General features: G+C 71.9%; 47 protein-coding genes, 2 tRNA genes and 2 pseudogenes (2 of these 51 only partly in view). 21 read left to right on the top strand and 30 right to left on the bottom strand.

Translation table 11 applies throughout. The annotated features are described in order from the left end of the window. The 5 genes from ACQP6G_RS11400 to ACQP6G_RS11380 form a co-directional block, all read right to left on the bottom strand. Positions 1-426: the 5' end (the start) of an alpha-mannosidase gene (locus tag ACQP6G_RS11400; protein ID WP_429764437.1), read on the bottom strand. The gene continues 2,628 nt to the left of window position 1, outside the view; 426 of the gene's 3,054 nt are visible here — the first part of the coding sequence; its start codon is at positions 424-426; its stop codon lies beyond the left edge, outside the window. A gap of 44 nt (positions 427-470) precedes the next feature. Continuing rightward, the gene (locus ACQP6G_RS11395; protein ID WP_429764436.1) at positions 471-1,391 is read right to left on the bottom strand and encodes a carbohydrate ABC transporter permease; all 921 of its coding nucleotides are present in this window, start codon (positions 1,389-1,391) and stop codon (positions 471-473) included. After that, entirely contained in the window at positions 1,391-2,329 is a 939-nt protein-coding gene (locus ACQP6G_RS11390) for a carbohydrate ABC transporter permease (RefSeq protein WP_429764435.1), read from the bottom strand. Before ACQP6G_RS11390 ends, ACQP6G_RS11395 begins: the two co-directional genes overlap by 1 nt. Before the next feature lie 4 nt (positions 2,330-2,333). After that, entirely contained in the window at positions 2,334-3,695 is a 1,362-nt protein-coding gene (locus ACQP6G_RS11385) for an ABC transporter substrate-binding protein (RefSeq protein ID WP_429764434.1), read from the bottom strand. An 81-nt stretch (positions 3,696-3,776) separates the two neighbouring features. Further along, entirely contained in the window at positions 3,777-4,997 is a 1,221-nt protein-coding gene (locus tag ACQP6G_RS11380; protein ID WP_429764433.1) for an ROK family transcriptional regulator, read from the bottom strand. A 147-nt stretch (positions 4,998-5,144) separates the two neighbouring features. Here ACQP6G_RS11380 and ACQP6G_RS11375 point away from each other — a divergent pair, with 147 nt between their 5' ends. After that, positions 5,145-6,140 carry an acetylxylan esterase gene (locus tag ACQP6G_RS11375; RefSeq protein ID WP_429764432.1) on the top strand — a complete coding sequence of 332 codons (996 nt, stop codon included), beginning with the start codon at positions 5,145-5,147 and terminating at the stop codon, positions 6,138-6,140. A 189-nt stretch (positions 6,141-6,329) separates the two neighbouring features. On the opposite strand, the gene ACQP6G_RS11370 is transcribed toward ACQP6G_RS11375, so the two are convergent. The 8 genes from ACQP6G_RS11370 to ACQP6G_RS11335 form a co-directional block, all read right to left on the bottom strand. Continuing rightward, positions 6,330-7,271: a 4-(cytidine 5'-diphospho)-2-C-methyl-D-erythritol kinase gene (locus ACQP6G_RS11370; protein WP_429764431.1), complete on the bottom strand. Its 942-nt coding sequence runs from the start codon at positions 7,269-7,271 to the stop codon at positions 6,330-6,332. Beyond that, positions 7,268-8,140 (bottom strand): 16S rRNA (adenine(1518)-N(6)/adenine(1519)-N(6))-dimethyltransferase RsmA, encoded by an 873-nt coding sequence (rsmA, locus tag ACQP6G_RS11365; protein ID WP_429764430.1) that lies wholly within the window; start codon positions 8,138-8,140, stop codon positions 7,268-7,270. Before rsmA ends, ACQP6G_RS11370 begins: the two co-directional genes overlap by 4 nt. Positions 8,141-8,204: 64 nt before the next feature. Further along, on the bottom strand, positions 8,205-9,572 hold the full coding sequence (locus tag ACQP6G_RS11360; protein ID WP_429764429.1) for a resuscitation-promoting factor: 1,368 nt from the start codon (positions 9,570-9,572) through the stop codon (positions 8,205-8,207). 355 nt (positions 9,573-9,927) lie between these two features. Beyond that, positions 9,928-11,169 (bottom strand): resuscitation-promoting factor, encoded by a 1,242-nt coding sequence (locus ACQP6G_RS11355; protein ID WP_429764428.1) that lies wholly within the window; start codon positions 11,167-11,169, stop codon positions 9,928-9,930. 275 nt (positions 11,170-11,444) lie between these two features. Beyond that, positions 11,445-12,641: a resuscitation-promoting factor gene (locus tag ACQP6G_RS11350; protein ID WP_429764427.1), complete on the bottom strand. Its 1,197-nt coding sequence runs from the start codon at positions 12,639-12,641 to the stop codon at positions 11,445-11,447. Between the two features lie 82 nt (positions 12,642-12,723). Beyond that, positions 12,724-13,638: a TatD family hydrolase gene (locus tag ACQP6G_RS11345; RefSeq protein WP_429764426.1), complete on the bottom strand. Its 915-nt coding sequence runs from the start codon at positions 13,636-13,638 to the stop codon at positions 12,724-12,726. Between the two features lie 2 nt (positions 13,639-13,640). Continuing rightward, complete coding sequence (gene metG, locus ACQP6G_RS11340; RefSeq protein WP_429764425.1) at positions 13,641-15,425, bottom strand: methionine--tRNA ligase; 1,785 nt, start codon at positions 15,423-15,425, stop codon at positions 13,641-13,643. A gap of 68 nt (positions 15,426-15,493) precedes the next feature. Beyond that, complete coding sequence (locus tag ACQP6G_RS11335) at positions 15,494-16,777, bottom strand: PQQ-dependent sugar dehydrogenase (RefSeq protein ID WP_429764424.1); 1,284 nt, start codon at positions 16,775-16,777, stop codon at positions 15,494-15,496. A 126-nt stretch (positions 16,778-16,903) separates the two neighbouring features. On the opposite strand from ACQP6G_RS11335, the gene ACQP6G_RS11330 reads away from it, so the two are divergent. Further along, positions 16,904-17,089, top strand: a complete 186-nt coding sequence (locus tag ACQP6G_RS11330) for a hypothetical protein (protein ID WP_429764423.1) — start codon at positions 16,904-16,906, stop codon at positions 17,087-17,089. 31 nt (positions 17,090-17,120) lie between these two features. On the opposite strand, the gene ACQP6G_RS11325 is transcribed toward ACQP6G_RS11330, so the two are convergent. Continuing rightward, positions 17,121-18,227: an enolase C-terminal domain-like protein gene (locus ACQP6G_RS11325; RefSeq protein WP_429764422.1), complete on the bottom strand. Its 1,107-nt coding sequence runs from the start codon at positions 18,225-18,227 to the stop codon at positions 17,121-17,123. A 207-nt stretch (positions 18,228-18,434) separates the two neighbouring features. Here ACQP6G_RS11325 and ACQP6G_RS11320 point away from each other — a divergent pair, with 207 nt between their 5' ends. Then, a complete protein-coding gene (locus ACQP6G_RS11320; protein ID WP_429764421.1) occupies positions 18,435-18,653 on the top strand; it encodes a hypothetical protein in 219 nt (72 codons plus the stop codon). Between the two features lie 29 nt (positions 18,654-18,682). Continuing rightward, positions 18,683-19,276 (top strand): isochorismatase family protein, encoded by a 594-nt coding sequence (locus tag ACQP6G_RS11315; protein WP_429764420.1) that lies wholly within the window; start codon positions 18,683-18,685, stop codon positions 19,274-19,276. 75 nt (positions 19,277-19,351) lie between these two features. Here ACQP6G_RS11315 and rsmI read toward each other — a convergent pair whose 3' ends face one another. Then, complete coding sequence (gene rsmI, locus ACQP6G_RS11310; RefSeq protein WP_429764419.1) at positions 19,352-20,257, bottom strand: 16S rRNA (cytidine(1402)-2'-O)-methyltransferase; 906 nt, start codon at positions 20,255-20,257, stop codon at positions 19,352-19,354. Positions 20,258-20,292: 35 nt separating this feature from the next. On the opposite strand from rsmI, the gene ACQP6G_RS11305 reads away from it, so the two are divergent. Beyond that, positions 20,293-22,098: a dolichyl-phosphate-mannose--protein mannosyltransferase gene (locus tag ACQP6G_RS11305; protein WP_429764418.1), complete on the top strand. Its 1,806-nt coding sequence runs from the start codon at positions 20,293-20,295 to the stop codon at positions 22,096-22,098. A 72-nt stretch (positions 22,099-22,170) separates the two neighbouring features. On the opposite strand, the gene ACQP6G_RS11300 is transcribed toward ACQP6G_RS11305, so the two are convergent. The 3 genes from ACQP6G_RS11300 to ACQP6G_RS11290 form a co-directional block, all read right to left on the bottom strand. Then, positions 22,171-23,628, bottom strand: a complete 1,458-nt coding sequence (locus ACQP6G_RS11300; protein ID WP_429764417.1) for a family 20 glycosylhydrolase — start codon at positions 23,626-23,628, stop codon at positions 22,171-22,173. Between the two features lie 142 nt (positions 23,629-23,770). Continuing rightward, positions 23,771-25,441, bottom strand: a complete 1,671-nt coding sequence (locus ACQP6G_RS11295; protein ID WP_429764416.1) for a hypothetical protein — start codon at positions 25,439-25,441, stop codon at positions 23,771-23,773. Positions 25,442-25,543: 102 nt separating this feature from the next. Further along, a complete protein-coding gene (locus ACQP6G_RS11290) occupies positions 25,544-25,996 on the bottom strand; it encodes a MarR family winged helix-turn-helix transcriptional regulator (protein ID WP_429764415.1) in 453 nt (150 codons plus the stop codon). Between the two features lie 88 nt (positions 25,997-26,084). Here ACQP6G_RS11290 and ACQP6G_RS11285 point away from each other — a divergent pair, with 88 nt between their 5' ends. From ACQP6G_RS11285 to ACQP6G_RS11275, 3 genes are all read left to right on the top strand, one after another. Then, on the top strand, positions 26,085-26,747 hold the full coding sequence (locus ACQP6G_RS11285; RefSeq protein WP_429764414.1) for a hypothetical protein: 663 nt from the start codon (positions 26,085-26,087) through the stop codon (positions 26,745-26,747). Between the two features lie 36 nt (positions 26,748-26,783). Then, positions 26,784-27,326, top strand: coding sequence for a sugar O-acetyltransferase (locus tag ACQP6G_RS11280; RefSeq protein ID WP_429764413.1), 543 nt, complete (start codon positions 26,784-26,786; stop codon positions 27,324-27,326). Between the two features lie 67 nt (positions 27,327-27,393). Then, the gene (locus tag ACQP6G_RS11275) at positions 27,394-28,035 is read left to right on the top strand and encodes a hypothetical protein (RefSeq protein ID WP_429764412.1); all 642 of its coding nucleotides are present in this window, start codon (positions 27,394-27,396) and stop codon (positions 28,033-28,035) included. Positions 28,036-28,108: 73 nt separating this feature from the next. Here ACQP6G_RS11275 and ACQP6G_RS11270 read toward each other — a convergent pair. From ACQP6G_RS11270 to ACQP6G_RS11260, 3 genes are all read right to left on the bottom strand, one after another. After that, positions 28,109-28,164, bottom strand: a tRNA-OTHER gene (locus ACQP6G_RS11270). 399 nt (positions 28,165-28,563) lie between these two features. Beyond that, positions 28,564-29,037 carry a hypothetical protein gene (locus ACQP6G_RS11265; RefSeq protein ID WP_429764411.1) on the bottom strand — a complete coding sequence of 158 codons (474 nt, stop codon included), beginning with the start codon at positions 29,035-29,037 and terminating at the stop codon, positions 28,564-28,566. Then, positions 29,034-38,246, bottom strand: a complete 9,213-nt coding sequence (locus tag ACQP6G_RS11260) for a golvesin C-terminal-like domain-containing protein (protein ID WP_429764410.1) — start codon at positions 38,244-38,246, stop codon at positions 29,034-29,036. Before ACQP6G_RS11260 ends, ACQP6G_RS11265 begins: the two co-directional genes overlap by 4 nt. 274 nt (positions 38,247-38,520) lie before the next feature. Between ACQP6G_RS11260 and ACQP6G_RS11255 the strand changes: the two genes are divergently transcribed. The 7 genes and pseudogenes from ACQP6G_RS11255 to ACQP6G_RS11225 form a co-directional block, all read left to right on the top strand. Further along, entirely contained in the window at positions 38,521-38,853 is a 333-nt protein-coding gene (locus ACQP6G_RS11255) for a LysR family transcriptional regulator (RefSeq protein WP_429764409.1), read from the top strand. 440 nt (positions 38,854-39,293) lie between these two features. After that, positions 39,294-39,881 carry an RNA polymerase sigma factor gene (locus ACQP6G_RS11250; RefSeq protein WP_429764408.1) on the top strand — a complete coding sequence of 196 codons (588 nt, stop codon included), beginning with the start codon at positions 39,294-39,296 and terminating at the stop codon, positions 39,879-39,881. Then, entirely contained in the window at positions 39,878-40,540 is a 663-nt protein-coding gene (locus ACQP6G_RS11245) for a hypothetical protein (RefSeq protein WP_429764407.1), read from the top strand. The genes ACQP6G_RS11250 and ACQP6G_RS11245 overlap by 4 nt, the downstream gene beginning before the upstream one ends. 3 nt (positions 40,541-40,543) lie before the next feature. Then, positions 40,544-41,560: an ImmA/IrrE family metallo-endopeptidase gene (locus tag ACQP6G_RS11240; protein WP_429764406.1), complete on the top strand. Its 1,017-nt coding sequence runs from the start codon at positions 40,544-40,546 to the stop codon at positions 41,558-41,560. An 81-nt stretch (positions 41,561-41,641) separates the two neighbouring features. Beyond that, complete coding sequence (locus ACQP6G_RS11235) at positions 41,642-41,797, top strand: hypothetical protein (protein WP_429764405.1); 156 nt, start codon at positions 41,642-41,644, stop codon at positions 41,795-41,797. Positions 41,798-41,857: 60 nt separating this feature from the next. Continuing rightward, positions 41,858-41,983: an MJ0042-type zinc finger domain-containing protein gene (locus ACQP6G_RS11230; RefSeq protein ID WP_429764404.1), complete on the top strand. Its 126-nt coding sequence runs from the start codon at positions 41,858-41,860 to the stop codon at positions 41,981-41,983. 587 nt (positions 41,984-42,570) lie between these two features. Continuing rightward, positions 42,571-42,686 (top strand): annotated as a pseudogene (locus tag ACQP6G_RS11225) (IS481 family transposase); the annotation flags it as partial. Between the two features lie 36 nt (positions 42,687-42,722). Here ACQP6G_RS11225 and mobF read toward each other — a convergent pair. Continuing rightward, positions 42,723-46,370: a MobF family relaxase gene (mobF, locus tag ACQP6G_RS11220; protein WP_429764403.1), complete on the bottom strand. Its 3,648-nt coding sequence runs from the start codon at positions 46,368-46,370 to the stop codon at positions 42,723-42,725. Between the two features lie 345 nt (positions 46,371-46,715). On the opposite strand from mobF, the gene ACQP6G_RS11215 reads away from it, so the two are divergent. Beyond that, on the top strand, positions 46,716-47,732 hold the full coding sequence (locus ACQP6G_RS11215; RefSeq protein WP_429764402.1) for a ParB N-terminal domain-containing protein: 1,017 nt from the start codon (positions 46,716-46,718) through the stop codon (positions 47,730-47,732). Between the two features lie 44 nt (positions 47,733-47,776). On the opposite strand, the gene ACQP6G_RS11210 is transcribed toward ACQP6G_RS11215, so the two are convergent. The 5 genes from ACQP6G_RS11210 to ACQP6G_RS11190 all read right to left on the bottom strand — a co-directional run bounded on the left by ACQP6G_RS11210 (position 47,777) and on the right by ACQP6G_RS11190 (position 51,805). Continuing rightward, positions 47,777-49,174: a tyrosine-type recombinase/integrase gene (locus tag ACQP6G_RS11210; RefSeq protein WP_429764401.1), complete on the bottom strand. Its 1,398-nt coding sequence runs from the start codon at positions 49,172-49,174 to the stop codon at positions 47,777-47,779. A 5-nt stretch (positions 49,175-49,179) separates the two neighbouring features. Then, on the bottom strand, positions 49,180-49,446 hold the full coding sequence (locus ACQP6G_RS11205; RefSeq protein WP_429764400.1) for a helix-turn-helix transcriptional regulator: 267 nt from the start codon (positions 49,444-49,446) through the stop codon (positions 49,180-49,182). Positions 49,447-49,621: 175 nt separating this feature from the next. Continuing rightward, a tRNA-Ala gene (locus tag ACQP6G_RS11200) sits at positions 49,622-49,694 on the bottom strand. Between the two features lie 50 nt (positions 49,695-49,744). Further along, a complete protein-coding gene (locus tag ACQP6G_RS11195; protein WP_429764399.1) occupies positions 49,745-51,070 on the bottom strand; it encodes a hypothetical protein in 1,326 nt (441 codons plus the stop codon). A 93-nt stretch (positions 51,071-51,163) separates the two neighbouring features. Beyond that, entirely contained in the window at positions 51,164-51,805 is a 642-nt protein-coding gene (locus ACQP6G_RS11190; RefSeq protein ID WP_429764398.1) for a GNAT family N-acetyltransferase, read from the bottom strand. 112 nt (positions 51,806-51,917) lie between these two features. Here ACQP6G_RS11190 and ACQP6G_RS11185 point away from each other — a divergent pair, with 112 nt between their 5' ends. After that, complete coding sequence (locus tag ACQP6G_RS11185) at positions 51,918-52,580, top strand: 5-formyltetrahydrofolate cyclo-ligase (protein ID WP_429764397.1); 663 nt, start codon at positions 51,918-51,920, stop codon at positions 52,578-52,580. 4 nt (positions 52,581-52,584) lie between these two features. Here the strand turns inward: ACQP6G_RS11185 and ACQP6G_RS11180 are convergent, their stop codons facing one another. Beyond that, positions 52,585-53,136, bottom strand: a complete 552-nt coding sequence (locus ACQP6G_RS11180) for a CGNR zinc finger domain-containing protein (RefSeq protein WP_429764396.1) — start codon at positions 53,134-53,136, stop codon at positions 52,585-52,587. 141 nt (positions 53,137-53,277) lie between these two features. On the opposite strand from ACQP6G_RS11180, the gene ACQP6G_RS11175 reads away from it, so the two are divergent. Both ACQP6G_RS11175 and ACQP6G_RS11170 read left to right on the top strand, forming a co-directional pair. Next, the gene (locus ACQP6G_RS11175; protein ID WP_429764395.1) at positions 53,278-53,721 is read left to right on the top strand and encodes a VOC family protein; all 444 of its coding nucleotides are present in this window, start codon (positions 53,278-53,280) and stop codon (positions 53,719-53,721) included. 34 nt (positions 53,722-53,755) lie between these two features. Then, positions 53,756-54,199 carry a hypothetical protein gene (locus ACQP6G_RS11170; RefSeq protein WP_429764394.1) on the top strand — a complete coding sequence of 148 codons (444 nt, stop codon included), beginning with the start codon at positions 53,756-53,758 and terminating at the stop codon, positions 54,197-54,199. A gap of 72 nt (positions 54,200-54,271) precedes the next feature. On the opposite strand, the gene ACQP6G_RS11165 is transcribed toward ACQP6G_RS11170, so the two are convergent. After that, entirely contained in the window at positions 54,272-57,007 is a 2,736-nt protein-coding gene (locus tag ACQP6G_RS11165) for a penicillin acylase family protein (RefSeq protein ID WP_429764393.1), read from the bottom strand. A 103-nt stretch (positions 57,008-57,110) separates the two neighbouring features. Between ACQP6G_RS11165 and ACQP6G_RS11160 the strand changes: the two are divergent. Continuing rightward, a pseudogene (locus tag ACQP6G_RS11160) lies at positions 57,111-57,251 on the top strand (FmdB family zinc ribbon protein); the annotation flags it as partial. Positions 57,252-57,265: 14 nt separating this feature from the next. On the opposite strand, the gene ACQP6G_RS11155 reads toward ACQP6G_RS11160, so the two are convergent. Further along, positions 57,266-57,442 (bottom strand): hypothetical protein, encoded by a 177-nt coding sequence (locus ACQP6G_RS11155; RefSeq protein ID WP_429764653.1) that lies wholly within the window; start codon positions 57,440-57,442, stop codon positions 57,266-57,268. A gap of 148 nt (positions 57,443-57,590) precedes the next feature. Here ACQP6G_RS11155 and ACQP6G_RS11150 point away from each other — a divergent pair, with 148 nt between their 5' ends. Beyond that, on the top strand, positions 57,591-57,671 hold the 5' end (the start) of the coding sequence (locus tag ACQP6G_RS11150; protein WP_429764392.1) for an SAF domain-containing protein. 705 nt of this gene lie beyond the right edge of the window; the window shows 81 of its 786 coding nt (coding positions 1-81); it begins with the start codon at positions 57,591-57,593; its stop codon lies beyond the right edge, outside the window.

The following is a 57,671-nucleotide window of genomic DNA, read 5'->3' as shown; positions in this document are numbered from 1 at the left end:
GTCGGCGTCGAGCGCCTGGCCGGCGACGAGCGGCACGTGCTGGTTGCGCGGCTCGACGGCCTTGACGATGCGGCCGTCGGGGGTCCAGGCGGTGCCCTCGGCCTGGAAGCCCGGGCCCGCGCCGGTGAACCCGAGGTCGACGACGAGCTCCACGCGCGTCCCGGCGGGCGCCGCGTCCCCCGACCACTCCGCCGGCACGGCGCCCGTCACGTGGAACCACGTCGTGTCCCACGGCCGCCCCCAGGGAGAGCCGATCGCGAACGGGGCGTACGTGGCACGCGCCGCCTCGGCAAAGGGCACCGGCTCCCCGCCGACGGTCCACGCCTCGACGTGGAGCGGCCGGGTCTCGCGCAGGACGGCGGGCTCCAGCCAGTCGCGGGTGAACCGCTCGAGGCGCGCGGTGGTGCGGGCGGTGGTGTCGTGCATGGATCAGGCTCCTGATGACGGGGCGGGCGGTGGGACGGGCGCGGTCAGCCCTTGACGGCGCCGGCGAGCGCGAACGAGCCGCCGGACAGCCGCGAGACGAGCACGTACAGGCCGACGGCCGGCAGGGCATAGAGCATCGAGTACGCCGCGAGCTGGCCGTAGGCGACCGAGCCGTACTGGCCGAAGAACGCGAAGATGCTCACGGCCGCCGGCTGCTTCTCCGGCGTCAGCAGCAGCACGAAGGGGACGAAGAAGTTCCCCCACGCCTGGATGAACACGAAGATGAAGACGACGGCGATGCCGGGCCGCATGAGCGGCAGCACGATGGTGCGCAGGGTGGTCATGGCCGACGCACCGTCGGTCCAGGCCGCCTCCTCGAGGGAGATCGGCACGGAGTCCATGAAGTTCTTGGTCATCCAGATCGCCATGGGCAACGACGTCGCGGCCATGAAGAACGTGGTGCCGGCCAGGGAGTCGAGCAGGTTGAGCCGCACGAACAGCGAGTAGACCGGCACCATCATGGCCGTGATCGGCAGGCAGGTGCCGAACAGCACGGCGTACAGGAACGGCTTGTTGAAGCGCATCCGGTAGCGCGACAACGGGTACGCGGCGAGCACCGACGCGACCACGGTGAGGAGGCCCGTGCCCGCGGACAGCACGAAGGCGTTCGCCAGCGGCACCCACGTCTGCTCGGGCGTCATGACGGCCGTGAAGTTCTCGAGCGTGAACGTCTCCGGCAGCCCGACGGCGAGGGTGGCGCTCGGGTCCAGCGACGCCAGCACGATCCAGCCGAGGGGCAGCAGGAAGCACAGCCCGACGACGACGAGCACGACGTTCGACAGGATGCGCGCCGTGCGCGGCCCGGGGGCGGCGACCGACGGCGTCGACCGCCGTCGCGCGGGGCGCGCGCCGGCGACGTCGGGCACGGGCGAGGGGACGGACGCCGGGGCGGCGGTCTGGGCCATCAGTCGACCTCCGGCCTCAGGCTGCGGATGTACACGACGGAGAACACGGCGCCGATCACGAGCATCACGGTGGCGATCGCCGTGCCGTAGCCGACCTGGGCGAACTTGAACGCCTCCTGGTAGGCGAGGATCGGCAGGGTGGAGCTGTCGGTGCCGGGGCCGCCGCCGGTCATCACGTAGATGAGCGTGAACACGGACAGCGTCTGCAGCGTGGTGAGCATGAGGTTGGTCGAGATGCTGCGGCGGATGGTCGGGAGCGTGACCCACACGAGGCGCTGCACCCCGTTGGCCCCGTCGACCGTCGCGGCCTCCGTGATCTCGGGCGGCACCTCCGCGATCGCGGCGGAGTAGACCATCATCGAGAACGCCGTGCCGCGCCAGACGTTGGCGAGGATGACGGCGAGCATCGGGTACTGGAAGAGCCAGTCCGGGCCGGTGATCCCCACGCCCGCGAGCAGCGAGTTGAGCGTGCCGTCGGCGTGGAAGAACGCGTAGGCGGCGAAGGCGGCCACGATCTCGGGCAGCACCCAGGCCGTGACGACGAGCGTCGAGACGACGGCGCGCACAGGCTTCAGCGCGGAGCGCATGAGCATCGCCAGCCCGAGGCCGGCCACGTTCTGCCCGATCACCGCGGACGCGAAGACGAACAGCACCGTGAGCCACAGGGCCTTCGGGAAGTCGGGGTCGCCGAGCAGCGCGACGTAGTTGTCCAGGCCGACCCACTCGGGGTTCGCCGCGTTCGGGCCGGTGAGGGCCGCGTTGGTGAACGAGCCGTAGAACGACCACACGACCGGGCCCAGCATGAACAGCGCGAGCAGGGCGACGGCGGGCAGCATCGGGACGAGGCGGCCGGCGGTGCGGCGCGCGTGCGCGCGCCGCACCGGCGACGGCCCCGCCCCCGGCCCGCCGACGGGGGCGGGGGCGAGGGTGGTGGTCACGTCGTCAGCCGTTCGTCGTGTTCTCTTCGCCGACCTGGGCGATCACGGCCTCGTCGTACACGGCGGCGGCCTCCTCGGGCGTCTGCTGCCCGGTCATCACCGATTCCATGGCGACCTGGATCGCGTTGGAGATCTGCGCGTAGTCGGAGGTGGCGGGGCGGAAGTTCGTCACCTCGACGAGGTCGGAGAAGAACGGCACCGTCGGGTTCGCCTCGGAGTACGACGGCTCCTCGGCGACGTCGGTGCGCACCGCGATCTGGCTGTTGTCGATCGCGAACCGCAGCGAGTGCTCCTTGTCGAGCGCGTGGGTCAGCACGTCGAACGCGACGTCGGGGTTCTTCGACCCGGAGCCGATCGCCATCGTCCAGCCGCCCGACATGCTCACCGCGCCGGGGGCCTGGCCGTCCTGGGTGGGCATCGCGGCGGTGCCCATGACGTCGGTCCACTCGGGCCAGGGCGCCGTGCCCTCCTCGAGCCACGTGCCGGGCATCCACGAGCCGTCCAGCGAGATGCCGAGCTTGCCCTTCGGCAGCCACTCGGCCGAGACCGTGTTGCCGACGTTCGGGTCGAGCGCCTGCTGCGGCGTCGGGGCGAGGCCCTCCGTGTAGATCGTCCTGATGAAGTCGAGCGAGTCGACGAACTCCTGCGACCCGACGATCCACTTCGAGGTGTCGGTGTCGTAGAGCGTGCCGCCCGTGCCGTACAGCAGCATCTCGAAGCCCTGCATCGTGGCGCCCTCGCCCATCGGCTTGCCCGAGTAGACGTTGAGCGGGATGACGTCGGGGTCCGCCTTCTTGATCGCCCGGGCGGCCTCGAGCAGCTCGTCCCAGGTCTTCGGGGCCCAGTCCTCGGGGAGCCCCGCCTTGGCGAGCACCTCCTTGTTGAACCACAGCCCACGGGTGTCCGTGCCCATCGGGACGCCGTAGGTCTTGCCGTCGTCGCCCAGCCCGGCCTGCTTGGCCTGGTCGACGAACTGGCCCCAGTCCTCCCAGTCGGCGAGGTAGTCGTCCATCGGCAGCAGGTAGCCCGCCTCGACGTCCGACTTGATCATGAACGTGTCCTCGTACATGAGGTCGGGCGCCGTCCCGGGCGCGCGGTTCATGAGCGCGAGCTTCGTGAAGTAGTCGTTCTGGCTGGCCTCGATCGGCACGAGCTCGATCGTGACGTCCGGGTTCTCCTTCTCGTACTCGGCCTTGACGTCCTTGAACAGCTCGTCGGCCTGCGTGAAGTTCCCGAACTTCTGGTACGCGATCTTGATCGTCGCGTCCCCGCTGCTGCCCTCGCCGCCCCCCGAGCCGCAGGCTCCGAGGGTGAGGACGAGCGCCGTGACCGCGGATCCCGCGGCAAGGGTTCGTGCCAGTCGCATGCTGCTCCTTTGCCCACATGAGTGGCCCGACGACGCCGGGCCGGCTGACGTGAATAACTCAAGCGAATTGAGTTAATGCTGTCAAGCGCTCACGAGGCCGGAGGGTCGCGGAGTAAAGAGCCCGTCGAGCACGAGGCTCGCCGCACCCACCGCCCCGACATGGTCGCCGACGGCGGAGCCCAGCACCTCGACGGCGTGCACCTCGCGCAGCGTCGCCTGCAGGGTGAGCTCCCGCCGCACGACGGGCAGGTAGTGCGGGGCCAGCCGCGCCCACGCCGGGCCACCGAAGACGACGACCCCCGCGTCGACGAGGTCGGCCACCACGGTGATCCCGCGCGCGACCCGTCGCGCGCTCGCCACGAGGATCCCCGCGGCGGCCGCGTCGCCCTCGGCCGCGGCCCGGCACAGCGTCGTGAGGGCCGCGTCGAGCTCCGCCGGCGTCGACGCCGGGGTGCCCGCCGGCAGCACGCCCCCCGCGACGGCCTCGGCGACGAGCGTCGCGGGGGCGGCGGAGACGCCGATGCACCCCCGCTGGCCGCAGTCGCACCGCGGGCCGTCGTTGTCGACCATCAGGTGGCCGACCTCGCCGGCGTTGCGCGACGATCCCGCGAGGAGCTCGCCGTCGTGCGCCACCGCCACGGCGACGCCGAAGCCGGTGTAGAAGAAGAGGGACGTGCCGCGCAGCATCCGGTTGCCGCGCCACAGCTCCGCCACCATCGCCGCCGACACGTCCTTGTCCAGCACGACGTCGAAGCCCGTCGCGGCGGCCAGCAGGTCGCGCACCGGCACCTCTTCCCAGCCGTCCAGGAGCGGCGGGCGGATCACCGTGCCGGCGGCGAGGTCCACCGGCCCCGGCGCCGCCACCCCCAGCCCCAGGACGGCGGAGCGCTCGATACCGGCCCGGTCGAGCATCCCGGCGGCCGCCGCGGCGACGGCCCCGGCCACGGCCTCGGGGCCGGCCGGCGTCGGCTCGACGACCTTCTCCACCGTGCGGCCGTCGAGGTCCACGAGCACCGACGTCACCACCACCGGGTCGATGTGCACGCCCAGCGCGTAGGCCCCCTGCGGCTCGAGGTAGAGCATCGTGCGGGGCTTGCCGCGGCCCTCGGCCCGGCGCTCCCCCTCGACGACGTAGCCCAGCGCGATGAGCCGCGCCACGATGTTCGACACCGCCTGGAGGGACAGCCCGGTGCTGGCCGCGAGCTCGCTGCGGCTCGTGCCGTCGGGCGCGCGCCGCACCTGGTCGAGCACGACCATCTGGTTGAAGTCGCCCACCCGCGGCAGGTTGGTCCCGCGTCGCACCGTGTCCTCACCTCGCCCGTCCGACTGGTCGCAGCGTAGACGTCCGGCGCGGGGAAACGTTCTCCAAGGCCGCCTGCCGGCCCGCTACAGTGCAGCCCGACACCGCGCCGCTGCGGTGGCCCCGCAGGAAGTCCCCGGAGGAACCCGATGGCCCAGTTCGACCTGCCCGTCGCCGAGCTCGAGGCGTACGTGCCCGAGATCGACGAGCCCGCCGACTTCGACGCGTTCTGGGAGCAGACCCTCGTCGAGTCGCGCGCGCACGACGACGCCCCGACGCTGGAGCGCGCGGACACCGGCCTCACGGAGCTCGTCGTGGACGACGTGACCTTCCCGGGCTTCGACGGGCAGCCGGTCAAGGCGTGGCTGACGCGGCCTGCGCGCCACGACGCCGCGGCCGACGGCCCGCTGCCGGCGGTCGTCGAGTTCGTCGGCTACGGCGGCGGGCGGGGGCTGGCGCACGACCACCTGGGCCTCGCCGCCGCGGGCTACGCGCACCTCGTCATGGACACCCGCGGTCAGGGCTCGGGCTGGGGCCACGGTGGCGACACCCCCGACCCGGTGGGCAGCGGCCCCGCCTCTCCCGGCTTCATGACGCGCGGCGTCCTCGACCCGCACGAGCACTACTACCGGCGCGTCTTCACCGACGGCGTGCGCGCCGTGGACGCCGTGCGCCGCGTCGAGGGGATCGACCCCGCGCGCGTCGCCGTCGCCGGCACGAGCCAGGGCGGTGGCATCGCGATCGCCGTCGCCGGCCTGGTGCCCGACGTCGCCGCCGCCGTGCCGAACGTGCCGTTCCTGTGCCACTACCGCCGCGCCGTGCAGATCTCCGACGCGTTCCCGTACGGCGAGATCACGCAGTACCTGTCCGTGCACCGCGAGCACGAGGACGCCGTCTGGCGCACGTTCTCCTACCTCGACGGCGTCTCGTTCGCCCGCCGCGCCCGCGCGGCGGCGCTGTTCTCGACCGCCCTGCGCGACGACGTCTGCCCGCCGTCCACGGTCTACGCCGCGTACAACCAGTGGGGCGCGCTGGGCGAGACCGCACCGGACACGGCGATCGACGTCTACCCCCACAACCGCCACGAGGGTGGCCAGGGCTACCGCTTCGCCCCGACCCTCGCCTGGCTGGCCAAGCACCTCTGACCGCCGAGGTGGTACGAATCTCGCCGAGGTAGTACGGGCATCTGAGACATACCTCGCATACCACCTGCGCTCGGGCACTACCTCGACGGGAAGGGGCACTACCTCGGCAGGTTTCGTACTACCTCGCGGGGAGGGGTACTACCTCGGCCCGATGGGTACTACCTCGGCAGTTTCGGTACCACCTCGCGGTCAGGGCAGCAGGCGGGCGCCGTGCGCGGGGCCGGAGGTGCACCACACGGAGTCGGCGACGCCCTCGGCGGTCCAGGACGCGGCGACGGCCAGCGCGTGCTGGCGCGACCGGGCGAGCGCCGCGACGGTCGGGCCGGAACCGGAGACGAACGCCCCCAGGGCGCCGGCCTCCCGCGCGACGGCGATGGTGCGCTCCAGCTCGGGGCGCAGGGCGAGCGCGGCGGCCTCGAGGTCGTTGTGCAGGGCGTGCCCGAGGGCGTGCGCGTCGCCGGCGCGCAGCGCCTGCATCAGCCCGGTGTCCTCGTCGAGCCCCGGCTCGTCGACGGCGTCGTCCGGGCCGGTCAGCTCGTCGAACCGGTCGTAGACGGCCGGCGTCGACAGGCCCTCGGCCTGGGCGGCGAACACCCAGTGGAACTCGCCGCGGGTCATGGCCGGCGTCAGCAGGTGGCCGCGCCCGGTCCCGACGGCGGTGTGCCCCAGCAGGGCGAAGGGGACGTCCGAGCCGAGGCCCGCGGCGAGCGTCGCCAGGTCGTCGCGGCTCAAACCGGTCTGCCACAGCGCGTCGCAGGCCACCAGGGTGGCCGCGGCGTCCGCGGAGCCGCCCGCCATGCCCCCGGCGACGGGCACGCCCTTGGCCAGGTGCAGCGCGACGTCCGGCGCCACGCCGACCTGGGTCGCCAGGGCCTCGGCGGCACGCCAGGCGAGGTTCGTCCCGTCGACGGGCACGAGCTCGGCCTGCGGGCCGTCCACGGTGATCGTCACGCCGGCGCCCTCCGGCACCTGCGTGGCCGTCACCTCCTCGTAGAGCGCCACGGCCTGGAAGATCGTCGACAGCGGGTGGTAGCCGTCGGCCTGCCGCGCGCCGACGCGCAGCGACAGGTTGACCTTGCCGGGCGCGCGGACCCGGACGGACGGCGACGGGGCGGCGGCGAGATGCGTCACGCGTCCACCGTGCCCGCCGCGACGGGAAGCTGCTCGGCGATGCGCGCGAAGTCCGTGACCTCGAGCCGCTCGCCCCGCAGCCCGGGGTCGACGCCCGCGGCGCGCAGCGCCTCCTCGGCGGCGGCGCCGGAGCCGAACGTGCCGGACAGGGCGGCGCGCAGCGTCTTGCGGCGCTGGGCGAACGCGGCGTCGACGACGGCGAAGACCTGCTCGCGCGTCGCGGTCGTGACGGGGGGCTCGCGCTTCTCCAGCGCCACGAGGGCGGAGTCCACGTTGGGCTCCGGCCAGAACACGTGCCGGCTGACGTTCAACGACCGGCGCGCGTCGGCGTACCAGGCGGCCTTCACCGACGGCACGCCGTACGTGCGCGACCCGGGGCCGGCGGCGAGCCGGTCGGCCACCTCGGCCTGCACCATCACGAGCACGCGCTCCAGGCTCGGGAACCGCTGCAGGAACGTCAGCAGCACCGGAACGGCCACGTTGTAGGGCAGGTTCGCGACGAGCGCCGTCGGCGCCTCGCCCGGCAGCTCGGTGACCTCGAGGGCGTCGGCGGGCACCACCTCGAAGTCGGCGGCGGGGGCGTGCTTGCGCACCGTCTCGGCGATCTGACCCGCCAGCACCGGGTCGATCTCGACCGCGACGACCGAGGCCCCGGCTTCCAGCAGGCCGAGGGTCAGCGACCCCAGCCCAGGGCCGATCTCCACGACCCGCTCCCCCGGTCGCAGCCCGGCCGCGCGGACGATCTTGCGCACCGTGCCGCCGTCGTGCACGAAGTTCTGCCCGAGCTGCTTGGTGGGGCGGACGCCGAGGCGCCCTGCCAGCTCGCGGATCTCCGCAGGGCCGAGCAGGGCGCCAGGGGTGTTCGTCATGGGGGCGAGTCTATTCGTCGGCCCGCGGCCGACGACTCAGGACGGGCGACTCAGGACGGGCGGCTCAGTACCAGCCCACCGACTGCGAGTGGCCCCACGCGCCGCACGGCGTGCCGTACACGTCCGCGATGTAGCCGAGGCCCCACTCGATCTGGGTGGCGGGGTTGCTCTGCCAGTCGGAGCCGGCCGAGGCCATCTTCGAGCCGGGCAGCGACTGCGGGATGCCGTAGGCGCCGGACGACGGGTTGGCCGCCGAGGCGTTCCAGCCCGACTCCTTGGTCCAGAGCGACTCCAGGCAGGTCCACTGCGAGCCGGTCCAGCCGCGGGCGGCGGCCATCTGCTTGCCGATCGAGCGGGTGGAGCCGGAGTACGTCGGCGCCGCCGGCTCGGGCTCCGGGCGCTCCTTGGTGCCCTTCACCAGCACGCGGGTCACGGGCTTGGTGGTGACCTCGTCCGAGACCTTGGTCTTCTTCACGACCTTGCCGTCGATCGTGGTGACCTGGTGGACGATCGTGCGCTCGCCGTCCTTGCCCTTCTTCACGACCTTCGCGTCGACGTCGGAGTACCGGTCGGCGGACTTCTTGGTCGTGGTCTTGTGGTCGACGGCCTTGGTCGTCGTGACCTTCTTGGTCTCGACGCGCTGCACGACGACGGCCACCTGCGGCGTGGCGACCTCGGTCGCGGCCGCGGGGGTCTCGGCGGCGGCGACCTGCTCGGTCTGCGCGCCGTCCTTCTCGGCCTGCTTCTCGGCCTGCTTCTTCTCGTCCGCGACGGCGGCGGCGACGTGCTTCTTCACCTCGCCGTTGGCGGCGTCGGTGACGTGCACGCGGTCGCGCTTCCCGAGCTCCACGTCCGCCTCGGCCAGCACGGCCTCGACGTCCTCCGCGTCCTCGACCACGTCGGTCGTGCCGTCGTGCACCACGGCCACCGGGCCGTCGGTGTCGACGTCCACCGGCAGCGAGGCCCGCTCGCCGTCACGGGAGGCGACGATGCGCACGTCGCCGCCACGGGCGGTGAGGGTGTCGAGCGCCTCGTCGGCATCGAGGGCGGTGACCCACGCGTCGGTGTCCTTGCCGTCCACCTGCAGGCTGAGCTCCTTGCCGGAGCGCACGACGACGTCGGAACCGTCCTCGAGCGCGGCGTCGGCCGACGGGGTCACGAGGTCGCGGTCGCCGACGACGACGCCCTGCGAGGTGAGCAGGTCGTCGACGGAGCCGGAGTAGGACGTCACGGTCTTGACGTCGCCGTCCACGTCGAGCGTGACGGTCTTGCGGGCGTCCGCGTACGCGACGGCGCCACCGGCGACGGCGACCGCGGCGGCGGTCGCCGCGGCCAGGAACGGCCAGCGGCGGCGGCTGCGGGTCGTGGCGGGAGCGACGGTGTCGGCGTCCGGCACGGCGGGCACGGGAGAGGTCTGGGGGGAGCGGGTCACGAGAGTCCAGTCGTCGTGCTGTCCGGGCACGGTGGTCAGGGGCGGGCCGGCGGCCCGTCACGCACCGGGGCGGCGCGCTCGCGCCTCGCTCCCGGCCCCGCGCCCGAAAGGCGCCGAGTTCCGACCCACCGATCCGGCGGTTCAGGGGCCCGCGTCACATACACCTGTCGAGCACGGCTCGCACGCGGGACACTCGACCGTAACCGATTCGTTATCGGAGACCTAATCCGTCGGCGGCGTCGTGACGAGACCCACATCCCACCCGGCGCGCGGAGGGCCCCGACGCACGACCGCCCGGGACGGCGGTGCCGTCCCGGGCGGTCGGTGGCGGGCGCGAGGCCCGTCGGGCGTCAGGTCAGAGCAGACCGAGCTTCGCCGCGCACCCGGGCCACTGGCCCCAGCCGGACTGCGCCTGCAGCTTCTTGGCGATGCGGGTCTGCTCGGCTGCCGAGTTCTCCGACGGGAGGCCGGAGCCGCCCATCGCCTGCCAGGTCTGCGCGGAGAACTGGTACAGGCCGTAGTAGCCGTTCCCGGTGTTCGTCGCCGGGTTGCCGCCCGACTCGCACTGGGCGAGGTCGGCCCACACGCCCGCGGGCGCGGAGCCGGTGGCCTTCGACGTCGAGCCGGACGACGAGGACGAGGAGCTCGACGACGAGGAGGACGAGGTCACCTTCGGCGCGGGCTCGGGCTCCGGCTCGGGGCGCTCCTTGGTGCCCTCGACGACGACCTCCGTGACCGGCTTGGTCGTCACCTTGTCCGAGAGCTTCTTCTTGGCGACGACGTCGCCGTCGACCGTGGTCACGCGGTACGTGAGCGTGCGCTCGCCGTCCTTGCCCTCCTGGGCGACCGTGCTGCCCTGGTCGGCGTAGCGGTCGGCGTCCTTCTCGGTGCGCGACTTGTGGTCCACCGCGACCTTCTTGGTGACCTTCTTCGTCTCGACGCGCTCGATGACGATGCGCACCGCCGGGTCGCCCTCGGTCTTGGCGGTCTGACGCTCCACGAAGACGTGGTCGTCGTCGTCGACCGTGAGGCCGAGGCCCTGGAGGATCGCCTCCAGGCCGACGGAGCCGTCGTCGACCACCGTGGTGGTGCCGTCCGCGACGACCGCGACCGGCTGGTCGGCGTCGAGCTGCAGCGGCAGCGAGGCGCGGTCGCCGGAGCGGGAGGCGACGAGGGAGACGTCGGAGCCGCGGGCGTCGAGGCCGCGCAGCGCCTCCTCGGCGTCGAGCGCCGTGACCCACACGTCGTCCTGCTCGCCGTCGACGTCCACGGTGAGCTCGTGCCCGGAGCGGACCACGACCTGCGAGCCGTCGCGCAGGGCGGCGTCCGCGTCGGGGGTGACGGCGTCGCGCTCGCCCACCTCGACGCCCTGGGCGTCCAGCAGGCCGGCGACGGAGCCGGAGAAGGTCTCGACGGTGCGCGTCTCGCCGTCGATGTCGAGCGTCACGCTCTTGCGTGCACTCTCGTAGGCGGTGGCCGCACCTCCCGCGACGACGAGCGCGCCGGCGGCGAGACCCGCGATGAGCGGGAGCCGGCGGCGACGGCGCGTGGCGGTCGTCGTGGGGGCGGCTGCTGCGTCGGGCCCAGCCTCGGGCATCGACTCGGCCGAGGAGTGGGGAGTCTCGTTCGAGGGGTTCACACAGGTCCAGTCGTCGTGCGGTCCGGTCACGACGGCGGGGTCCCGGCTGGCTGTCGGGGCGCGGTCGATCCGGTGGCTCCGAAGACCGTAACCGGATCGTGATCATCGGCCAAGCCTGGCTATGGTAGAGATGCCCGGTTCCGTCCCGTCGTGCCCGGAAAGTCCGGACGAACGGCGTGAGCCGTCTCACAGGGGTCGCCGCGCGTCCTCAATTTCGCGTCGGCGAGCGGGGATCAGTACCAGCCGACCGACATGGAGTGGCTCCACGCCCCGCACGGCGTGCCGTACCGGCCGGAGATGTAGCCCAGGCCCCACTCGATCTGCGTCGACGGGTTCGTGCGCCAGTCCGAGCCGGCGGTCGCCATCTTGGTGCCGGGCAGCGCCTGCGGGATGCCGTACGCCCCGCTGGACGGGTTCTCGGCGTTCCAGCGCCAGCCGGACTCCTTGTCCCACAGCTTCTCGAGGCAGGCGTACTGGTCGTCGCCCCAGCCGCGCTCGGCGGCCATCGCCTTGCCGATCGCCTTCGCGGAGCCCGGGTCCGGGTTCGCCGTCGAGACCTCGAGCGTGCCCACCACGACGACCTCGTCCACCGGCTCGCGCGTCACCTCGCGGTCGACCACGGTGCGCTGCACCTCGGCGCCGTCCAGTGTGCGCACCTCATAGGTCGTGACGCGCTCCCCCGGCACGCCGGCCGTGCGCACCACCTCGTACCCCTTCGGCAGCTCGTCCGACTCGACCTTCTCCGTCTCGAACGGGATGACCTCGGTCTTCCGGTCGGCGTCGGTGTCCCCGCGGCTCACCATGACGAGCATCCCGTCGACCGCGGCCCCGCCGAGCGGCACCGACGTGCGGTCGTGCTCACCGAGGGTGATGCCGGCGGTCGCCAGGACGTCGCGCACCGTGGACTGCGCCGTGCGGATGGGCAGCACCAGGCCGTCCACGGCCACCTGCACGGTCTTCGTGGTCGACACCCGCACGGGGGTCCGGTCCAGCGCCGCGGTGCGCGACGCCGACGTCACGGCGTCCGCCCCCCGGGGCCCAAGCGCCGCGAGCAGCTCGCCCACCGTGTGCGCCGTCGTCGGGAAGGTCGTGACCTCGCCGTCGATCTCGACCGTCACCTCGCGGCTCGAGCGGACCACGACCTGGCCGCCGTCCGCGGCCACGGACGACGCGGCCGGCTGCACGAGGTCGTCCGGGCCGAGCGGGATGTGGTGGTAGCGCAGCACGTCGGCCACCGACGCGCCGTACGAGTCGACGGTCGCGACGTGGCCGTCGTAGTCGATCGTCACCGTCTTGTGCACCTGCGTGACGGCGGCCGTGCCGCCCACCAGCGCGAGGACCACGGTGCCGTGCACGACGTGGCGCGCGGGCCCGGTGAGGGCGCCCCGGCGAGGGGTCGCCGCCGGAGCCGTCGCCCTGTCCGACGCCACCTTCGCCCTCGACCTCCGCACGAGCACCAGACCGTAACGGAACCGTGACCAGGGGGGAAGCCCTCGACCGCTCACCGATCCCTCACCACGTGCCGTACACGCGCTCGGACGTCGCCGAGAGCGCCCGGCACACCTCGTCCAGCGGCCGCTCGAGGACGTCCGCCATCGCGCGCACGGTGTGCGCCGCGACGTACGGGGCGTTCGGCTGGCCGCGGTACGGGTGCGGCGGCAGGTAGGGCGCGTCGGTCTCGACCAGCACCAGCTCGAGGGGGACGGCGCGCAGCGCGCCGCGCAGGTGGTCGTTCCTCGGGTAGGTCACGGGGCCAGCGAACGAGAGGAACCAGCCGTGCTCGGCCGCCAGGGCGGCCATCTCCTCGTCGCCCGAGTAGCAGTGGAAGACGGTGCGCTCGGGGGCTCCGTCGGCGAGCAGGACGTCGATCACCTGCGCGTGCGCGTCCCGGTCGTGGATCTGCAGCGTCAGGCCCAGCTCCTTGGCCAGCGCGACGTGCGCCCGGAACGCCTCGCGCTGCACCGCCTCCCCCCGCGGGCCGGTGCGGAACAGGTCCATGCCCGTCTCGCCGATCGCGCGCACGCGGTCGTGCGCCCGCGCGACCTCCGCGACGCGGGCCAGCGCGTCGTCGAGCGCGACGGCGTGGTGCGGCGCCGGGTCCGGCTCCAGCCCGTCCGGGCCCACCTCGCGGACGCCCGCGTGCAGCACGGCCTCGTTCGGGTGGATCGCGACGGCGGCGAGCACGCCCGGGTGCCCCGCGGCCAGCAGGTCGACCGTCCAGTCGATGCCCGGCAGGTCGCAGCCCACCTGCACGACGCGGTCCACGCCCGCCGCCGCGGCGCGGGCGAGGTGCTCGCCGACGCCGGGTGCGGGGACGTCGTCCGGCAGCACGCCCGCGATCGCGTCGAGGTGCGTGTGGTTGTCGGCGACCGCGACGGGCAGGGGCGCGGGCTCCGCCGGGAACCCGCGCTCGCGCTTGCGCGCCACCCTCAGGCCTTCTCGCGCAGCCGCTCGAGCTCCTCCTCGACGATCGAGTCGTCGAGCTTGGTGAACACGGGCGTGGGCTTCGCGATCTCGGTGCCCGGGGTCACGGGTCGCGACTCCCAGGAGGGGAAGTCGTAGTCGCCCGTGATGACCGGGTACTGCCGGGAGTCGTCGTCGAGGTCGGTGACCTCGTCGATGCGCGGCTGGGGCGCGAACGTGCCGGTGCCGCCCATGGTCTCGTGCACCTGCTGCGCCGAGTGCGGCAGGAACGGGCTGAGCAGCGTGTTGCAGTCGCTCACGGCCTGCGTGACCGTGTGCAGCACGGTCGCGAGCCGGTCCGGGTCCGTCTTGAGCTTCCAGGGCTCCGTCTCGGAGACGTACCGGTTGACGTCGCCGACGACGCGCATCGCCTCCGCGATCGCCGCGCGCTGCCGGTTGGACCCGATGAGCCCGCCGACCGTGCCGAACGCCTCGGACGTCGCCTTGAGGACGCCGCGGTCGACGTCGGCCAGCTCGCCCGGCGTCGGGACCTGCCCGAAGTTCTTGTGCACCATGCTCGCGGTGCGGTTCACGAGGTTGCCCCAGCCCGCCACGAGCTCGTCGTTGGTGCGGCGCAGGAAGCTGTCCCACGTGAAGTCGACGTCCTGGCTCTCCGGGCCGGCCGCCGCCACGTAGTAACGGAACGCGTCCGGCTGGTAGCGCGCCAGCATGTCGCGCACGTAGATGACCACGCCGCGCGAGCTCGAGAACTTCTGCCCCTCGACGTTGAGGAACTCGGAGCTGACCACCTCGGTCGGCAGCTGCAGCGTCCCGTACGGGCCCGGCGCGCCGCCGCGCGAGCCCTTCCCGTCGTAGGCCAGCAGCTCGGCCGGCCAGATCTGGGAGTGGAACGTGATGTTGTCCTTGCCCATGAAGTAGAAGGAGCGGGCGGTCTCCTCGTTCCAGAACGCGCGCCACGCCTCCGGGTCGCCCGTGCGCCGCGCCCACTCGATCGACGCCGAGAGGTACCCGATGACGGCGTCGAACCACACGTACAGCCGCTTGGTCGGGTTCTCCTCCCAGCCCTCGAGCGGCACCGGGATGCCCCAGTCGATGTCGCGCGTCATGGCGCGCGGCCGGATGTCGTCGAGCAGGTTGAGGCTGAAGTTCAGCACGTTCGGGCGCCAGCCGGTGCGGGTGCGCAGCCAGTCGCCCAGCGCGTCCGCGAGCGCCGGCAGGTCGAGGAAGAAGTGGTTCGACTCGACGAACTTGGGCGTCTCGCCGTTGATGCGGCTGCGCGGGTTGATCAGGTCGATCGGGTCGAGCTGGTTGCCGCAGTTGTCGCACTGGTCGCCGCGCGCGCCGTCGTACCCGCAGATGGGGCACGTGCCCTCGATGAACCGGTCGGGCAGCGTGCGGCCGGTGGACGGGGAGATCGCGCCCATCGTGGTCTTCTCGACCATGTAGCCGTTCTTGTGCACCGTGCGGAACATCTCCTGCACGACGGCGTAGTGGTTGCGCGTCGTCGTGCGGGTGAACAGGTCGTAGGACAGCCCGAGCGACGTGAGGTCCTCGACGATGACCCGGTTGTAGCGGTCCGCGAGCTGCTGCGGCGTCACGCCCTCCTGCTCCGCCTGCACGAGGATCGGCGTCCCGTGCTCGTCCGTGCCGGAGACCATCAGCACGTCGTGACCCGCCATCCGCATGTGCCGGCTGAAGACGTCGGAGGGAACGCCGAAGCCGGCGACGTGGCCGATGTGCCGCGGGCCGTTGGCGTAGGGCCACGCCACGGCCGAGAGGATGTGGGTCATGCGGGCGATTCTAAGGGCCCGGACGACGACGCGTCCGAGCGGTCCGCGGCCCGGCCCGGCCCGCCGCGTCAGCCGAACGTGACCCGGACCAGGCGGTCGTCGCCGTCGCGCGGCGAGCCGCGGCCGTCGGTGTTGTTGGTCAGCACCCACAGGCCGTCCGCGTCGCCGCCGCCCGGCTCGACGGGGGCGACGTTGCGCAGCCGGCCCAGCTCGCCCGCGAGCAGCGCCTGCGGCTCACCGAGCGGCCGGACGCTCCCGTCCGCGTCCACGGCGTCCTTGCTCGGGCCCGGCCCTGCCCCGTCGCCGCCCTCGTCCGCGCCGGACGCGGTGCCGCCGAAGGGCACCCGCCACAGCCGCTCCCCCCGCAGCCCGGCGAGGTACACGGCGTCGTCGGTCACCGCCAGGCCGGACGGCGACGCGTCGGACGTGGGCCACCACGCGACCGGGGCGACGGTGCCGTCGCCCGCCTGGGGCTGCCCCTCGAGGCCCGGCCCCTCGACGTCGGGCCAGCCGTAGTCGCCGCCCGGCTCGATCTCGTTGAGCTCGTCCCACGTGTTCTGCCCGAACTCGCTCGCGAACATCCGCCCCGACGCGTCCCAGGCGAGGCCCTGCACGTTGCGGTGGCCGAAGGTCCAGACCGGCGAGCCGGCGTCGGGGTTGCCGGGCGCCGGGTCACCGTCGGTCGTGACGCGCAGGATCTTGCCGGCGAGCGACGCCCGGTCCTGCGAGGCCTCCCCGTCCCCCGCGTCGCCGGTGCCGACGTAGAGGAACCCGTCGGGGCCGAAGGCCAGGCCGCCGCCGTCGTGGTGGCCGGCGCGCGGGATGCCGTCGAGGACGGTCGTGAGCCCGCCGAGCACCGTCCCGTCCAGCGCGCCGCGCAGCACGGCGTTGTCGTCGGCGCCGGTGCGGTAGACGAACACGTCGCCCGAGCCCGGGTCGCGCGCGACGCCGAGCAGCCCGCCCTCGCCGTCGGGGGTGGTCTGCGCGGCGAGCGCGTCCGCGCCGGGACCGGTGACGTCCGTCGTCGTGCCGGCGTCGGGGTCGACGACCACGAGCCGCGCCTCGTCGCGCAGGCTGATCAGCAGCGCGCCGCCCGGCAGCGGGGCGAGGCCCCACGGCACGTCGAGGCCTTCGACGACCGTCTCGACCGAGACCTCGGGCGTGGAGGTCGCCGTGGGTCTCGCCGAGGCGTCGGGCGCAGGAGAGGCGTCGGCCGGGCCGAGCGACGTCGACGTCCTCGACACCTGGGGCGGGCCGTCGTCGCCCACGGAGCCGCACCCGGTGAGCGTCAGGAGCGCGACGACGGTCGCCGCGCCCCAGCGGGCGGTAGAGGTCCGCTGCCGTGAGTCCATGGCCCCATCCTCCCGCCCAGTGCCGTCGCGTGTCGGTCGACCCGTGGTCGACCATCGGTCGAAGTTCTGGCACCCTGAGGTCAAGGCAGCACCAAGCCCGGAGAGACGCCGAGCCCGGAGGTCGTGATGAGCATCGTCAGCACCGTGTCGAGCTGGTTCCGCAGCACGGAGCGCGAGGCGGAGGCCGAACGCCCCCGCGACCTCGCACACCTCCCGGTCGCGCCCGACGGCGCCCTCGACGCCCGACCGAAGTCCGGGACGATGTGCGTCGAGCCGCTGCGCCCCTCGGGCACCACCTTCTTCCCCTACTGACCTTCCTCTGCTGAGACCGTCCGGGCGGGCCTTAGCGGGCCGGGCGCAGGTGGGCGTCGGAGGGCAGGGGCAGGCCGAAGCCGGGAGAGTCGTCGAGGTGCAGCACGCCGTCGCGCGGCAGCAGCAGGGCCGCGTCGACCCCCGCCACGCGGCCCGGCACGCCCTCGACGACCTCGACGTTGCCGAGCCCGGCGGCGAGGTGCGCGGCGTACCGCGTCTTGAGGGGGCGGCCCCAGGCGTGCGGGGAGGCCTCCACGCCCGTGCCCGCCAGGTGCGGCATGAGCTCCCGCCATGCGGTGAGGCCGAACGACATCACGTCCATGAGCAGCACGTCGATCGCGCCGCTCGTCGCCACCGGCAGCAGGGCGTCGACGTCGGGGCTGGTCTCGCCCTCGGCGATGCGCGTGGCCGGCGAGCGGTCGTCGAGCCAGGACCGCAGGGCCTTGAGGTCGCCCGGGTCGTCGAGGAACGGCTCCTCGACCCAGAACAGGTCGGCGTCCGCGACGGCGTCGAGGTAGGAGAGGAAGCCCTCCAGGTCGTAGCCGTCGTTGGCGTCGACGAGGATCCGCGCGTCGGGGAACGCCTCGCGGACGGCGCGCGTGACGGCGACGTCGCGCGCGTCCCCCGCGGCCCGGTCCATCCAGCGGTTCCCACGGCCGATCTTCAGCTTGAAGTCGCGGAACCCGAGGGCCGCGTCGGCCCGGCACTCGTCGAGCAGCACGTCGACCCCGCGCGGCGACTCCTGCGGGTCGAGGTCGTCGAAGTAGATGGCGCCGTCGTAGACCGCGACGTCGGTGCTTCCGCGCCCTCCGAGCAGGGCGTGGACGGGAGCGTCGTGCACGACGCCGAGCAGGTCGTGCAGGGCGATGTCCAGCCAGCGGTCGGTGGGGTCGAGCACGCCCACCGCGGGGTCCGCCAGCTCGGAGAGCCTCCGGCCCTCGACCCGAGCGACGTCGCCCGGCGGGCCCTCCACCAGGCCCCAGCCGGTGCGCCCGTCGTCGGTGACGAGCACCGCGACGTCGGAGTCGGGTCCGTCGCCGTGGCTGCCGAGCCGGGCGTTGCGCCCGACGGTGCGGGGGTAACGCGTCTCGAGGCGGGCGAGGCGGACGGAGGCGATGCGGGGGTCGGCGGAGGTCATGGGTCCCTTCACGGGGTCGGGAGCGGTGCGGGCGACGTCGGCGCGGCACGCTCGCGGCCGCCGCGCCCACCATGATGGCCGGGAAGCCCAGGGCGTACGCACCGCGCGGCGCCCGCCGCCCCGGGCGACCGTCGTCGACACCTGGCCGGATCTCGACCTATTCTTGACGAACTGTTTTCGGGATGCGGTTCCGACGAAGGAGTCGTCATGAGGATCAGCGCAAGGCTCAGGTCCACGTTCCACCGCCGCGAGAAGCTGCCGCCGCTCCCGCCTGCCGAGCGACGCCCGCCGTCCTGGGCGGCGGACCCACGGCTCGAGCCCGACAGGATGGACATGCGCAACCGCCGCTCCGCGGACGCGTTCGGCATGGGATACATGGACGGCGGTGGATTCTTCGACGGCGGTGGGGGCGGCGACGGGCCCTGAGCCTCCGCGCGCCGTGGCAGGCTGGCGACATGAGTGACGCCGCGCACGCCCCTGTCCGTGCCCTGATCGTCGTCGACGTCCAGCCCACGTTCTGCGAGGGCGGCGAGCTCGCCGTCGACGGCGGCAACCGGGTCGCGGAGGACGTCGCGGCCTACGCCGCCGCGCACCGCGACCGGTACGAGATCGTCGTGACCACGCAGGACTGGCACATCGACCCCGGCGAGCACTTCAGCGACCACCCCGACTACGTCGACTCCTGGCCCCCGCACGGCATCGCCGGCACGCCGAACGCCGAGCTGCACCCCGCGCTCGCCGACCTCGGCCCCGACGTGTCCGTCAAGAAGGGCCAGTACGCCCACGGCTACTCCGGCTTCGAGGGCACCGACGCCGACGGGCGCACGCTGGAGCAGGCCCTGCGCGACGCCCGCGTCGAGGCGGTCGACGTCGTCGGCCTCGTCGAGTCGCACTGCGTGAAGCGCACCGCCCTCGACGCGGTCGGCCTGGGCCTCGCGACGCGCGTGCTGACCGACCTCACGATCCCCGTCAGCCCCGAGCAGGGGGAACAGGCCCGCGTCGAGCTCGCCGCCGCCGGCGTCGAGCTCGCCGACTCCGCCGCGAGATAGAGAACCAACCCCGCGAGATAGAGAGGCCCTCTCTATCTCGCGCTCGGGGTTCTCTATCTCGAGGTGGGGGGTTCTCTATCTCGCGGCGAGGGCGGCGGCGTACAGGTCGCGCTTGGGCACCCCCGCGGCGGTGGCGACATCGGCGACGGCGGCCTTGAGCCGTTCCCCCGCCCGGACGCGGGCCAGCACCTCGGGCACGAGGTCCTCGACGCTCGGCGCGGCGCCCACGGGCGCGCCACCGACGACGACGCAGATCTCGCCGCGCAGGCCGTCGCCGGCGGCGGCGCGGGCGTCGGCCTCGGCGACGACGTCCGCGAGCGGCCCGCGGAGCACCTCCTCGTACGTCTTGGTCAGCTCGCGGCAGACGGCGGCGGGCCGGTCGGCGCCGAAGGCGTCGGCCATGGCGTGCAGCGTGTCGGTGATCCGGTGCGGCGCCTCGAAGAAGACCATCGTGCGCGGCTCCGCGGCGAGCGCGCCGAGCCACCGCGACCGCTCCCCCGCCTTGCGCGGCACGAACCCCTCGAAGGTGAACCGGTCGGTGGGCAGCCCCGACAGGGCCAGCGCGGTGAGCACCGCCGACGGCCCGGGCGCAGCCGTCACGCGCAGGTCCCGCTCCACGGCGCGGGCCACGACGCGGTAGCCCGGGTCGGACACCGCGGGCATGCCGGCGTCGGACACGACGAGCACGGTGCCGCCGTCCGCGACGACGTCGAGCAGCTCGTCGGCGCGCGCCTCCTCGTTGTGCTCGTGGTACGACGTCACGCGCCCGGCCACGGTCACGCCCAGGCGTGCGGCCAGGGCGTGCAGGCGGCGCGTGTCCTCGGCCGCGACGACGTCGGCCTCCGCGAGCAGCCGCCGCAGCCGCGGCGACGCGTCCTCCGCGTTCCCGATGGGTGTCGCCGCGAGGACGACCGCGCCGGCCTCGGCGCGCGGGGCGGGACGGCGTGCGTCAGCGGGTACGGCGGAAGGCTCGGAGGTCATGGTGACCAGCGTCGCACGGCCCCTACGATGACCCGGTGACCGCCCCTGACGCCGACGCCACCACCACCGGCGATCCCGCGCCCGCGGGCACGCCGACGAACCACGCGCGCCACCGCGCGGCCGACGCCCCCGACGGGGCGCCCGAGGCCGGCGGCGCGCCGGTGCCGCCGTCGCACCAGCCCCCGCCGCCGTTCCCCGGCGTGCCGGCGCCCTCGCCGTCCCCGACGCCCGCCGACGGCGACGGCCGCACGACCCAGGCGAAGCTGCTGGAGCGGCTTCTCGGTGCCCGGCGCATGCGCCTCGACCTCCGCCGTCGCGACCGGTTCTGGGGCTGGGTCGGCACGATCGTCGTCACGCTGCTGGCGGCGGTCGCCCGGCTGTGGCAGCTCGGCCAGCCGCACCAGCTCGTGTTCGACGAGACCTACTACGTCAAGGACGCGTTCACGCTCGGCCGCCTCGGCTTCGAGGCGCAGTGGCCCGACGAGCCGAACCCGGCGTTCGAGGCGGGCGACGTCCTCACCTATCTCGACAAGGCCGCCTACGTCGTCCACCCGCCGATCGGCAAGTGGATGATCTGGCTCGGCATGGAGGCGGGCGGCGGCGCCACCAGCTCGTTCGCGTGGCGGCTCTCCAGCGCGATCGTCGGCATCCTCGCCGTCCTCCTGCTGGTGCGGATCGCCCGGCGGCTGTTCGCGTCGACCACGATGGGGGTGGTCGCGGGCCTGCTGCTCGCCGTCGACGGCGAGGCGATCGTGCACTCCCGCACGGCCCTGCTCGACCAGTTCCTCATGTTCTGGGTGCTGGTCGCGTTCGGCTGCCTGCTGATGGACCGCGAGCAGGCCCGGCGCCGGCTCGCGGGCCGGGTCGCGGAGATCCTCGACGCCGGCGGCACCGTGGCCAGGTACGGCCCCCGCCTCGGCTTCCGCTGGTGGCGCCTCGCCGCGGGCGTCAGCCTCGGCCTGGCGTGCGGCACCAAGTGGTCGGGCCTGTGGTTCGTCGCCGTCTTCGGCATCCTCACCGTGCTGTGGGACCTCGCGGCCCGCCGCGCCGCCGGCGTCGGCCGCTGGTGGGAGGACTCCCTCGTCGTCGACGCCGTGCCCGCCTTCCTCACCATCGTGCCCACCGCGTTCGTCGTCTACCTCGCGTCGTGGTGGTCGTGGTTCGTGAACCAGGGCGCCTACCTGCGCCAGTGGGCGGCCGAGCATCCTGGCGAGGGCGTCACCTGGCTGCCGGACCCGCTGCGCAGCCTGCTCCACTACCACCAGCAGATGTGGGACTTCCACACCGGGCTCTCCTCGGACCACCCGTACGCGTCGCACCCGCTGGGCTGGATCGTGCAGTGGCGGCCCACGTCGTTCTTCTGGGAGAAGGAGTCGCCCGGCCAGGGCTCCTGCCCCGCCGACGCCGCGGAGGCGTGCGCCCGTGCGGTCACGTCGCTCGGCAACCCGCTGCTGTGGCTCCTCGGCGCGATCGCGATCGTCGCGACGATCTGGCTGGGCATCCGGCTGCGCGACTGGCGCGCCCTCGCCGTCCTGAGCGGCACCGCCGCCGGCTGGCTGCCCTGGTTCGCCTACGCGCCGCCGTTCAGCGACCGGACGATCTTCACCTTCTACTCGATCGTCTTCACCCCGTTCGTGGTGCTGACGCTCGTCTATCCGATGGTCGTGGCGCTGGAGCGCACGGAGGGACGACGCCGCGAGCGCTCGCTCGCCGTCGCGGTGATCGTCGCCGTCCTCGTCGTGGTCCTCGCCGTGTCGGCGGTCTTCTACCCGCTGTGGACGGGCATGCAGGTGCCGTACTCGTACTGGCAGAACGTCATGCGGCTGGAGTCCTGGATCTAGCCCCAGGTGTTGTGAGCGGGCGTCTGGCCCTGCTTCGGACCCGAGACAGGGCCAGACGCCCGCTCACAGCGTTCAGGGGGTGGGCCAGTCGACCTGCGGGGTCTGGTGGAAGGCCCAGCCACCGGCGCGCCAGGCGGGCGCCTGGGCGGCGGTGCGGGCGCGGAAGGCCTCCCAGTCCTTGCGCTCGGGCGCGGTCCAGGCCACCTCGGCGACGGCGCCGAGGCGCGGCAGCAGCATGGAGAACAGCTCGTCGCGGGTGGTGATCGTCTCGGTCCAGACGGCGGCCTCGACGCCCTCCACGGAGTCGGCGGGCAGGCCGTCGATGACGGCGGTGGGCTCCCACTCGTAGGAGTCGCGCAGCTCGACGTAGCCCGCCCAGTGCAGGCCGAGCTCGTGCTCGGGCGTGTACTTCATGTCGAGGTAGGCGTGGTTGCCGGGCGACATGATGAACCGCGCGCCGGCGTGCGCCGCCGCGACGAAGCGCGCGAACTCCTCGCCCTTGGGCTCCCAGTACTGCAGCAGCGTGCCGGGCTCGACGGGGCCCCGGGCGCCCTCCTGCCAGAAGATCGGCGTCTTGCCGTGCTCGCGCACGATCCGCGCGGCGAGCTCGACGAACTTCGCGAACTCCTCGACCTCCATCGTGTGCACCTCGTCGCCGCCGACATGCACCCAGTCGCCCCGCGTCATGGCGGCGACGTCGCCGATCACGTCGCGCAGGAACGGCTCGGTGGCCGGGTTGTCGAACCAGAGACGCGAGAAGCCCACCTCGATGCCCTCGTACGGATCGGTGGGCAGGCCGTCCTTGGTGAGCGCCCCGTAGACCTGCGTGGCCGCGTTGATGTGCCCGGGCATGTCGAACTCGGGGACGATCGTCACGAACCGCGCCGCCGCGTACTCCTGCAGCTCGCGGAAGTCGTCGACCGTGAGGAAGCCGGCCGTGCCGCCGCCGACCTGGCTGTCGGACGCCTTCTCCAGCTCGGGGCGCGACGGCGTCTCGATCCGCCAGCCCTGGTCGTCGGTGAGGTGCAGGTGCAGCACCCGCAGCTTGAACGCACCGACCAGGTCGACGACGGCGCGGATGTCCTCGGGGCCGAACCAGTGCCGCACGACGTCGAACGACAGCCCGCGCCAGCCGTACCGCGGCGCGTCGTGCACGACGACGGCGGGCACCTCGCGCGCGCTGCCTGCCGCGGCAGCGGGGACGAGCTGGCGCAGCGTGCGCACCGCGTGCAGCAGGCCGACCGGCTCCGGAGCGGTGGCCTCCACGCCCGCCGTCGTCACGCGCAGCGTGTACCGCTCGGGGCTGGCGGAGCCCTCGGGTCCGGCGGCGTCGTCGAGGCGCAGCACCACCGGCGTGGCACCCTCCGCCGCGGACCCCGCGTCGACGACGCGCACGCCCACCGCCTCGAGCTGTTCGGCCGCGACGACGGCGAGGGCGTCGTCGGGCGCGACGAGGCGGGCGGCGTCCAGGGCGAGCGGGGCGACGTCCTGCCCGTCGACGACGGTGGGCCACGGGATCAGGGACAGCACGATGATCGGTCTCCAGGGGCGCGGGTCGACGGCACCCGGTCGGCGCCGACGGAGGATCGAAACGTTACGTTAGTGATCCTGCCGAATCGATCGAACCCCTGTCAACGACGCCGTCCGGCGGCGCCCGAGAGCACAGCGACGGTCAGGAGGTGGCGATCAGCACCGGCGCCGGGTCGGTCGGGACGACCGCTCCCGCCGCCGGACCCGACCACCCCAGGTGCACGCCGTCGGGCAGGTCGGCGCTCACCTGGTTCCACACCCACTCGCCGGTCGTGGCGCCGCCGGTCAGGTCGGCGAGGACCAGCGTCTCCACCTGGGGCACCGAGCGCAGCAGGGACCGGTCGGGCACCGACTCGGGTCGCGTCTGGTGCACGACCAGCAGCGCCGGCGGAAGCCCCTCCCGCGACACCAGGTCGGCCAGGAACGTGGTCACGTCGTCGAGCTCGTCCGCCGACATCTGGTGGGACGTCGTCGCGGCACCGTCCCCGACCCGGGACTCGGGGTGCAGGGCGACCCCCACCCCGGGCGTCCGCAGCAGCGGCTCGGCCGCGCGCACCTGCTCGACCACCGGCGCCGGGCCGGCCCCGACGTCGAGCAGCACGTACACCCCGGCGTCCCGCGCCGCGTCGACCAGCGGGCGCAGCGCGTCCACGTCCTCCTGCGTCACCCAGTCGCCGTCCTCGCCCGGGGCGCTCGCGGTGGCGCTGACCGGCAGCACCAGCGTCGGCACCACGGGGGCGTCGGCACCGTCGTGCGGCGCGTCGTCGCCCGGCACGGAGGCGGCGGCCGCGGCCCGCGCCCGCGCGACGGCGGATGCGGGCTCGTCCCAGACCGACCCGTCGACCGCGACGTAGCGCGCCGGCAGCAGGTGCTGCGACCCGGTGGGCAGCAGCGCCGCCCGCTCCGCGGCCGCGACGCGCCAGGCGAAGGTCCCGGCATCGCCGAACGACCGCCCCACCCCCACGACGGTGAGCGCCTGCGCGCGGTCCACCGTCTCGACGACGCGCGCGGACGCGAGGTCGCCGCCGGGCACCTCGGTCGTCACGGCCCCCGCCGCGCGCAACGACGCGATCGCGGCCTCCTGACCCTCCTGCGGGTCGACCAGCGCGAGCACCTCGCGCAGCAGGCGGGGCGCCCCCTCCGTCCCCCCCGACGCGGAGGGGGACGCCCCCGGGCCCTCGCCCAGCAGGGAGTCGAGGCTGTCGACGAGATCCTCCAGGTCGTCGTCCTCGAGCGTCGGGCCCGCACCGTCGCCCGCGTCGCCCTCCCCGCCGACGACGTCGGGGCTGACGGTGATCGCCTGGACGCCGGCGGCGTCCGCGACCTGGCGCGCCGCCGCGCCCGGGTCCGCTCCGGCGCCCTCGTCGGCAGCACCCGAGGCGTCGGTGCCGCCTGCGGCACTCGTAGCGGCGCCCTCCGCCCGCGCGTCGCCCGTGACGACGACCGCCGCGCGCGCGCCGAGCCGCTCGAGCTCCTCGGCGACCCCCGTCCCGGCGTCGTCCGCCAGGAGCGCGGGGGCGTGCACGGCCTCCGCCGTGGCAGCGAGGGCCTCCCGCGCTCCCGCGTCGTCCGCGTCCGCGAGGACCACGACCTCCGAGCGCGCGAAGACCGTCTGGCTCGTCGTGAGGGCGAGCTCGGCCGGGTCGGCCGCGTCGAGGAGCACCGTGTGCGTGGACAGGTCGCGCACCGCGACCGCCGGGGCGCCCGTCGACGGGCTCGCCGACTCGCTGGGCGACGAGGCCGCGCAGCCGGTGAGGGCGAGTGCACCGGTCAGGAAGACTGGCAGGACGAATCGGACGTTCCGGAGGGGCACGCCCCTCATCTTTGCGCATCCACCGACCGCTGGTCGACGGCTTCCACGACCTCGTCACATGCGCGCGGCGCGACGCGGCCCGGCCTCGGGCGCCACTGCGGGTCAGGCGTCGGCGAGCAGCGCCATGATCTCCGCGTACTGCCGCCGCTGCGCGGCGGAGAGGGGTGCGAGGAGCGCCTCCTGCACCCCGTCGAGAACCTCGTCGAGCCTCAGGAGCTCGGCGAGGCCGGACGGCGTGACCGACACGATCTTGCGGCGCCGGTTCGCGGGGTCCTCCTCCCGCTCCACGAGGCCGCGCTCCTCGAGCTCCTGGAGGGCGCCGGTGACGTCGCTCCGGTCGATACCCGTGTCCCGACCGAGGTCGGCCTGGCTCTCCGGGCCCCACTGCTCGAGCGCGGCCAGGAGCCGGTAGTGGTAGCCGCGCAGGCCGTCGCCCTGCTCGGCGAACGCGCCGGCGAGCAGCGCCGACGACCGCGCCGCGGCGCGCCCCAGCAGCCACGTCGGCCGGTCCTTCTGCCGGTCGGGCGTGCGGCGGGGAGGGAGGGGCTCGCGCATGCCCCGAGCCTAGCGGGGTGTTGGCGCGACCCACATTCGATGTATGTTGGTCGTGCCAATCTTGGCTTCACCAACAAAGGAGCGGACGATGACCGACAGGACGACGCGGGTCCTCGTGGTGGGCCGCAGCGCGCGGGCCCTCACCGAGACGGTCTCGATGCTGCGGGCCCGCGGCATCGCGGCGAACGCGACCAACCAGTTCGACCGGGTGCTCGAGGACTACGACGCCCGCGACCTCGACCTCGTGCTCTTCGGCGGCCAGGTGCCGCCGCCGCTGCGCGAGCACCTGGAGGCGGAGATGCTCCGTCGCCACCCCGACGTCCAGCTCCGCAGCGGGCTGGGCGGCATGGCGCCGCTGCTCACCGCCCAGGTGGAGGAGCTCGTCGGCGGCCCGGCGCCCGGCGTCGAGCACGACGCCGAGACCCGCGAGCTGCGCGTGACGCTCACCGCACCCGCGCACGTCACGGCGACAGCGCTCTGGACCGTGCCCGTGCCACCCGACCCGGTCCCCCACACCGTCGCGCTCCTCGACACGACCCTGCCGGCCGGACGGCACGCGATCCCGGTGCCGCGCGACGTGCCCGCGCAGGGCACCTTCGCCGCCGTCCGCGTCGACGACCGCACGTCCGTCGTGCGGCTCGGCGCCGCACCGCGACCGGCCGCTCGCGGCACCGCCGGCGGGGCGCTGCCCGCGCCCGCGCCGGTCAGCACGCGGCTCCCCTGGGAGGCGCCCGGGTCCCGGGCGTCGTGAGCAGGGGATGTCGCACGCACCCGGCACCATCGGGGGATGCCGAGCGACCTCCTCCTGCGCATCCACGGCCCCGAGTTCCGGGCGATGTCCGAGCGGGTGCTCCGCGCCACCGAGCTCACCTCCCGCCTCAACGTGCTGCCGTTCGACGACGAGGCGGGCAAGGCGGAGCTCTTCGAGCAGATCCTCGGGCGCGCCCTCCCGCCGAGGACGACGATCTACCCGCCCTTCTACACGGACCACGGCCTCAACCTCGACCTCGCCGACCGGGTGTTCGTCAACCAGAACTGCACCTTCCTCGACTACGCCGGGATCCGGCTGGCCGAGCGCGTCATGGTGGCGCCGCGGGTCACGTTCATCACCGTGGGCCACCCGGTCGACACCGACGACCGGAGGGTGTGGCTCACCGGCGGCCCGATCGACGTCGAGGAGAACGTGTGGATCGGCGCGGGCGCCACCGTCCTGCCGGGCGTCACCATCGGGCGGGACTCGGTGATCGCCGCCGGGTCCGTCGTCGCCGACGACGTGCCCCCGCGCAGCCTCGTCTCCGGCGGCAAGGCGACGGTGCGCCGCAGCTGGTGAGGCCTGGTCAGGGTGAAAAGGGGCCCGACGGTTGAGGCCTTCCGCCGCCCGTTCCTACGCTGCAGAGGTGTCCGCGGCAGGTCGGGACGTCGCCAGCACCTCGCGACGCCGCCTGCGTCGCGAGGCGTGGGGCTTCGCCGTCGGGTCGCTGTGCTTCCTCGTCGGGGCGCTCCCGCCCTACGCCGACGCCGTGGGCGCGGTCGGGGCGGGCGTCACGTTCGTCGTCGGGTCCGTGTTCTTCACCGCGGCGGCGTTCGTCCAGCTGAGCCTCAGCGGCCGCCGCCCGCCGCGCGCGGGCACGCACCCCGCCGACCTGTGGGACTGGTGGGCCGCCGCGGTCCAGCTCGCCGGCACCGTGTGCTTCAACGTGAGCACGGTCGCCGCCCTGGTGGCCGCGGTCGACGACCCGGGGCGGCTCGGGGCGGGCTGGAAGCCCGACGCGTACGGCTCCGTCGCGTTCCTCGTCTCGTCCGCGTTCGCGATCGTCGCGACCCGCGACCGCGGGCACCTGTGGGACCTCGACGCGCGCACCTGGCACGGCACCTGGCTCAACGCCGTCGGCTCCGTGGCGTTCGCCGCCTCCGCCGTCGGGGCGTACGTGGAACCGTCCACGGGCACCTACCTCAGCGCGTGGTGGGACCAGGCAGGGACGCTCGTCGGGGCGCTCTGCTTCCTCGTCGCGGCACTCCTGTCGCGCCGCACGGCCTGACCCGGGACACGTCCGCAGGCGCCCGGGAACGACGAAGGCCGCCGCACCAGGTGCGGCGGCCTTCGGCCTTCGGTGGAGCTAGGGGGATTCGAACCCCCGACCTTCTCCAGGAGGCTCGGCCCCAACTCCGGCCGATCGAGGCGCGCTTGAAACTGTTCTCTTCATGATGCGCGGAGCCGCAGAAACGCTGAAATCTCGCGGATCGCGTAGCCCGATTCTGCCATCCTCGGGCGGCGCAAGACTATGGGCAACCGTGCCCACGGGCACACCGCCGGTGCGCGGCAATCGCGTGGCACAGGCCTCAATCCGTGGCACGACGCGTGGCACGACTTGAACCGCAAGAGAGGCGGTACACCGATCGACCACACCGACTGGCTCTGGGCTCATCGCAGATAAGGACGTTCTAGCGGTCCGACGGCTCCAGCATCCGGCAAAAGCGGCGCGATCTTGTGGGCATTAATTCGGCTAGTCCCGGGGTCCATTAATTGCGCGACAGTCGAGATGCAACGCGAATTACGGTACGCAGGCTCATTCCCCCTCAAGCCAACCTCTAACAATCCGCTCATCCTCGTCAGCGACGGCCCCCGGCCCGCAGAGCCGACGCAGATTCTCATAAAACTCAAGGCCTGCGAGTGCAACTGCTTCATAAAGCTCAGCAACGGGCGCAATTGCCCTACGATCTATCGTCCGGTCCGCGGTTCGCACTGCCAGCATGACTTCGCCCCTCGCCCCCACCATCTTGCTTTCGAAAGCAATCGGCTGATCGGGGAAGAAGCGCTTAGCTGATCCCGCAGAGCGGCATTCATCCAAACCCTGCACCATGACAGGCCACAACCAATTGATATCGTCCCAGAGATCTTGGCCAAGCAGTTCATACCCGTCAACTGCAAGCCCGATCGCACCAGGCACATATTCGCAATCGCCGTCATGACGAACAGCCCGTCCAATCAGACAGAACTCGCCGCCAACCCTAACGAAACTTGCAACTTGCACCCTTTTCACGGAAGAACTCCTGGATAGAACTGACCAATCCGACCTCGACTGACCCCCAGGACGTAATCTACACCACCAACGGTCCCTTGAACTTGGCCGCTTCCCGCGCCGATGCGTGCCATTTGCTCGCGATTCTGCCGAGCAACGTCTCCGATCGCAGCCTGGACGTCGCCGATCGACATCGACTCATCAAAGAACGATTGCTTCGACTTTACAGAACCATCCCAGTACGAGGGGTGATGCCTTTCCAGGACGTGCGTAAGGGCCCGCTTATCGAGCAGGAATGTAGAGTTTCCGAATTGGAATCGCTCGCTCTGCCAATCTCGCAGTGCAGGAAGGCAGGTGTTGTGGACCAGCACTTCGCCCTGACCGACGTGGTATGTGTGAATGCCCTGAACTTCGAGATTATAGGCCAGCGCCGAACCCTGCGAGTCGCTTCGTAGTCCTGTGACCTCTATAGACTTGCCGTCCGCTCGAAGCACACTCTCCCCAACAGCTAGTTCGTCGACGCGTTCAAACTTGCCATCGGTGACAGACCAGAAGGGATGATCCTCGGTTGTACGAAGGACGCTTCCATCGCTGAACATGAGTTCCGTGAGGACATCGTCGTGAACAAACAGGTGCGTGACCTTGCGCCCCAATTGCTCGCCGGTCTCGGGGTCCGTCGCGATTACCTCGTCCCCCACCTCAACATCTTGAATCTGTTTTTGCGATCCATCAGCCATAAGGACGGTCGTTTCACCCGCAAAAGAGCATGCTCGCGCAGCCGTGCCCGCAGCATTCTCCCCAACGGTCAGAGCACCTTCGCCGGCGCGACCAACCGAGGGCATTGCAAGCCTTCCTCCGGCGATGATCAATGCCCAGTCAAGAATTACGGCTGTCACTGCCTTGTCACACGCAGGGCCGCTCGAATCGCCTGTTGTCCATCGTTCTTCGGTACAGGCCGCCTGAGTGTCCGCTCCGGTGAGCGCCCCGAGAACGGGATGATCCCTATTGATGCTGCAAAGAGTGTCGAGGTTGCAATAGATCGAATTTTCAAAATCAACGGCCGAAGGATCCTCGGAACTCGGCGATTCCCTGTCCTCCGCGGGGCGTGTACTGCCGCCAGCGCCGTCCATCATCATGGCGAAGGCGTGGCCGTCGAGCTCGATGCCGCTGATGGGGTTGCCGGCGGTGAAGGCGTAGCGATTCCCGGTGTAGGCATCGCTTCCGAGACCCATGTCCGCCAGGGCCCCGTTGTACATATCCCGTGTCGTGAACCGGTTGAGGCCGGGGTCGTAGTCACGGAACCCCATGTCGTACGTGCCCGACCCGGCGTTGAGGCGCTTGGAGTTGTACCGGTACGCGTTGAACGGCTCTGCGTTGGTGGGGTCGCCGGCCTCGGGCTTGTCGATCCCTGTGAACTCGGACGTGTCGTCCGACCCGTACGCGGTGTACCCGTACGTCGCGGTCGTGTTGCCCGTCTCGTCGGTCAGGGTCTCGACGTCGGTGTGCGCGTTGTACCCGTAGTACGCCGTCTCCCCAGCCTCGACGCCGTTCTCCGCGTCGGCCTTGTGGGAGATCTGCGACAGCCGGCCGCCCCACGGGGAGTACTGGTACGACTTCGACAGCTCGCCCGCGACCTCTTCCGTGAGGACCTCGGACGACAGGCCCAGGTAGGTGTAGTCCGTCGTCTTGCCACCCGAGGTGGACGAGGTGGTGCGGTCCAGCGGGTCGAACTTGTAGGTCGTGGCGACCAGCGCGCCGGTGTCGTCCATCTTCTCGGACTTCACCACGTGGTCGAACCCGTCATACGTGCTGCGGGAGATCACCGTTCCCGCCGACGTGACGGACTGCTGCCGCCCGAACGGGTCGTACGTGTAGTTCGCCGTCTGCCCACCCGTGGTGGCGGTCTGCAGCCGGTTTCGGTCGTACGCGTACGTCGTCGTCGCGCCCTTGAGGGTCTGGGAGATGACGTTCGCGTTCGCGTCGTGCACGTACTCCTCGGTCGAAGCCCCGTTGCCGGTCTTGACCTTCTTCGCGAGCCGGTCGACCGGGTCGTAGGTGTACGTCGTCGTGGAGTCCAGGTACGCGCCATGGTCGTCCGCGTTCATCTTCGAACTGGCGTCCGTGGCCTGGTTGCCGTTCGCGTCATAGGTGTACGCGTGCGACGCGACCAGCGTGGTCCCGTCCTTCTTCAGCTCCTTGGTGGACTTCAGCGCACCGTCCAGGAAGTAGGTGTACGAGGTCACGTTCCCGTTCGGCTTTGTCTCGGTCGCCTTCTGCGACCGGGCCGTGTACCCATACGTCGTCGTCTTCACCGACCCCGGCGTCTCGCCGGTCGTGTCGGTCACGCCGACCGTCTTGAGCAGCTCGCGCGTGTCGTACGTGTACTCGCTGACCTGGTCCGGGTGCGTGACCTTCGTCGGCTGCCCGTTCACGTCGTACGCGTACGACGTGGTCGTCTTCGCCGTCCCGGCCAGGTTCTCCGTCACCGACGACACCTGGTTCAGCTGGTCGTAGGCCACCTTGTACGCATCGATCCCCGCACCCGATGACGTGTCGTCGATCGTGGTGAGGTTGCCGTTCACGTCGTATCCGTAGGTGAACGTCTTCTGCTCGGTGTCCGTGTCGGCGCTGTTGTCGCGCACCAGTTTCACCGCGTCCGCGACCACCACTCCTGTGGCCGACGGCACCAGCGACAGCGACGTCGTCTCGTTCTTTTCGAGCTCGTACGAGCCGACCTTTTTCAACGCACCCGCCCCGGCGGACTGGTCCACCGTGACCTTCGGCTCGATCACCTGCGCGCCGTCGCTGCCCGCGGCGGCCTCCGGGTCGCCGTGCGTGAGCGTGAACGCGGCGTCCTTCGCCGCCCCGGTCACGTTCGGGTACGCGACGTACAGGTCGTACGTCCCGTTCGCGGGCACGTCCAGGCTCCACGTGAATGCGTCCGTGCCCGGCGTCGCCGTGGCAGCGTGCGTGCGGTGGTCGATGCCCTGCTGACCGGTCACGTCACCGGTCGCCCAGGCGCCCTTGACCGTCGTCGACTGGCGGTCGGAGTTGTCCGCGAGGACCTCGTTCGACCCCACCGGGACACCGTCGTCCGCCATCGCGGCCAGCTTCCCGTCCGGGAAGTACGACCACGTCATCGTGCGGTTCGCCGAACCACCGGCAGAGGTGAGCGTGCGCGCCGTCTGCTGGCCGAGCTCGTCGTAGTCGTACGTCGTGGCGATGCCGAACGGGTCCTTCGACGACTTCACCCACCCGTTCGCGAAGTACTCGAACGTGGTCGTGTTCCGCTTCGTCTGCCCGTCCGAGGGCGGCATGGACGTGGCCTTCACCCGCCCGACGGCGTCGTACGTCGTCTCCGTGAAGACGTCCGCCTTGTTGTACCGGGAGTCGGCCGGGTCGTACGGCTGGAACTGCTTGACCGGGCGGTTCAGCTCGTCGTACTCGGTCCGCAGCGCGAAGTCGTCCGCCGCCGCGGTGTCCACACCCCGCGGGGTGATGACCCGCGTGGTGTTGCCGACCTCGTCGTACTCGTACTTGGTGGTGCGGTACACGATCGCGTCACCGGTGCCGGAGTGCGGCACCTTGACCTCGACCTGCGCCCCACGCCCGTCGTACTTCGTGGTCGTGACGTTGCCGTCCGCGTCGGTCGCCGACGTGACCAGCGAGTCCGCGTCATACCCCGTACGCGTGATGTTGCCGTCGGCGTCCGTGGCCGTGATCGGGCGGTGGTTCAGGTCGTACCCGGTGCGCGAGGTGAAATCCGTGGTCGACGTCGAGGCGACCTTCTTCGGGTCCCGCACCTCGATGGTGTTGCCGACCTTGTCGTAGTCGTACTCGATCCGGTCCCCGGCCGCGTTCGTCACCGCGGTCAGCTGGTAGACGTCGTCGTAGGTGTACTTCGTGGTGTAGTCGTCCGCCACGTCCGTGGTGGCCACACCCTTCGGCTCGGTCACCGACGTCAGGTTCCCGACCGTGTCGTACGCGTACGTCGTGGCCCGCGCACCGGAGGTGTCCGTGTCCTTCGGCGCCGTGGTCTTGGTGACCTGGTCTGCCTTGTCGTAGGCCGCGGTGCTCACCGCGCCGTTCGGCGCCGTCGACGTCGTGACGTTGTCGTTCGCGTCGTACACCGGAGCGGGCGTCGTGATCGTCACCGCGCTCGTACCGCTGCCCGACTTGAGCTTGGCGGACTCCAGCGGACGCCCGAACACGTCGTAGGCCTGCGTCGTCCACCCGCCGGCGGCGTCCGTGACCTTCAGGACCTGGCCGCGCACGTCGTAGGAGCTGGTGGTGACGGACTTGAACGGGTCCGGATCGGTGATCTTCTCGGGGTACCCCGTCGGCGTGAAGCTCGAGTACGACGTCGTGTTGCCGTTCGCGTCCGTCGCGGTCTTGAGCTGCCCGTACGCGTCGTAGGTGTACGTGGTCGTGTAGTCGCCCGCGGTCGACGTCGCCAGGCCGAGGCCGTCCGTCACCGAGGTGAGGTTGCCGAACGCGTCGTACCCGAACTGGTTGACCCGCCCCGCCGGCGAGGTGGTGCGGAACAGGTCCGCCGCGTAGCCGTCGGCCCGGGTGGCGTACTCGTACACCGCCGCGCCCTTCGGCGCCTGCGCCGCGGTCATCCCGCGCACGCACTCCGTCGCGGCCGGCGCGCCCCCGTTCGCCTTGTTCTGCTCGGCGTCACGCTGCCAGATCGGGTACCCGGTCTTCGGGTCGTAGCAGTACGCCGTCACCGCGCCGTTCGCCTCGGTCAGGGTGCGGACGTTGTTGTCCGAGTCCCAGGTCAGCGCGACCTTCTCGGCCTTCGCGTTCGTCACGGACACCGCACGGCCGCGCACGTCCGAGGTGTAGGACGTGACCTTGCCCTTGTCGTCCGTGACCGTCGCGTCCCGCAGCGTGTCGTCGGCGGCGTTCGGTGCGTACGCGAACGTGGTGACGCCGCCGAGGCGGTCGGTGATCGTCTGGGCCTTCCAGTGGTCGGCCTGGTCGTCACCCTGCGACGGCGCGAAGTAGTCCATCCCGGTCGCGTTGCCGCGCGGGTCGGTGATCTTGACCAGCTTGACGTTCTTGTTGCCCTGGGTGGCGTCGTAGGTGAAGCCGAACGTCTTGGCCTTGCCGGAGCCGGCGCCGTCCACGAGCTGACCCAGCAGGCCCTGCTCGGTGTAGTACAGCTCGACGCGGCGGCCAGAGACGTCCGTGATCGCCTTGACGTGGTCGTAGATCTTCGAGTTCGACAGCTTGCCGGTGGCCGAGACGACCGCGCCGGTCGCGTCGACGTACTTGTAGCCGGACTGCCCCTTCTCCCAGTACTCCACGCTCAGCGCCTGCCGGCCCGCGGGGTCGGTGACGTAGGTGAGGAACTTCGTCGGCTTGTTGTTCGACTGCCGCTGCGCGTACGTGAAGGTCTGCGTGTTGCCGTTCTTGTCCACCGTGGACGTCAGGTACCCGTCGCAGTCGAACAGGAACCGGGTGCCGTCCGGGCGCAGCATCGTCCACGCGTCGGTGAGCTCGTCCGTGCCCTTGCCCGGCGTGCAGTCCAGGCCCGGCTTGGCGGACAGCTTGTAGTTCACGCCCGCGGGCGCGACCCACTCCCCTGTCGCCTCGTCCAGGCGGAACACGTGCGTGGTCCCGTCACCGTCGGGCAGGAACACCTCGGTCGGGTGCGGGTTCGGGTGGAAGTCCAGCGGCGCCCCGAGGCGGATCGGGCCGGCCAGCTGAGCCGACCACCCGTACCCGGTCACCGTGTCGGAGGTGTCCATCGAGTTGTACGCGAACCGCGCGAACGCCGTCAGACCGCGCCCCGGGTTCGTGAACGCGTCATACGACCACACCGCGTTCCCGGACGCGACGTTCGTCATCACCGACGACCCCGCACCGGTGTTCTTGCCCGCGTAGGTATAGAACGACTCCAGACCCAGCTCGTCGGACGTCGGGTCCTCGACCGCCACGTTCTGCTTCAGGCCGCCCGAGGGCAGCCCCGGCGCCGGGGTCGAGGTCCCCGTCGCGACGACCTGCCAGCTCAGGGTCGCGTCGTTGCGCTTGTTCCCCTCCGTGACCGGCGGCGGCGTCACCTGCGCGGTGATCGTGTGCGACTCACCCGGCGACATGTCCTGCGGCAGCGCCGCGGTGGTCGCCTTCGCGCCCGTCACCGCCGAACCGTCCGGCAGCGTCCACGTCGCGCGCAGCTGCTGGCCCGCGGCCGTCCACGTGCTCGTGGTCGTGTTCGTCACCGTGACGTCCGCGCTGTAGGACGCGCCGGTGTCCATCCGCGACGGCGTCTGCGGCGCGTAGAACGTGCCCTCCGGCGTCGTGTCCAGGTACGTGATGGCCAGGCGCGGGCCGGACCGCTCGAGGCCGCCCTTGGACTCCAGCTCCCGCGAGGCGAACAGGGTGTGCTCCTGCGCGAGGGTTTCGTTCGCCATCTTCAGCATCACGCCGCGGTAGGCGGTCGGGTTGTCGGCCCACTTCTGGACCAGGGACTTCACGTCCCAGCCCACACGCTCCGAACCGTCCGGGAAGTCGGAGTTGGTGCCCAGCACGGTCGTGCCGAAGTCGCCGCCGGCCTTCGTCCACGTCGCCCCGGTCTTCGGGACGTTCCACGTCGCGGTGGTCTCGTCGAAGTCTGTCGTCAGCTGACGCGCCTCGTACACGCCACCGGCCGTGGTGATCTCCGAAACTGTCTTCCACATCCGCAGCGCAGCGTCCGTGATCCGCGCGCCGGCCGGGATCCCCCAGTCGTCGAACTCGGCGACCATCCGCACGTCGCCGTAGTACGACGAGTCGTTGCCGACCATGTCCCAGCTCTGCGGGCCCGCGTCCTGGATCACGTTGAGGTTCGTCGTCGGCTTGCCCGACGACAGCGACGTGTCACCCGTGGCGACCACGACCTTCGTCGTGTGACCCGCCTTCGGCAGTCGTGCCAGCTGCGTGCTGGAGGGCACCACAGTGCCGTCCTTCGTCTTCACCGCGACCTGGTAGTAGTACGCCCGGCCCAGCGGGTCCTCGCTGTCCGCGGGCGTCGGAACCGCGGTCGTATCCGTGAACGTCGTCGACCCCGGCGCGACCGGCGACACCAGCGTCGCCGCCGACGGCGTGAACGTCTGGTAGATGCTGCGGTGCACCTGGTACTCCACCAGGTCGTCCGCCGTGGACGTCGACGGGTCCGCATACGCCGACCACGCCAGCTCCGCACCCGTGGCGTGGATCGTCTCCGGGATGTCCAGCACCACGCCCGGGCGCCCGTACGTCAGCACCAGCTTCGGCCGGTTACGCGTCTCCCCGCCGTAGGTGTACTCGCTCGCGTCGTACCGCGGCCCGCCCAGCGGACCGTTCGCGGACTCGTCCGCCGCCTTCAGCACGAACCCGTAGTTCGGGAACTCGTCGTCCAGCCAGCCCTGCACCGTGTCCGTCACGTCGTAGGAGTGCCACTTCTGCAGCTCACCGGACGGCTTGACCACCGTGGAGCCCTTGGTGAAGCGCACCGCGTCCGCGATGACAGACGTCGCCGTCGTCGACGGCGTGTCCTTGACCACCACCGTGCCCGTCGTGCCCGCCTTGAACGGGTGCGCGCCCAGCGTGGTCCACACCCCGCCGGTGCCTCGCGTCTGGTCCACCGAGTACGTCTTGGAACCGCCCGAGTACGCCACCGTGTACGGCACGTTCGTCAGCCGGTCGTTCGCGGGCACGTGATGCACGTCCACCCGCCAGGTCCCCGCGGCAGGCAGCGTCGGACGCCACGTGTACGCGTCGCCCGCGGGCGTGCCGGTCGCGAACTGGTAGTCGCCACCGACCGCGTACTTCGTCAGGTCCGGGTTGCCCGACGCCGGCCACGACCCCGTGGCCGCCGTGCCCGCGTCCCCGTTGTCCAGCACGATCTGCGTGCCGGAGAGCTCACCGACCAGGCTCTTCGAGGAGTTCCACGTCGCCGACAGCGAGTCCCACGCCGCCGTCGCACGGTGCGCCTCGAGCGCCACGTCCGTGGTGTAGCTGGTGTGCGTCTGGGAGTAGTACATCTGCAGCGCGGCCGACGTCAGTTTCGTGCCCGCGGGCACCTGCGGCAGCGGGAACGTCACGAGCCCGCGCACCAGGCCACCGCCGTCGGTCCGGCCGACCGACAGCCGCTCCGACGTGCCGTAGTTCGTGTCCGGGTTCAGCGAGTGGACGAACGTGTCCTTGCTCGTCGTCGGCGTCGGAGCGACGATGATCGTCGGGTCCACCGTCACCGGGAAGACCCGCTCCTTCGCCGCCAGCCACTTCGCATCCGGGGTGACCGTGAGCGACCACGCCCCGTCCTCGGCCTCCGCCAGGTCGTAGGACACATCCGTCGAGACCGCACGCCCCTGGTCGTCGGCCGGGGCCACCTTGCCGCCCTCGCTCGACTCACCCTTGGCCGAGTCGAACATCACGCCCGCCGGCATCGTCAGCACCGGGTCGGCACTCTCGCCGTAGAACCCGATCGACCCGTCGTCCTCCACCTGCGGGACCAGGCCTTCCAGGCCGTCCAGCGAGAACTCGAAGCTCACCGGGTCCGTCGGGGCCTCGTCGAGGACGATCGACTCCTTCACCTGGCCCGGCTCCGCGTCGTACACCAGGTCCCCGCCGGCCAACGCCTCGACGTCCGCATAGGTCACGCGAGACCCGTCGACGACCGGCTCCAGCTCGGTGTCCTCAGCCGAGGCCAGCCCCAGGGTCACCCCGTTGCCGCCGTCGGCCTCGACGCGCAGCACCGACTCCGCCGACGTCCCGAAGAACGACTTCGCCACGTTGCTCCGGTTCGACGCCGCCCACCCCTTGCCGCGCGCCTTCGAACCCTTCGCCGTCGGCTCGACAGTGGTGTCGATCTCCTCGAACGACCCGTCCGCCGCCTCAAACGCGACCGGCTCCGCCGACACCTCGACCTGCACCTGGCCGTTGCTCATCAGGAACGACCGCGAGTTCGTCGTGCGGCGGTCCTTCAGCTCCCGCACGCGCTCCGCCTTCGGTGCCACCTCGCCCTTCGGCAGGTGCTCACGGCTCGGCACACCCTCTGACGACGCCGGAGCCTTGGCCGGCTCCTTCTCGCCGCCACCGAGCAGCCGCCCCCAGAAGCCGATGTCGCCGGACTCCTGCGCGTGCTCCTCGCCCGGCGAGGTCGCATCCGGCTTGCCCGCGGCGAGCGCGGAGCCTGGTCCACCCACCACGATCGTCGTGACCAGGGACGCGCTCAGCCCGGAGGCGACCAGCGTCCTCATAAGGTGACGACGACGAACCGATGAACTCACGTAGCACTCCCGGGCTCGGGCGTCCGCCACCGTGCGGCGCTCCGGATCTGAACTTGTCGCCCAGGTCGCTCACGTAGCACGCGCCGATCGGGGCGCGCTGAACGTAGCGGGTGAAATCCGGACCGGCGTAGCGATCTTCAGAAAACCCGAAAGTCTCAGAGAGCGCTTCCACCTCACCGTTGACGTCCGCAACGGTCGCATGTAACTTCACGCCGCCAGGCAGTGCGGCCCCAGGGAGGCTTCAGTGGTGTCACTCGCTCAGCTCAGGACCTTCCAGGCCGTCGTCGAGCACCGATCCATGACACGCGCCGCAGGCGCACTCGGCATCGCCGTGAGCTCCGTCAGCACCCAGGTGCGCACCCTCACCGACGACCTCGGCTTCCCACTCCTGCGCCGCACCGATGACGGCGGCTACGACGCCACCGACGCGGGCCGAGCGGTGCTCAAGTCGTGCGTCATCGTGCTGCGCGAGGTCCAGCGGATGCAGAGCGCCGGGACAGCAGCAACTCCACGGACACACCGTTCCGCGCGGACCCCCACCCAGCAACGCGCCCGCCACAGCAGCACGGCAGCCTGAGCCGGGCGAGGTATCGCACCCCACCCCCGCGAGGGGTCTCCGCTCGCCGCGAGTCTGAGCGGGGAGCCTGATCGCGTGGACACCTGGCATGAGGACAGGCAGGTCCGTCTCCGGGACATCCTCATCCGGCTGGGCGACGTCCTTCCGGCCGATGAAGTGACGGCTGTCGCGCGGGAGCTCGGCGTCTCGGTCTCGATGGTCCGTCGCCACCTCGCGGGCCCTGTGTGAGGCTCAACGCACCATCGCGACCTTCGCGAAGCGCCGTCTGCCCAGGCCCACGCACCTTACGGGCACGCGCGTCTACCAGTTGCGCACCGCCTATTTCACCCGGCCAGGTGGCCCCATTGGCGCGGCTCCTCAGCCATCCTCGTGAACGCGTCCGAGGGCGGACTTACTGCTGGCCCTCCTCGCTCGACTACGTGCTGAAGGGCAGGTGAGGTGTGGTGCCGACAGGTGAAGCGGAGGTGGAAGATGAGTCTGCCCTCGCGCGTGAGCGGCGCGGTACCGCTCCTGACCTAGCGGCCCTCTACGCACAACATCGCGGCGCGATGTACCGCGTCGCGTACGCGACACTTCGCCCGTCGGGTATGGAGGCCTCCGCTGAGGACGCTGTGAGCGGTGCGATCGTGTCCATCATGAGGAACGGTCTTCCCACGAACATCGGGAACTGGGAGGCCTTCCTCGTCAAGGTCGTCAAGCGCAAGGCGCAAGACATCGTGAAGTCGGCGACGGTCCAGCGGGCCGGCCCACCACTCGACGACCTGCAGGGTCGCAAGGCTGACGTCGACGTCGGCGAGGAGGCCGCGGAGCAGGTCGACCTGGAGCGACGAGTCGTTCTTCTGCGGACGAGCCTCGACATGCTTGACGAGCGGCAGCGGCTGGTGGCGGTCGACTACATCGGACAGGAGCGTCCCCGAGCCGAGATCGCGGCAAAGCTGGGTGTGACGCCAGCAAGAGTCAGCCAGATGAAGCTTGAGGTGCTGAAGTTGCTTCGAGCCGCAATGGCCGGAAGGGAGGACCAACGATGAACGATGAAGAGCGAGAGCGCGTTGTTGACGCGCTCGCGAAGCGCGCGCACCGAACTGGAGAGGTCCTCCGAAGCACCGACATCGGAGCGGACGAGCTCGCAGAGCTCAGCACACTGGCCGACACCAGCGAGCTCCTGTGGCTTTCGCAGCATGAAGCACCTCCTCTCGAGTCGGACTCTGTGGCGGCAATGCTTGGGCTGGTTCCCGATCAGCGATGCACCCTGGATCCCAAAGCGTTCGCCCGCGCGAGGAAGAGGGCGGGTCTCAAACCGAGCGGGCTCGCGTCACGGCTACGGCAGAGAGGCTGGCAAACCTCAGACGCTGACGTCTTCCGCTGGGAGACTCGACCAATGCACGACGTTCCGCCGGCGCTCATCCAGGCGTTGGCCGAGATCCTTGGAAGAACGGTCGAGCAACTCTCTAGCGCCATGAGCGGCACTCCAGAGACTGGTATTCTTGAGGAACTTCGTCGCAGTCCGAAGTTCAAGGAGCTCGTGGCCCGCTGGGCTCAGGCCCGGCATGTGTCGCTACCGGTTGCGTCCGCCACGCTCCAAGGGCGCCTTGTCGCGACCGTTCATCGGGGAAGCGCTCCAGACACAGCTCAGATGCTGGAGTCGTTGGACGCGCTCGTCGCCGCGGTCGAATCGCCTTCGGAGTGATCAGTGAGCATCGATGCCATCGTTGCCCGCGCGGTCGACACCATGCCCAGTACTGCTGCAGACCGTTTCGCTCTTGAGCCGATCGAGGTGATGCGAGCAGATCTTGGGCTGACCGTCACTGCCGTCGAGCGGCTCGCCGGTTCACGAGAGGACGGTGGCGCCTGCGACGGGGTGTCGTTCCTTGAGGACGGAGTGGTGCTCTACGCGCCCACTGCGAGCAGTCGGCGACAGAACTTCACGCTCGCGCATGAACTGGGTCATTGGCTGGTGGAACGCACGCCAGGCGTCTACGACTGGATCATCGACCAGGTCGATCCGGGACCTTTGCTCGAGAGTGTCTGCGACCGAATCGCGCAGCAGCTCCTCCTTCCGAATTCGCTCCTGAACTCCAGCCTCACGCCCGGCGCAACACTGCGAGCTCAGCACCTGGTCGATCTGTACAACGCCACGCAAGCAAGCCGTCCTGTCTGTGCGATCGCGTTGGCGCGAAGGCTCCCCAACCTGGGAGCAGTCGTCTTGATCGACCGTTACGCGCGATCGGTCAGTCACTCAAGCATCCGGCCCGATCCTGACGAAGGGTGGCCCAGGGTGTACCCCTGGCGTGGCCAGACGCTCTCGCCCACGCATCCGATGTTGGCCGTTACTTCAGGAGCGGCCACGAGCAAGCGTGTGCGGTGGACGACGCCGTGGGGCACGGTCGCTGACTTCTACGCCGATCTACTCGGCGAGACGAACCGGATCATCGCGATCCTCTCTGCGGTGGACCTCTGGGGTATCGATGCGTTCCACGCACAGCAACCGCGCGAATTCGACGCCCGGCCGCTGCTCACCGGGTACTGCTGTGACACAGACTTTAAGGTCCGCCAGTACCCCTGCTCAGGGTGCCACGGCCCAGCATGCCCGCGCTGCGGCAGATGCCGCTGTGATCGCCAAGCTGAGCGCGAGGCGCAGTGCACCGGCTGCTTCATGATGTTCGCCAGTTACCTGCTCGAGGGCGGGCGCTGCGAGGACTGCCGCTAACTCTCCTGCCCCCTGCCTCGACTACCTGTTGAGAGCCGCCGTGTGAACACGGGACGGGCTGTCAGGACGGAGGTGAGAGGTATGGCGAAGAACACCGGCAACGGCCACCGCGTCGGCGCAGTTCGGGGACGCAGTGAGTTCAAGCGCGGCAGCACGTGGTTCAAGCGCGACACCGCGACCGGACGCATCCTCAACGGCAGCCCGAACCAGCACAAGGGCGTCCGCAACGAGAAGTAGCAGAGGCCGGGGGCGCAAGAGCGCCACGGGCCGGCACCGTTCAATGACCTGGAGGTCCACATGAAGCGCAACCCGCGCGGCTACACCGTCACCTGCCCCCACTGCCGTACCAAGTTCGTGATCGGCGGCTACAGCCCCGGTCTCATCCGGTGCGGCAGATGCGGCAAGGCCTTCAACCTTCGGTGACCCCGCTCCAACGAGAGGCGGCGCCGCGTCCGGAAAGTAAGACTCGGGCTACGGAGAACAGATGTCGACGATGAACGTGTGGCCGCGTAATCGCTACGCCGGCCCGGGGGGCGGGTTGTATGCCGGCCCCGGCGGCGGGCTCTATGCCGGACCGGGCGGCGGGGCATACGCCGGACCCGGAGGGGGCCTCTACGCCGGGCCGGGCGGCGGGGCATACGCCGGACCCGGAGGCGGGCTCTATGCCGGGCCGGGCGGCGGCCTCTACGCCGGCCCCGGAGGGGGCCTCTATGCCGGGCCGGGCGGCGGGCTCTACGCCGGACCCGGAGGCGGGCTCTACGCCGGGCCGGGCGGCGGGCTCTACGCGGGCGCCGACGGGGCCGGGTCCTACCGCTCTAACTGGCCACCGTTGGACCGGCTGGTTCCTGTGCTTCGGGAACGAGGCCTGGTCCACGCCGCCGATCTCCTGGCGCGTGCTCACAACATCGCGCTCTAGCTGTACTGACCCAGCAGGTTGTTGACGTAGCGAGAGACCTCCGGGTCGAGTGGGAGCTGCCTAGGAACCCGGCTCGCACCAACGGAGGTCTCTCGTGTCTCACGCTAACGCCCGGCTGATCCAGCCGGGAGGCTGACCATGGTCCAGCGCATCGCGGCAGGCCGCCCGGTCGCACACGTCGCTGCGGAGCTGGGTATCTCACGCACCACTTGGTGGCCTGGTCTCGCTCGGGCCACCGTGCGAGCTCTAGAAGCTCGGGCTGCGAACGCCGAGTCGTCGTGCTTCAGGAGGCTCGCGCCGGAATCGACTGACGACGGGCCTCAACCGGGTGGCGAAACGCCGCGCATCCTCGCGCTGGCTCAGGCTCGTGGGGGAGCTTCCCAGGGGCTGATTACTCGCGATGCCGTATCGATCGCGATATGCGGCGACAGCAACCACGAGGTCTCGCCACTGGCTGTCATTTCCGAGCGGCTGGGGCAATCGCCGTGTCCAGGGTGCACGGTCGTGGAGCGCCTGAGTAGCGAGGCGACGCGCGCGTCTCGCGATAAGACGAGCGCGAGTAGTGAGGGCGTCGGAGGCTTCATCAGAAAGCGGCCCGCGAGCCTCGGGGACGAGTCCCGCAATGCGGGCTGGCTTCGACGACTTGGGCCTTGCAGTGGCTGCGGCGAGGCGGTGATGCAGAACGGCGACGATGTCGTCAGCATCGTGCAGCGACCGGTTCGCGGCGAGGCGAGGCAGGAGTCGGTCCACGTCGTGTCCGTCGGCCTCGGCGCGACGCAGCTCGGCGCACAGCGGTCCGAACGTTTCGGACTCAAGCGCCCGAGTGATCACTATCTCGTCGAGTCCTTGGTCGCGGAGACTGTGCGTGACAAGGCGTGCCCAGCGAGGGCGCTGTACGTGATTGGCGATGGTGTCGTACTCGGCGGCCAGCCTGGCGATCGACAGGTGTTGGTCGCGCTCGGCCTGCATCGACTCATGGGCGGAGAGCTCAGCACCAGTCCTTGAAAGGATCCCGGCGAGGATCGCTCGGGCATGCGCCCGCTCCGAGAGTCCGTCGTCTGTCGCCTTCTCTGTGAGGCTGCTGTGGTTGTCCTCGCGGTCGGGGTGGTCGAGCGGGACGAAGACCGTGTTGGTGACTCGACCTCGCGTCATCCCGACGTAGGCCAGCTCGCGGGTCATGCTCGGGGTGGCGATCAGGTGAGCGGTGTCGGTGGTGATGCCCTCGGCGCGGTGGACGGTGGTGGCGTAGCCGAGGTCGACGTGCTCGGCGACATAGGCAGCGGGCAGACGCACGGTCAGAAGCCTCGGCGACGCGCTTCGCGGACTATCCGCGTCGGTCCCCCGTCCAGCGTCAACGCCTTGCGCGGTGATGGAGCCGTCGCGGTGCACGTGGAGGACCTGCCACCGGGTGCCGTTGCGCACCCATCCGCCGCGGCCGTAGCGCAGGTGACGGTCGTTGCGCCGGGTGAGAATTGTGTCGCCGGCTGAGGCTTCGAGGTCCCCGGCCAGCAGCACGGCGCGTCGGTCGTCGATGGTCCCGGCGAGGAGGCGTTCGGCGCGGGCGCGGCGGTTGAGCTCGGTGACCGTGGTGTTGTCGGCGGCGATCAGGATGGACGTCTTCCCGGACGCTTGGTCGGCCCGCCAGGCGGTGTACGCGGCTTCGACTACCTCGTCCGTCGTGCCAGCCGTGATGCGGCCGTGGCGTTCGTAGACAGGCAGGACGTCCGCGTCGCCGTCGCGCAGGCGCAGGCTCGCGGACTTCTCCCAGTCGTGGGCGAATCTGTGGACCTTGACGAGCTCGGGCACGTCGCCGGTGGTGCGCCGTCGTTCTCCGACGAGGAGGTTGAAGGCGCCGCCGGTCTCGACCGGGGAGAGCTGGGCGGGGTCTCCGACGAGCAGCATCTTTGCTCCGACGGCGGCGGCATGCCGGGCAAGTCGATCGAGGGTCTGCGTGCCCGCGAGGGAGGCCTCGTCGACGATGACGAGCTGCCCCGACCGGAAGGCCGTCGTACCGGCAGCGTGATCGTAGAGCCACTTGGCGGTGTTCTCGCATCCGATCCGCAGGTCCGCGGCGAGGACCTGAGCCGCGGCCGCGGACGGTGCCAGCCCGACGACGGACCCGGTGCCGTACGTGTTCTCCCACATGGTGCGCAGAAGACGCATGGTCCTGGTCTTTCCGGTGCCGGCCGGGCCGACCAGCACGTCGAGCACCCGTCCCGACGTCGCGACGGACACGGCGGCATCGGCCTGGGGCCTGGACACCACGCCCTGGGCGACGGCGTCGTCCGCCACAAAGCGCGACAAGACTCCCGTGACGCCGGGACCGGTGGTGTCGGCACTCGAGGCAAGCAGCCTCTCCTCTGCGGCGATCACGGCTTCGGAGGTGTAGACGGTGGCGTGCCGGGGCCGCAGGCTCGAGGTACCATCCGCGCGGCGCAGGAACGCCGGTGTCGGCGCCAGCTCGGGCGGCGTCAGCCGCACCGACCCGGCTTCCGCTGCGGCGACGATCCGGCCCACGACATTGATCCGATCCTGCGCGGTCTGGAAGCGCCACGCGTTCGTCTGCCGCTCGGCCTCGGCCCACAGGCTCCAGTGCCGCCACGTCGCGCGCTTCTCGCCAACGACAGACAGCACCACGCCCGCCGCGGAAGAGATGGCGTCGTCCGGCACCTCGCCGGCGGTGTAGGACCGCCCCGCTCCGAGGCTGTCGACCACGCTGGAGATCAGCGCCTGCGACCACGTCCTCGAGTCCCGCCCCAGGACGTGCGACGCCCGTTCGTGCCAGCGCTGGGTCAGCTCGCCCAGGGACTTGAGTGTCTTCGGTGGCCGTGTCGCCAGCGTCGCCAGCGCCCGTAGCCGGACGATCGTCCGCCGCGACGGGTGCCGGCCATGCTCCCGCCGGTACTCGCGGATCAGGTCGTCGGCGCAGTGCTCGATCTCCACCGACCGCGAGGAGAACTCACGGATCAGGCCGTCCGGGACCCCGTCGATCTCCAGCGCCGGGCTACGGTCACGCCCTCGCACCCGGCGCGACCACGTCACCCCGAGGGTGCCGGTGAGCCTGTCGGCCAGGACCGCGTTGTAGGACTCCGAGAACGCCACGTTCGCGTTGAACAGTGCCCGGGAGTCCAGCGTGCGCCACTTCCCGTCCACCACGGCGCGGACCTTGTTCGCGACCACCACATGCGTGTGCAGCTGCGGGTCATGGGCCCGCGAATCCCAGTGATCGAAGCCCATCGCCACCAACCCGGTCACGTCCACCTGCGCGACCGACCCGTCCCCCGCATCCGCGCCCACCCGCGTCGCCGCCACCTGCCGTTCGATGAACCCGACCGTCTCGGCCACCGCCCTATGGTGCGCCGCCAGAATCAGGCCCTGGGTCCGGCGGTCGGCCAGCCCCCACACGACCGACACCGACTTCGGCACCGAGAACGTCAGGTCGAACCCCGCCGTCGCGGTCCGATCCCCCGCCCTCACCTCCTCGGCCGTGATCGTCCCCACCGCCGTCTGCCGGGCCTCGCCCGACAGGTCCGCGGCGAGATGCGCGACGCGGGCCGCGATCCGCTCTTGCACCGGGACGAATCTCGGATACCGACGCCCCAACCGCTTACCTGTCACGGGATCGACGCCCTCACCCAACAGCCGCCGCAGGTGCGTCGTGGTCACCGGATCGTCCGGGCGCAACGCGCGGCCACCGCCCAGATCCAGCACCCCCGCCCCGAGCCAGAAGCCCGGCGGCGTGCCCGCCTCGGCGTAGTAGGCCGCCACCGGATCCACCCACGACCCCGCCGCGGCACCCACCACCGGCGCGGCGTCCAGGTCCGCGTTACGGATGGAGCGCGTCAGGTACTCATACCCGTTGCCCGCGCTCATCTTGCGCACCGACACCGTCATCGAACACCGCCGCGGACACGTCCGAGCGTGGAGCACGAGTCAGAAGCGGTCCGGCGGCCCGGCGCCACAACTGCCTGAGGTGTGAGATCTCTGCGATCGGTGGACACGACGATCACCTCCGATGGACAGGTGGGATCGCCTGTACCCGAGGGGCTTGTGGAGCGGGCGTGCCGTCGCCGCGGTGCGGCATCCGGCCCTTGACGTTGCGGACGAGCCGGGCGCACGATCGTGGGAAAGCACAACGCTGTGACTCACCCGCCGCTGGTGCGGGATCCGCTGTTCGGCCCGGACGGGGCGCGGGCAGCCTCAGGTTCGTCAGTCCCGATCCACCACGGGGGCGTCGCCATGAACCGGCCGTCCGACAACTATCTCCACTCCAAGTGCGCGATTCACGGGATCGTCGTCGGGCACCGGCAGCGCAAGGACCTCGGCGACCTGGACGCGCTCGCCGCATCGATCTCTGAGGTGGGGATGCTGCAGCCGATCACGATCACCGACGGCAACGTGCTGCTGTGCGGGTACCGGCGGCTCATGGCCGCGAGGCAGCTGAAGTGGCGATCAGTGCCGGTGTGGATCCGCACGGGACTGTCCGACCGGCTGACGATCCTGATGGCCGAGCGCGACGAGAACGCGCTCCGCGAGCCGCTCAACCAGGTCGAAGCGGCAGCCCTCTACGCCGAGCTGAAGGGCGTCCTCGCGGAAGAGGCCCGGGCACGGCAGGAGTCGTCGCGGTTCGGCGGGTCGGGCGGTGCCGCCCACGCGGCGGCACCGCGCGGCGTCGGAGATGTACGCCGCATCGCGGCACGCACGGTCACCGGCGCGGCGTCCTACACCCGCCTGGAACGGATCAACTGGATGCTTGGCGTCTCCAAGGACTTCGACCTCCCCAAGCCGGTGCGCGAGCTCGCCTCCGCCGAGGTCGAGGAGCTACGACAGGGCGCCGGGGTTGCGCCGGCCGTCAACCGGGTCAGGGCCGCGATTCGTCTGGCCGAGGAAGACGCGGAGCGCAAGCACCGGTCGTGGGCCGCCACGCTCTTCGACGCCACTCCCGCGGACGTCGACGAGGCGGAGCACCTGACCCTCGTCGAGAGCGACCACGGCGGACGGCTGGAGGACGCACAGAAACCGACCCGCGCCTCCAACCACCCAGCAGTCACAGCAGCCCAAGGACGCGGGTCTGCGCTCGAGTTCTCGTCGGTGCTGGATGGCGCCTCGGCGATCCTCCAGTTCGATCCCGCCGTCGTCGGCCCGCACCTCGACGAGGACACGTGGGCGACGCTCCATCGCACGGTCGAGTCCCTCCGGGTCTTCCTCGAGGTTGCCACCGAGACCCGTCGCGGAACGGTGCCGAAGAGCGCCTGATCACGACGGGCGTCGAGCCTGGTCGCGCATCCGGACGCGGCGGCCTACCACCCTCCATCAGGGTCGTCAGGCAGCGTCGGCTGGACCCATCCGATCGGTGCGGGGAAGGGCGCCCTTAGCGCGGTGACGGCCGGGCGCCGCACCTCATCGACATGTTCCCAGCCGACGCCGCTCGCATCCCCGACTTCCTGGCGTATCAGCTCCGCCTCGCCGATCTCGACCATCTCCTGCAGCACGGCGGAGGTGTCCGGCGCCAGACGGAGTCGCTCGATGTAGTGGCGCCCGGTCACCCCGGCGTCGATCTTGTGACCCAGCAGGGCCGCGGCCTCCGCGACGCCCATCCTGCGGGCCACGACCGTCGCCACCGTCTTGCGCAGCAGGTGCGGGTACACCCCGCTGAGCTGCGCCGCCGCCAGAGCGGCGCGCAGCGACCGGCGCAGGTTCGCCGGGGTCTGCGGCCTGCCGACGTTCCGGCCGTCGCGGAACGTCCGTGAGGGGAACACCGGCATGTCCGCGCTGGTGACCGCCGGGTGGATCGACTCCAGCGCCTCGGCGCTGAACCGCGGCACGATCATCGAGCGCTGGCCGGCGTCGGTCTTCGGTCGTTCCTGTCGCACGGTGCCCTGCCCCTTGATGTCGACCATCGTGGCCGTGACCGCGATCGTCGGCAGCCCGTCCGGCGACAGGTTCACCTCGCCCCATCGCAGCGCCATCACCTCGCCGATCCGTAGGCCGGTGCCGAGCATGACGTCGACCACGGCCGGAAGGTGCCCTGTCGGCTTCGGGCCCGGTTGGCTCTGCCTCGAGGCCTGCCAGTCGCGCGTCGCTCTGCGCAGGCGCGCCACGTCGAGCGCGGACATGGCCACCGGTTCGGGCCTCTTCTTGGCCGGCGCGATCGTCTTGCGGGCCGGGTTGTCCCGGAGCGCGTCGTGGATCACCGCGCGGTCGAGCACGGCGACCAGCGCGGCTCGCGCCTGGATGGCTGTGGCGAGCATGTCGTGCTTCCCGCCGGCCCGGCCGCGAGCCAGGACCCCGTCCAGCCACTGCTGGCAGGCCGCCGGGGTCAGCTCGTTCAGCCGCCGCTTGCCCAGGTGCGGCACGACGTGGTTCCCCAGGACCCGCTCGTACTCGTCGACGGTCTGGGGCAGTACCGGCGGGTTGGGCCACGCCGTGCGCGCCCGCATCTCGTTCACCCACTGCCGGCACGCCAGCCCCACCTTGGAGTCCGGACGCAGCTCCGCCGACCCCCGTGCCGCGCCCAGGCGTTCGACGATCGCGGCCTGCACCGCCAGCCTCGCCTCGACGGCGGAGTCGCGCGTGCGAGACACCTGTGTGTCGTCGCCGTCGAGCAGCCGCACCCGCACCTTGGCTCGCCACTTGGTGCCGGTCCGATAGACGAAGATCTCCCCGTGCTCGCCGGGCTTGAGCCTTCTCGCCGACATAGCGATCACCACCCCGACCCGTCGCCGTCGTCAGCGGCCGCGTTGGTGGCCGCCCGGTTCCCGGGGCGCTCCGACGCATGGTCGGACAGCCAGGTCGCGATGTCGTTCTCGTCGAACAGCAGGTGCCGGCCGACCTTGTACGCCTTCGGCGCCGTCCCGCGACGGCGCCAGGCGTGGACGACGCGCGGCGTCGTGTGCAACTTCTCGCACAGCTCGTCGAGCGTCCACATCGGGGTATGGGACACGTTGGTCCCGGGGTCGTTGGCTTCCATGCCCCGTAGGTGTGAGCCGGTGTACCTCACCGCCGGATCGTCCTCGGACGCACCCTCCGGGCCGCGCACTTCGCGTGGCACAAGGCGTGGCATTTCCATGGTTCTCGCCCTTCGTCAGGGCGCCCCGGGAAAAGCAAGAGGGCCGCTGACCTGGTGGTCAGCGGCCCTCAGCCGGTGGAGCTAGGGGGATTCGAACCCCCGACCTTCTCATTGCGAACGAGACGCGCTACCAACTGCGCCATAGCCCCGAGAGCGGTGCCAACATTAGCACCCCGTGACGGCAGGTCGCCAAATCGGCTCAGCCCGCCGCGCGACGGCGGGCGAGGATCTCGTCGAGGGGCAGTCCGAGGGTCTCGGTGCGCGGCCGCGGCTCGTCGACGGCCGTCAGGTCCGCCGTCGCGTCGGCGGTCGACGACGTGGCGTCCAGGGTGCCGGCCCGCTCCGCGACCGGTGCCCCCGCGGGCGTCGCGGTCGGTCCGAGCGTCGCACGGACGGTCGCGGCCAGCGCCGCGCCGCGTGCGGCCTCGCCTGCCGGGATCGCACGGCCCGCGGGCACGGTCGGCAGCGGCCGCGGCTCGCGTCGAGGCGCCGCCGGCTTCGTGACGTAGGTCGGCAGGGGGACGGGCACGGGCTCCCACGGCTCGCTGCCCACGGGCGGCGGCCCGGCGGGTACGGCGTCGCCGCCCTCCCCCGGGTCCACGACGACGACCGGCTCCGGCGCCGGCGGCCGCTCGTCGGCGCGGACGTCGAAGACCAGGCGCTCCGACGACGCAGTGGCGCGACGGCGCGTGGCCGGCTCGGGCTCCGCGCTCTCCTCGCCGCGCGCGCCGTCGGCGGGGACGGTCACGCGGGCGCTCGGGGAGGCGGGCTCGGTGCGCCGCGTCGTGCGCGGGACGGCGCGGGCCGAGGCCTGGTCGGCAGATGCCGACACGCGCGGGATGAGCTGGGTGTGCGTCGCCGACGGGCGCACCGCGTGGCCGGTCACCCGGGGGCGGTTGCGCGGCGCGTGCGGTCCGCCGTTGGCGAGGGCCCTCGCCTCGGTCGCCTGCCGCTGCGCCGCCTTGCGATCCGCGACCCAGCGCGCGTCGGCGCGCCGGGCCTGCAGCACCGCGACGCGGCCCAGCACCAGCACGACGAGCAGGAGCGCGGTGGGCGCGGCCGCGGCGTACCAGCCGACCAGGCCGAGCCCGACGACGACCCAGCCGCCGATCGTGAGGAGCAGCAGGAGGACGGTCAGCAGGAGCCGGCGGCGCGCCCTCGCGGCGCGCTGCTCGAACAGGGCGAGGCGGGACTCGCGGGGCCGTTCGCCCTGCCCCGTGGCGCGCGGGGCCGTCAGGGCGCGCGACGCGCCCCCGTCGTCGTCCAGACCCATCGGTCGCTCCCCTCGTCCGCCCTCCGACGACGTGCCGGGCACCAGCAGCGGCGTCGCGCCGCCGGTCGGGGTCGTCACCCCGCGCGTGCCGCCCGCACCCGCCACCGCCAGCACCCGGAGCCCGCCGGAGAACCTGTCGTCCACCCGCGCGTCCTGCAGCTGCTGGCGGTGCCGCAGCCGGTGCGGCACCCAGAAGCCCAGCCACAGGACGAACAGCGCGAGCACCGCGAGTCCTGCCGCCGACGTTTCCACGTCACGACGGTAGGGGACGGGACGACGCCGCCGACGCACGCCGTCGCGGCGTGTCCGTGGTCGGGTCGCGGGTCCGGGGACCGCGGGACGGCGTCAGCCGCCGTCGCGCACCCGCTGCCAGCGGGCCAGGAGGCCCTCCGGCACGTCCTCGGTGGTGAGGGCGAACGTGCGGTGGTCGCGCCACCGGCCCTGGATGTGCAGGTAGCGCTCGCGCACGCCCTCGTCGCGGAACCCGAGCTTCTCCACCACCCGCAGGCTCGGGGCGTTCTCGGGGCGGATGTTGATCTCGATGCGGTGCAGCCCGAGCACGGCGAGGCAGTAGTCGCCCGCCATGGCGACCGACGTCGGGATGACGCCACGACCCGCGACCTCGCGCGACACCCAGTACCCGATGCTCGCGGAGCACAGGGAGCCGTAGACGATCTGGGACACGGTGAGCTGCCCCACCAGGGCGCCGTCGAGCTCGACGGCGAACGGCAGCGTCGTGCCCGCGCGCGCCTGGGTGGTCAGCGCACGCAGGTAGTCGCCGAACGTCGACACGGCGGGCCGCTCGCCCGGCGACGTCGCCTCCCACGGCTCGAGCCAGCTCGCGTTCGCCGACCGCAGGCGCAACCACTCGGGGCCGTCCTTGCGGCGCAGCGGGCGCAGCACGACGGTGCCCGAGGGTCCGTCCTCGCGCAGCGTCACCGGCCACGGCCGGGACACGACCCATCCGCGGGCGAGCTTGTGCGTCATGCCACCTCGTTCCGTCCCGACGCTCCCACCCCTGCCCGCGGGCCGGAGCCGTTCTCGGCGTCTCCGGCGCGCGCCGGGAACTCCCCGGACGGGACCCTGCCACAATGGCCCCATGCACGGCGACCGCAACGGATCGAGAGCACACCAGCCGTACCCCGTCGTCGCCGGGATGGAGGCCGCGGACGCCAAGGAAGAGCTCCGCCGGGCCATCCGCGCGCACCGCGCCGAGCGCTCCCCGCGCCTGCGGGCCGAGGCCGCGCACGCCTTCGCCGAGGTCCTCGCCACGGTGCCCGCCGTCCGCGACGCCGCGGTCGTCGCCACCTACGTCTCGCGCCCCACCGAGCCGGGCACGCACGTCTTCCTGGAGCACCTCGCCGCGCGCGGCGCCCGGGTGCTCCTGCCCGTGCTCGGCGCGGGCCTGGCCCGCGACTGGGCCGAGTACGCCGGGCCCGACGACCTGCTCGAGCGCGCCCCGGGCCGGCCGCCCGAGCCGAGCGGCCCCGCACTCGGGGCCGAGGCCATCACCCAGGCCGACGTCGTCGTGGCGCCCGCCCTCGCCGTCGACGACCGGGGCGTCCGCCTCGGCCAGGGCGGCGGCTGGTACGACCGGCTGCTGAAGATCCGCCGCCCGGGCGTGCCCGTCGTCGCCCTCGTGTTCCCCGAGGAGCTCTACGACTCCGCCACCCACCCGCTGCCCGCCGAGGAGCACGACGTGCCCGTGCACGCCGTCGTCACGCCGGACGGCTGGCGGGAGCTCCCCGCCGCCGGGGCCTGACGGTTCAGGCGTCCGCGCCCGCGCGCTGCCGCGCGCGGTAGGCAGCCGCCTTCATCCGGCTGCCGCAGGTGGCCATCGAGCACCACTCACGGCGCCGACCGCGGGAATGGTCGAGGTAGACCTGCGTGCACTCCGGCCGCCCGCACTCGCGCAGCAGCGCGGCGGCGTCCCCGCCGACGATCTCGACGGCCTCGCGCGCGAGCTGGGAGAGCACCTGCCCGGGGCCACCGGCACGTGACCACCCCGCATCGGTCAGCACCGGGACCAGCGGGGCGTCCGCGGCGTAGCGGTTGACCGTCTCGACCGCCCCGGCGGGCAGCGGCCGGCCGTGCAGCCGCGCCCAGATCAGCGCGTAGACCGCCTCCCGCAGCTCGACGGCGCGCTCGACGTCGGACGCGCCCGAGGACGGGGCGGCGGACAGCAGTCCCGACTCCACGCACCACGCGTCGAGGTCCGCGGCGGACGCCAGCTTCTCGGTGGGCTCGTCGTTGCGGCGCGCGCGGAGCGTGCCGACGAAGTCGAGCGCGAGGGTGCCGCAGGGAAAGGCATGGATCACGTCACCACTCTGGCAGGTGACGTTCGGTCACGCAAGACGGGACCGCGTGACCATCACCACTTTGACAGGTGACGACGATCGGGGCAGATTCGTCACCAGTCAGACCGGTGACGCCGGTCTCCGAGAACACGGAGGAACACCATGGAGCTCGCCCTCGAGATCGTCGTCCTTCCCGTCTCCGACGTGGACCGCGCGAAGGACTTCTACACGGCGCTCGGCTTCCGCCTCGACGCCGACTTCCGCAGCGAGCGGGGCCTGCGCGTCGTCCAGGTCACTCCCCCGGGATCCGGGGCGTCCGTCATCTTCGGCGAGCACCTCACCGACGCCGCCCCCGGCTCGCTCCAAGGGCTGCACCTCGTCACGACCGACATCGCCGCGGCCCGCGAAGAGCTCCGCGACCGCGGGGCGGACGTGAGCGAGCTCTGGCACGACGCCGACGGCGTCTTCCACTGGGCCGGGGACGCCCACCGCGTGCCCGGCCCCCACCCGGCCGCCGACAGCTACGCCACCTACGCGTCGTTCGCCGACCCGGACGGCAACGGCTGGGTGGTCCAGCAGGTCGTCACGCGCGCGCCGGGCCGCTGACAACCCACCTCGACGAGAGCTCGGAGACCACACCATGACCACCGCACCCCGCCTCGACCGCGCCGACCAGGAGGCGCTCGACCGGTTCCGGGAGGCCGACCGCCGGGCCGGCCGGAGCCTGTCGCCCGCCGTCGTCGAGGCGTTCGAGCGGCTGACGCCACGCCAGCTCGACGCCCTCCTCGCCGCCACCGTCGACGACGGCGCGGGTGACGCCCCGTCGTCGGCCCGGGCCGACGACCCGGCCGAGCCGCACGGCGTCGTGCGCCGCTGGTGGCGCGGCCCGGGCCGCACGGTCGTGGCGCTCGGGGTCGCGTTCGTCGCGGCGACCGCCACCGCCGTCACCGGCATCGCGCTGCTCGAGGACTCCACGACCACCTCGCCCGCCGCCGGATCGGACCAGGTCGTCGACGCGGACGACCTGGCGCAGCGGCTCGCCTGGGCCGACGCCTACGGCGAGGCCTTCGCGGACGACTTCTGAGCCGAGACGCGGACGAGCCCCGGACGTCGGGACGTCCGGGGCTCGTCGGGTGCTCGTCGGCCGCCCAGCCGGTCAGGGCACGAGCGTGGCGCGCGTCTCCGCCGACTCCTCGACCGCCTCGCGGGTGAACGGCCACGCGAAGGTCTTCCCCGCGGCCCACTCGTCGAGCTGGTCGTCGTAGTGCGACGACGCCGGGTGGCCGGACACCCCGGTGACGGTCACCCACGTCGACGCGTCCAGGTCGGCCATGTCGACCACCATCCGCATGGACGGGCCGGTCGTCACGGCGAAGCTGCCGGTGCCGGCGTCCCACCCGGTCGCGTTGACGATGGACGAGCCGCCGGGCATCCTCACCGGGTCCGGGTTGACGAGGTCGCGCACCAGGCCGGGCACCGCCTCGCCGCCGATCACCGGGTGCTCGAGCTGCAGCGTGTGCAGCGTGCCCCAGTCCCAGTCGGTCGGCTCCTTGGACAGCTCGACCGTGAGGTCGCGACGCGCGCTGGACAGGGCCCGCGTGAGGATCTCGTCGCGCGACTCGACGACGTTCGCCGTCGTGCGGTCGTCCCAGAACGCGTCCTCGGACCGGTCCAGCATCGACTTCACCACCAGGAGCCACTGCGACCCGCCGTCGGGGCGCATGCTCGGGGGCAGGTCGTCCCAGAACGCCTCCTGCAGGAGGTTGCGCCACACGGCGGCGAAGTAGGCGGCCGCCGGGGAGTCGGCGTCCATCCGGTAGTCCCAGTCCGCGAGCAGGTCCTGCCCGGCGGCGACGTAGGAGTCGTCGAGGTCGATGTCGAGCAGGGTGGGCACGAGGGCCTCCGCGAACGCCGACCAGTCGTCGTTCTGGATGCGGTTCATGTCCTCTGCCGTGAACGGCCGGCCGGACGCGATCTGCTGGGCAAGCAGGGTGCGGATGCGCTCCGAGCGGTACCCGTAGTCCCAGTCGTCCGCGAGATAAGGACGCGCCCCGTCGCGCAGCACGGCCTGGTTGGCCGCGACGACGAAGCCCTCCTCCGGGTCGAGCGCGCGCGGCATGTCGTCGGCGTCCACCCACCCCTGCCAGTCGTAGCGCGGGTCCCAGCCGGGGCGGGGCCAGGTGCCGTCGGACGGCACGGGCCCCTTCACCTCGGAGCGGACCGGGATGCGGCCCGGCGCCTGGTACCCGATGTGCCCGTCCGTGGTGGCGAACACGATGCTCTGGGCCGGCACCTCGAACAGCGCGGCCGCCGCGCGCACGTCGTCGGCGTCCTTCGCCGTGTCGAACGCGAAGACGGCGTCGGCCGTGCGGCCGGGCTGCAGCGCCGTCCACTGCAGGGCGACGGCGTACTCGCCGAACTCCGTGCCCTCCGAGGTGGGCGAGCCCACGACGTCCCCGACCTCGAGCACGTCCGAGACGATCGGGCCGTGCTCGGTGCTGCGGACCGTGATGTCGACCGGCGTGCCACCCGCGACCCGGATGGTCTCCTTGCGGGTGTCGAGCTGCTCCCACTGCTCCGCGCCGGCGTCCTTCAGCCACGTGTCGCCGCGCACGCGCTCGATGAAGAAGTCGGTGACGTCGGCGCCCATGTTGGTCAGGCCCCACGCGAGGTCGCCGTTGTGCCCGATAACGACGCCGGGGAAGCCGGCGAACGAGAACCCGGCGACGTCGAACGGGCACTCGGCGGAGACCTCGTTGCAGTGCAGGCCCACCTGCGACCAGATCCCGGGGGCGGTCAGCGCGAGGTGCGGGTCGTTCGCGAGCATCGGCTCGCCCGACTCCGTGTGCTCCCCGGACACGACCCACGAGTTGGAGCCCGCCGCGTCACCGCGGCCCACCAGCACCGGCACCGCGTCCAGCGCGCTGCGCGTGGACTCGACGGCGGCGCCCAGCGCGGCGGTCGCCTCGCCGGCCCCGCCCGTCGCGCGACCCGTGAGGGCCGACGTCAGCTCGGCGTCGGTCCCCGTGTCGGCACCGGCGTCGTCGCCGTCCGTCGCGTCGCCCGACGCCTGCGCGGGCCGCTCGTTGTCGAGGTCGCGGTTGCGCAGCACCGGCCGGTTGCCGCTCTCGCCGTACGCCGGGAACAGCTCGTCGACCAGGTCCGTCTCGCCGAGGGTGCTGTACGCCAGGGCCCGGTCGAGCTCGCTGTCGTAGTTGCCGCGCAGGTCCCACGCCATCGCCTTGAGCCAGGCGAGCGAGTCGACCGGGTCCCACGGCTCGGGCTCGGCGACGTCCACGCGCGCCCCGAGCACCGTGTACTCGACGCCGAGCTCCTCCGGGTCGCGGCTCTCGAGGTACGCGTTGACGCCCTGCGCATACGCCTGCAGGTAGTCGCGCGACTCGTCCGAGATGAGGTTCCACTCCTGCTCGGCCACGCGACGCCACCCGAAGGTGCGCGTCACCTTGTCCGCCTCGATCGCCTCCGGGACGTCGCCGACGAGCTCGGCGAGGCGGCCCGACGTCACGTGGCGGCGGTAGTCCATCTCGAAGAAGCGGTCCTGCGCCTGCAGGTAGCCCTGGGCGCGGAACAGGTCCTCGGGGGTGTCCGCGTAGACCTGAGGCACGTCCTGCGCGTCGCGTCGCACCTCGACGGCGGAGCTGAGACCCGGCACCTGCTGCGAGCCCTCGTGGTCCGGCAGCGGACGGCGCAGCGTGACGACGGTGAAGACCGTGCCGGCCACGAGGGCCAGCACCACGACGACGGCGATACCGACGACGGCGCTGCGGAGCCGCGAGCGCCGGCGGGGTGCCTCCCCGGTCTCCGTCACGTCCTGGGAGAGGTCGGGCTCGGACGGGTTTCCGGGTTCTGCAGGGGTGACGGTCGCTGACACGCAGGCGAGACTACCGTCCGGCGTATGATTGGCACTCGCATCACCTGAGTGCCAGCATCGCGCCCCTCCCGGCGGGTGCCGGCGTCCGCCACGAGGAGATCACGTGCCCACCTACGCATACCGGTGTGCCGACTGCGGCCACGCCTTCGACGTCCACCAGTCGTTCACGGACGACTCGCTGACCGTCTGCCCCGAGTGCGGCGGGACGCTGCGCAAGCAGTACGGCTCCGTGGGCGTGACGTTCAAGGGATCGGGCTTCTACCGCACCGACTCGCGGTCCGGGTCCGGCAAGGGCTCCGGCTCGTCCTCGAGCTCCTCGTCGTCGAGCGGCTCCTCCAGCAGCTCCGGCAGCTCCGGCAAGGACTCGTCCTCGAGCGGCTCGTCCTCGACCGGCTCGTCGAGCACCTCGTCGTCCGGGTCGTCCAGCACGTCCAAGGCCGCTTCCTCCTGATCGTCCGGCGGCGCCCGGTCGACGACACCGCCGCGGCGGTACCGACCCCGGACGCTGCCCCCAGGCCGGCGCCGTCCACAGGTTGTCGCACCACACCGACGTCCAGGGACCGGGCGACCTAGCGTCGCCCGCATGCCGCTGCTCGACACGCTCCCCCGACCCGACACCCGCCGCGCCCAGGAACCACGGGCCGGGTCGGCGCGTCCGCCCGGC

Source organism: Isoptericola nanjingensis, from assembly GCF_050311635.1.
Taxonomy (GTDB): Bacteria; Actinomycetota; Actinomycetes; order Actinomycetales; family Cellulomonadaceae; genus Isoptericola; species Isoptericola nanjingensis.
The sequence above is the reverse complement of the archived record's forward strand: the minus strand, read 5'-3'. Positions and strand labels throughout refer to the sequence as shown.

Coding starts and splice junctions, on each gene's coding strand:
- ACQP6G_RS11285 (WP_429764414.1), top strand. CDS start 26,085: ATGACCGACAGGACGACGCGGGTCCTCGTGGTGGGCCGCAGCGCGCGG.
- ACQP6G_RS11315 (WP_429764420.1), top strand. CDS start 18,683: ATGAGTGACGCCGCGCACGCCCCTGTCCGTGCCCTGATCGTCGTCGAC.
- metG (WP_429764425.1), bottom strand. CDS start 15,425: ATGACCCACATCCTCTCGGCCGTGGCGTGGCCCTACGCCAACGGCCCG.
- ACQP6G_RS11235 (WP_429764405.1), top strand. CDS start 41,642: ATGGCGAAGAACACCGGCAACGGCCACCGCGTCGGCGCAGTTCGGGGA.
- ACQP6G_RS11355 (WP_429764428.1), bottom strand. CDS start 11,169: ATGCCCGAGGCTGGGCCCGACGCAGCAGCCGCCCCCACGACGACCGCC.
- ACQP6G_RS11330 (WP_429764423.1), top strand. CDS start 16,904: ATGAGCATCGTCAGCACCGTGTCGAGCTGGTTCCGCAGCACGGAGCGC.
- ACQP6G_RS11335 (WP_429764424.1), bottom strand. CDS start 16,777: ATGGACTCACGGCAGCGGACCTCTACCGCCCGCTGGGGCGCGGCGACC.
- rsmI (WP_429764419.1), bottom strand. CDS start 20,257: ATGACCTCCGAGCCTTCCGCCGTACCCGCTGACGCACGCCGTCCCGCC.
- ACQP6G_RS11260 (WP_429764410.1), bottom strand. CDS start 38,246: ATGAGGACGCTGGTCGCCTCCGGGCTGAGCGCGTCCCTGGTCACGACG.
- ACQP6G_RS11385 (WP_429764434.1), bottom strand. CDS start 3,695: ATGCGACTGGCACGAACCCTTGCCGCGGGATCCGCGGTCACGGCGCTC.
- ACQP6G_RS11395 (WP_429764436.1), bottom strand. CDS start 1,391: ATGGCCCAGACCGCCGCCCCGGCGTCCGTCCCCTCGCCCGTGCCCGAC.
- ACQP6G_RS11325 (WP_429764422.1), bottom strand. CDS start 18,227: ATGACCTCCGCCGACCCCCGCATCGCCTCCGTCCGCCTCGCCCGCCTC.
- ACQP6G_RS11230 (WP_429764404.1), top strand. CDS start 41,858: ATGAAGCGCAACCCGCGCGGCTACACCGTCACCTGCCCCCACTGCCGT.
- ACQP6G_RS11190 (WP_429764398.1), bottom strand. CDS start 51,805: ATGACGCACAAGCTCGCCCGCGGATGGGTCGTGTCCCGGCCGTGGCCG.
- ACQP6G_RS11170 (WP_429764394.1), top strand. CDS start 53,756: ATGACCACCGCACCCCGCCTCGACCGCGCCGACCAGGAGGCGCTCGAC.
- ACQP6G_RS11320 (WP_429764421.1), top strand. CDS start 18,435: ATGAGGATCAGCGCAAGGCTCAGGTCCACGTTCCACCGCCGCGAGAAG.
- mobF (WP_429764403.1), bottom strand. CDS start 46,370: ATGACGGTGTCGGTGCGCAAGATGAGCGCGGGCAACGGGTATGAGTAC.
- ACQP6G_RS11185 (WP_429764397.1), top strand. CDS start 51,918: ATGCACGGCGACCGCAACGGATCGAGAGCACACCAGCCGTACCCCGTC.
- ACQP6G_RS11245 (WP_429764407.1), top strand. CDS start 39,878: ATGAACGATGAAGAGCGAGAGCGCGTTGTTGACGCGCTCGCGAAGCGC.
- ACQP6G_RS11205 (WP_429764400.1), bottom strand. CDS start 49,446: ATGGAAGCCAACGACCCCGGGACCAACGTGTCCCATACCCCGATGTGG.
- ACQP6G_RS11215 (WP_429764402.1), top strand. CDS start 46,716: ATGAACCGGCCGTCCGACAACTATCTCCACTCCAAGTGCGCGATTCAC.
- ACQP6G_RS11280 (WP_429764413.1), top strand. CDS start 26,784: ATGCCGAGCGACCTCCTCCTGCGCATCCACGGCCCCGAGTTCCGGGCG.
- rsmA (WP_429764430.1), bottom strand. CDS start 8,140: ATGACGAACACCCCTGGCGCCCTGCTCGGCCCTGCGGAGATCCGCGAG.
- ACQP6G_RS11375 (WP_429764432.1), top strand. CDS start 5,145: ATGGCCCAGTTCGACCTGCCCGTCGCCGAGCTCGAGGCGTACGTGCCC.
- ACQP6G_RS11290 (WP_429764415.1), bottom strand. CDS start 25,996: ATGCGCGAGCCCCTCCCTCCCCGCCGCACGCCCGACCGGCAGAAGGAC.
- ACQP6G_RS11175 (WP_429764395.1), top strand. CDS start 53,278: ATGGAGCTCGCCCTCGAGATCGTCGTCCTTCCCGTCTCCGACGTGGAC.
- ACQP6G_RS11210 (WP_429764401.1), bottom strand. CDS start 49,174: ATGTCGGCGAGAAGGCTCAAGCCCGGCGAGCACGGGGAGATCTTCGTC.